Raw genomic sequence first — 55,300 nt, 5'->3', positions numbered from 1 at the left:
GGCGGTCGTAGGTGTAGGCGTACTCGATCTCCGTGAAGGGGTAGCTGCTGTCGCCGATGGCGGCCGGGGTGGGGGTGCGGCCGTTGATGGCCAGGGTGTGCAGGCCCGGGGAGGCGGTGGCGGCGCGCAGTTCGCCGTAGCCGATGGCGCCGGGGAGGCGGGCGACGGTCTCCAGGACCTGGCCGGTGCTGTCCAGCTCGCAGCGGATGACCTCGTCGTCGGGGGAGTTGCGGTTGCGGCAGTCGCGTGAGGTGAACGCGGGCTCGCCGTGGCCGCCGAGGACGTGGCGGCGGAACAGGTCGCGGGTGCCGGAGTCGGCGTTGCGGCTGATGAGGAGGACGGGCAGGTCGGGACCGCCGAGCTGGCTCCAGTTGACGACGGACCCGCTGTAGATGCGGCGTATCTGCTCGACGGTCAGGTTCCTGACGGGGACGTCCTCGTTGACGACCAGCGCGAAGGCGGAGACGGCGACCCGGTTCTCGTCCAGGCGGGGGTTGCCGTCCGGCTTGGGGCCGTCGGAGAGGGCGACGACGTCCTGGGCCCGGGCGTCGGCCAGTTCGCGCACGCCCTCGTTGCTGCCGTGCGCGTCGACCGTGATCCGCGCGTCGGGGCAGTCCGCGGCGTAGCGGCGGGCGAGTTCGTCCATGACCGGGGCGAAGGCCGTGGAGCCGGTGACGGTGAGCCGTCCGGTGGCGCAGCCGATCGGCGGCGGCGGGTCCTCGCGGACGACGATGATCCCGGCCAGGACGGTGACGCAGAGGGTGAGCAGGATGGTGAGCCACCGGGCGGCCCGGCTGAACAGCGGCGGCTTGGAGTCGACCGGCATGGCCTTGTTGGGGACCACCACGCCGTCGCGGATGCCGCCGGTGATCCGGACTCCGCCGCCGACGTGGCCGCCGGTGAGGAGCACGAGCAGCTTGAAGTGCTGGCCCCGGTTGAGGGGGACCCGCGGCAGGTGGATCACGTTGCCCTGGTGACGCACGCCGCCGGTGTCCCCGGCGGGCGCGAAGTGGTCCATCAGCGGCCCCGCGTCGGCCTCGGTGACGGCGACGCCCCGCACCGTGCGTCCGGCGAAGACGACGGTGAGCGCGCGGTCGTGGTCCCGGTTGGTGTAGTCGGCGTCGGTGACGGCCTCGCCGCCGTCGTTCTCGACGCGGATCAGGACCAGCGTGGCGTCCGACATGTCGGGGAGGTCGTTGAAGAGCCCTATCCGCACGCTGCGGCCGCCGCCCCCGCCGTCGGGGTCGTCGCTGCCGATGGGGGTGTCCATCTGGACGCGGTAGCCGATGCGCCGGCGGCGCGGGACGCGGCGCTCGTACCAGACCACCCCGACGGAGACCACCAGACCGAGCAGCGCGGTCAGCACCGCCACCACGTTGTCGGCGCTCAGCCAGTCGCCCACCGCTCGCCCCGCTCCCCGCCGGTCCGTCCTGCAGTGCGGTCACCGTACGGCGGGAAACGCGCCCCGGAGGCACCGTCCCTGTCCCGCCGTCAGATGTTCGCCGGGCGTTTCCCGGTCAGGCGCGGGGCATCCGGCGGACGCTCCAGTCGAAGCCGCCGCGGGACACCACGGCGCCCGTCGCGTCCCTGATCTCCGCGGCCGTCGCCAGCCGCGCCCGGTCGCGCTCCCCGCACAGCACGCCCCGCAGCGCGCGGCGCGCGGACCCGTCCAGCGCGCAGGAGGCCACCAGGCGGCCGCGTGCCGGGGCGAGGAACTCGACCGTCGCCGCGGCCCCGAGCGGCACCACGCCGTCGAACTCCCCCGGGGCCTCGACCGCGGCGATCACCGCGGCCAGTCCGGCCGCGTCGAGGAGGGCGATCAGCCCGCTGGAGTGCAGGCTGCCGATCACGTTGGTCAGCCCGTACGGGGTGTCCAGCGCCACCTCCGCGGCGCAGTCCCCGGCCCGCAGCACCTGGATCCCGGCGGTCCGGTGGGCCGGGACCGGTTCCAGCAGGGAACGCGCCAGCGCGGTGGCATCCATCCGCCCAGGCTCGCGCCCCGGGCCTACGTCCGCGTTACGGGGAACCGTCGCCCGGCCCAAGAGCCGGGGCGAGAGAGACATACCCCCAACATTTGCACAGGCGAAAGTTTGCACCGTACCAACAAGCACCGTGCGCGCTCAGGGAAACCGCTCAGGAGTACCGCCGCGCCGCGACGGGCCCTACCGTCCGGAAGCGCGTACGAATCCCGACCCAGGAGGCGCGATGAAGGCCAACCGGTTCACGGCGGGGACCGCCCTGGTCGCCGGAGCGCTGGTGTGCACGATCGCCGCGCTCGTGTACCCGGCGATGTCCGGGGCGGACGTCGCGGCGTCCTCCCCCGAGGCGCAGGCCGTGACCACCCCGTACGGCCCGCTGACCCCCCTCGACCGGGAATTCGTCGTCAAGGTGCGGCTCGCCGGGCTGTGGGAGTTCCCCGCCGGGCAGATGGCGGAGCAGAAGGGCACGACACAAGCGGTCAAGACCGCCGGACGGCACCTCATCGACGGGCACACCGCGCTGGACAGCGCCGACCGAACGGTGGCCGCACAACTCGGCATCCCGCTGCCCAACCAGCCCACGCCGCAGCAGATGGGCTTCCTCGGCACCCTGTCCTCCGCCTCCGGCGGCGACTTCGACAGCAAGCTCGCCAACATCCTGCGGCTGACCCACGGCCAGATCTTCAACACGATCGCCAAGGTCCGCTCCACCACCATGAACAGCCTCGTGCGGCAGCTGGCCGACCAGGCCAACGACACCGTGCTGGACCACATCACCGTCATGGAGCGGACCGGGCTGGTGGACTTCCCGACGATCGTCGCGCAGACCACCGCCAGTCCCACCACGGACCCCAGGGACCTGGTCGCGCCGACGCCCGTCCCGGGCGAGCCGACGCTCGTGGTCAACCCCTCGGCGGCGCCGCCGGCCTCGGCGGCGCCGACGATCGGCTGAGGCCCTACTCGCCGCCCTCCAGGTCGCCCTCCGTCTCCAGGAAGGCCTGGCGCAACTGCTCGACGACCTCCGGGTCCGGCTCGGCCCACATGCCGCGCGACTCCGCCTCCAGCAGCCGCTCCGCCATGCCGTGCAGGGCCCAGGGGTTGGCCTCCTGGAGGAAGGCGCGGTTCTCCGGGTCCAGTACGTAGGTGCGGGCGAGCTTGTCGTACATCCAGTCGGCCACGACGCCGGTCGTGGCGTCGTAGCCGAAGAGGTAGTCGACGGTGGCGGCCAGTTCGAAGGCGCCCTTGTAGCCGTGCCGCCGCATCGCCTCGATCCAGCGGGGGTTGACCACCCGGGCGCGGAAGACCCGGGAGGTCTCCTCGGCCAGGGTGCGGGTGCGCACCGTCTCCGGCCGGGTGGAGTCGCCGATGTACGCCTCGGGGGAACGGCCGGTCAGCGCGCGGACGGTGGCGACCATGCCGCCGTGGTACTGGTAGTAGTCGTCGGAGTCGGCGATGTCGTGCTCGCGGGTGTCGGTGTTCTTCGCGGCCACCGCGATCCGCCGGTAGGCGGTCTCCATCTCCTCCCGGGCCGGCCGCCCGTCGAGACCGCGCCCGTACGCGTAGCCGCCCCAGACCGTGTAGACCTCGGCGAGGTCGGCGTCGCTGCGCCAGTCCCGGCTGTCGATCAGCTGCAGCAGACCCGCACCGTACGTCCCGGGCCGGGAGCCGAAGATGCGGGTGGTGGCGCGCCGTTCGTCGCCGTGCGCGGCGAGGTCGGCGCGGGTGTGGGCGCGCACGAAGTTGACCCCGTCCGGCTCGTCGAGGCCCGCGGCCAGCCGCACCGCGTCGTCCAGCAGGCCCACGACGTGCGGGAACGCGTCCCGGAAGAAGCCGCTGATGCGCAGGGTGACGTCGACCCGCGGCCGGCCCAGCTCCTGCGCCGGGACGGCCTCGACGCCGGTGACACGGCGCGAGGCGTCGTCCCACACCGGCCGCACACCCAGCAGCGCCAGCGCCTCGGCGACGTCGTCACCGGCGGTGCGCATCGCGCTGGTGCCCCACAGCGACAGGCCCACCGACTGCGGCCAGGTGCCGTCGTTGTCCTCGCGGTAGCGGGTGAGGAGGGAGTCGGCGAGGGCCTGGCCGGTCTCCCAGGCGAGCCTGCTCGGCACGGCCTTGGGGTCGACGGAGTAGAAGTTGCGGCCGGTCGGCAGCACGTTGACCAGGCCGCGCAGCGGCGAACCGGAAGGGCCCGCGGGCACGAACCCGCCGTTCAGGGCGCGTACGACGGCCTCGGCCTCGTCCGTCGTACGGGCCAGCCGCGGCACGACCTGCCGGGCGGCGAAGTCCAGCACACGGGAGACGTCCTCGGACAGACCCTCCGCGACCCCGGCGACGGCCTCCGGCGCCCAGCCGGCGTCCTCCATCGCCTGCACCAGCGCGCGGGCCTGCTCCTCGGCGGCGTCCGCGGACACCCGGGTGGCCTTCGACTCGTCGAGACCCAGGGCCTCGCGCAGGCCCGGCAGCGCGGCCGTACCGCCCCAGATCTGCCGGGCGCGCAGGATGGCCAGGACCAGGTTGACCCGCTCGGCGCCGGTGGGGGCCTGGCCCAGCACGTGCAGGCCGTCGCGGATCTGGGCGTCCTTGATCTCACAGAGCCAGCCGTCGACGTGCAGCAGGAAGTCGTCGAACTCGGCGTCGTGCGGCCGGTCCTCCAGGCCCAGGTCGTGGTCGAGCTTGGCGGCCTGGATCAGCGTCCAGATCTGGGCGCGGACGGCGGGCAGCTTGGCCGGGTCCATGGAGGCGATCGCGGCGTGCTCGTCGAGCAGTTGCTCCAGGCGCGCGATGTCGCCGTAGGAGTCGGCGCGGGCCATCGGCGGCACCAGGTGGTCGACGAGGGTGGCGTGGGCCCGGCGCTTGGCCTGGGTGCCCTCGCCTGGGTCGTTGACGAGGAACGGGTAGATCAGCGGCAGGTCGCCGAGGGCGGCGTCGGGGCCGCAGGCGGCGGACAGGGCCGCGTTCTTGCCGGGCAGCCACTCCAGGTTGCCGTGCTTGCCCAGGTGGATCATCGCGTCGGCGCCGAAGCCCCCGTCGGCCCGCGCGGCGGCGATCCAGCGGTAGGCGGCGAGGTAGTGGTGGGAGGGCGGCAGGTCCGGGTCGTGGTAGATCGCGATCGGGTTCTCGCCGAAGCCGCGCGGCGGCTGGATGAGGACCAGCAGGTTGCCGCGGCGCAGCGCCGCCAGCACGATGTCGCCCTCGGGGTTGGCGCTGGTGTCGACGAACATCGCGCCGGGCGGCGGGCCCCAGTGCTCCGTCACCGCGTCCCGCAGCTCCTGCGGCAGCGCGGCGAACCAGCGGCGGTAGTCGGCGGCCGGGATGCGCACCGGGTTGGCCGCCAGCTGCTCCTCGGTCAGCCAGTCCTGGTCGTGGCCGCCCGCGTCGATCAGCGCGCGGATCAGCTCGTCGCCGTCACCGGAGACCAGGCCCGGGATCTCCTGCCCGGGCCCGAAGTCCCAGCCCTCGGCGCGCAGCCGGCGCAGCAGCGCGACCGCGCTGGCGGGGGTGTCGAGGCCCACCGCGTTGCCGATGCGGGAGTGCTTCGTCGGGTACGCGGAGAGCACCAGCGCCAGCCGGCGCTCCGCGACCGGGATGTGCCGCAGCCGCGCGTGGCGGACGGCGATGCCCGCGACGCGGGCGGCGCGCTCGGCGTCGGGGGCGTAGACGGGCAGGCCGTCCTCGTCGATCTCCTTGAAGGAGAACGGGACGGTGATCAGCCGGCCGTCGAACTCGGGGACGGCGACCTGCGTCGCGGCGTCCATCGGGGACAGGCCCTCGTCGCTGCCCTCCCACGTCTCGCGGGAGGAGGTCAGGCAGAGCGCCTGCAGCACCGGCACGTCCAGCGAGGCGAGCGCGCCCGCGTCCCAGGCCTCCTCGTCGCCGCCCGCCGAGGCGTCGGCCGGACGGGTGCCGCCGGCCGCCAGCACGGTGGTGACGACGGCGTCCACGCCCCGCAGCGCGTCCAGCAGTTCGGGCTCGGGCGCCCGCAACGAGGCCACGTACAGCGGGAGGGCCCGGGCACCGGCGTGCTCGATCGCGGTGCAGAGGGCCTCCACGAAGGCGGTGTTGCCGCTCATGTGGTGGGCCCGGTAGTAGAGGACGGCGACCAGCGGGCCGCCGGTCGCGGTGGCGGCCCGCTCCAGCCTGCCCCACGAAGGGGCGGAGGCGGGCGGCTCGAAGCCGTGACCGGTGAGCAGCACCGTGTCGGACAGGAAGCGGGCCAACTGGTCCAGGTTTGCCGGGCCGCCGTGCGCGAGGTACGCGTGGGCCTCGGCCGCGATGCCGACGGGGACGGTGGACAGCTCCATCAGCTGGGCGTCCGGCGCCTGTTCACCGGTGAGCACGACCACCGGGCGGGTCCCCGCGAGCAGCGCGTCAAGGCCCTCCTCCCAGGCGCGGCGCCCGCCGAGGAGCCGTACGACGACCAGGTCGGCGCCGTCGAGGAGACCGGGCAGCTCGTCCTGCGGCAGCCGGGCGGGGTTGGCGAAGCGGAACGGGACGAGCCCGCCGGCGGCGTTCGCGGCGCGGGCGCTGAGCAGGTCGGTGTCGGAGGTCGACAGCAGCAGGATCACGTCGGACGTGCCTTCCTCGGGGTCCGCGCCCCGGGCCGGTGGAGGACGGCGGGAGTTCCTGGCTCCCGTGGTCCGGCGTTCGCGCGCCGGCCCCGGTGACAGTGGCGGGACCGCACCGGAATCGCACCGGTTTCCTCCGCTGATGCCGTCGATGGCGTGGGCGCGGCTGGGTGACCTGCCCGCCCAGCATAGTAAGGGGTTTCGGCCCGTCTTTCGGATCGGTGTGGGGGACGGAACACGTCGGCGCGTGCGCGCCCGCACGACGGTGGGGGTGGTGCCGGCCTTCTTCACCACGACCTTCACCACGACGTCGTTGAAGCCCGGCGACCCCTGAGGCAGAGGTTGCCGACCTGGCGGTCGCCGGAACAGGCGCCGCATTCGGCGGGGGAGGCCTTGCCGGACCGGGCCGTGCGGACGGAGACGGCGGAGAGCGTCGGCGACCGGCGGCGACGGGCGGATGCGCGTACCGGGCGAGGCGACGCGGCGGAGGTCGGCGGGACGGGCCCGCGCCGTCACGCGGCCTCACGGTCCGGACGGCACGCTGACGGCCGCGGGTATGCTCGCGGCCATGCCGTCGCCCTCCGATCCACCCGTGAGCGGCGCCTTCGCCGCAGCGACGGCGGGGCGCGGACGCGACGACGCCTGCCCCGGAGCACTGCGGCTGCACGCCGCCGACGACGGCGCCCTCGCCCGGATCCGCATCCCCGGCGGCTTGCTGACGATACGTCAGGCCGAGGCCGCGGCGACCGCCGCGGACCGCCTCGGCGACGGCCGCATCGACCTCACCTCCCGCGGGAACCTGCAGGTGCGCGGGCTCCGCGACCCCGGCGCGGGGACGGAGCTGGCGGCACTGCTCGGCGAGGCCGGACTGCTGCCCTCATGGGCCCACGAACGGGCCCGCAACCTCGTCGCCTCCCCGCTCGCCGGACTCGACGGCCGGGGCCACGGCGACCTGCGGTGCTGGATACGGGAGTTGGACGCCCTGCTGTGCGCGAGCCCGGCCGCCGCCGGACTCTCCGGGCGCTTCCTCTTCGCCCTCGACGACGGCCGCGGCGACACCGCCGCCCTCCGCGCCGATGTGACATTGATCGCGCGGCCCGGCGCCGCCACCGCCGAACTCCGCCTCGCCGGGCAGCCTGTCGCCGAGCTGCCTGCCACCGAGGCCCCACGCTGGGCGGTACGCGCCGCCGAGACCTTCCTCACGCTCGCCGCCGAACGCGGCGCCCGTGCCTGGCGGATCGCCGACATCGACCCGGACGGGGACGAACTCGCCGCGCGGCTGCGCGCCGAAGGCGCCCCGCCCGTCCCGCCCGCCGGGCCCTCGGACGCCGGGCCCTCGGATGCCACTGCGGGCTGCCCGCCCCGGCTCGGCCTCGTCCCGCACCCCGACGGAACCACCTGCGCGCTGTCCGTGGGCGTCCGCCTGGGCCGTCTCACGACCGGGGCGTGGCGGCTCCTCGCCCAGGTCGCCGGGTCCGGCGCCGGGGAGCTGCGGGTGACCCCCTGGCGCGGTGTCGTCCTGCCGGGCCTGCCGCGCGCCGCCGCGCAGGACGCGCTGGACCGCCTGACCGCGGCCGGGTTCCTGACCGGCGAGGACTCCCCGTGGCGCGGTGCGACCGCCTGCGCCGGGCGGCCCGGATGTGCCAAGTCCCTGGCGGACGTGCGCGCCGACGCGGGGGCCGCGCTGCGCGACGCCGCCCCCGGGCCCGGGCACCGCCTGCTGCCCGTGCACTTCTCCGGTTGCGAACGCCGCTGCGGCCACCCGGACGGCTCGTGGGTCGACGTCGTCGCCGGCGCCGACGGCCGCTACCGCCTCGCCACGGCGGGCGCCGTCTCCACCGCCGCCGCGGCGGACCTGCCCGCCGCCCTGGACACCGCCCGCCGCACCAGCACCCCACCACCCCCGAGGACGACGTGATCGAGTACGAGAAGGACGGACCGGAGATCTACCGTCAGTCCTTTGCCATCATCCGCGCCGAGGCGGAACTCGACGGTCTGCCGCCGGACGTGGCGCAGGTCGCCGTCCGCATGATCCACGCCTGCGGCATGACCGACCTCGTACGGGACCTGGTCTACAGCCCGTCGGTCGTCGCCGACGCGCGGGCCGCGCTGCGCGCCGGGGCGCCGATCCTGTGCGACGTGCAGATGGTCGCCAGCGGTGTCACCCGGGGGCGACTGCCCGCGGACAACGAGGTGGTCTGCACCCTCTCCGACCCCGCCGTCCCGGCCCTCGCCGCCGAACTCGGCACTACCCGCAGCGCCGCCGCGATGGAACTGTGGCGGGACCGCCTGGAGGGCGCGGTCGTCGCCGTCGGCAACGCCCCGACCTCCCTGTTCCGGCTGCTGGAGATGATCGAGGCGGGCGCACCGCGCCCCGCCGCGGTCATCGGCGTGCCCGTCGGCTTCGTCGGCGCCGCCGAGTCCAAGGACGCCCTGGCCGCCCACCCCTCGGGCCTGGAACACCTGGTGGTGCGGGGCCGGCGCGGCGGCAGCGCCCTGGCGGCCGCCGCCCTCAACGCCATTGCGACGGAAAGCGAAATCCTATGACCACCGGCCGTCTCTACGGAGTGGGCCTCGGCCCCGGCGACCCCTCCCTGATGACCGTACGGGCCGTGGAGGTCATCCGCTCCGCCGACGTCATCGCCTACCACTGCGCCCGGCACGGCCGCAGCATCGCCCGCTCCATCGCCGCGGCGCACATCCGCCCCGAGCAGATCGAGGAGCGGCTGATGTACCCCGTCACGACGGAGTCCACCGACCACCCCGGCGGCTACCGGGGCGCGTTGGACGACTTCTACGCCGAATCGGCGGAGCTGCTCGCCGCGCACCTGGACGCCGGGCGCACCGTCGCCGTCCTCGCGGAGGGCGACCCGCTCTTCTACGGCTCCTACATGCACATGCACAAGCGGCTCGCCGACCGCTACCCCGCCGAGGTCGTCCCCGGCGTCACCTCCGTCAGCGCCGCCGCCGCCCGCATCGGGCGGCCCCTGGTGGAGGGTGAGGAGGTGCTGACGATCCTGCCCGGCACCCTGCCGGAGGAGGAGCTGGCCGCGCGCCTCGCGACGGCGGACGCGGCGGCCGTGATGAAGCTCGGCCGCACCTTCCCCGCCGTGCGCCGGGCCCTGGAGACGGCCGGGCGGCTGGAGGACGCGCACTACGTCGAGCGCGCCACGATGGACGCCGAACGCCAGGAGATGCTTACCGACGTCGACCCGGAGTCCGTGCCCTACTTCGCCGTCGCCGTGCTGCCCAGCCGCGTCGACGAGCGGCCCGCCGCGGACCCGTCCCCGGCGGACGGCGAGGTCGTGGTCGTCGGGCTCGGCCCGGCCGGGCCCATGTGGCTGACGCCGGAGGCGAGGTCCGCCCTCGCCGGGGCCGACGAACTCGTGGGCTACACCACCTACATGGACCGCGTCCCGGTCCGTCCCGGGCAGCTGCGGCACGCCTCCGACAACCGCGTTGAGGCCGAACGCGCCGAGTTCGCCCTCGACCTCGCCCGGCGCGGACGGAAGGTCGCCGTGGTGTCCTCGGGCGACCCGGGCGTCTTCGCCATGGCCACGGCCGTGCTGGAGGCCGCCTCCGCGGAGCCCTACCTCGGCGTCCGCGTACGGGTCGTGCCCGGCATCACCGCCGCCCAGTCGGCGGCCGCGCTCGCGGGCGCGCCCCTCGGCCACGACTACGCGGTCGTCTCGCTCTCCGACCGGCTCAAGCCCTGGACGGTCGTCGAGGAGCGGCTGCGCGCCGCCACGGCCGCCGACCTCGTGCTCGCCCTCTACAACCCGGCCTCCCACAGCCGCAGGACGCAGTTGGAGAACGCGCTGAAGGTGCTGCGCGAGGGCCGTGTGCCGGGCACGCCCGTGGTCGTCGCGCGGGACGTCGGCGGACCCGAGCAGGCCGTACGGGTCACCACGCTGGAGGACCTGGACCCGGCGACCGTCGACATGCGGTGCGTGCTGCTGGTCGGCTCGTCGCAGACGAGGGCGGTACGGCGCGGCGACGGCACCACGGTGGTGTGGACGCCCCGGCGCTATCCGGCCTGACGCCCAGGGCGCCCGCTCGGGCCGTACGCGCGGAGCCACTCCAGCGCGCCCGGCACGTCCGGGACGACGGGCACGCCCCCGGGGACGGGCGGACGCTCCACGACCACCACGGGCAGGCCCAGTTCACGGGCGGCCGCGAGCTTGGGCGCGGTGGCGGCACCGCCGCTGTCCTTGGTGACCAGCACGTCGACGCGGTGCCGGCGCATCAGCTCCAGCTCCCCGTCCAGGGTGAACGGGCCGCGGTCCAGCAGCACCTCCATCCGCGGCGGGTGCGGCGGCTCCGGGGCGTCCACCGAACGCACCAGGAACCACAGGTCCGTGACCCCGGCGAAGGCCGCCAGCCCCGTACGGCCCGTGGTGAGGAAGACCCGCCGCCCGAGCCCCGGCAGCACCCGGGCCGCCTCCGCCAGCGATGCCACCGGGTGCCGGCGGTCGCCGGGACCGGCGACCCACCCGGGGCGGCGCAGGGCGAGCAGGGGAACATGGGTGGCCGTGGCCGCCTCGGCGGCGTTGAAGGACATCGTCCCGGCGAAAGGATGGGTGGCGTCGATGACCGCGTCGACCGCGTGCGCGCGCAGCCACGCCGCGAGCCCCTCGGGGCCTCCGAAGCCGCCGGTGCGCACCTCCCCCGGCAGCAGCCGGGGCCGTTCCACCCGCCCCGCGAGCGAGCTGGTCACCCGCCACGCCGCCGGGTCGGCGGCCAGCGCCTCCGCGAGGCGGCGCCCCTCGGTGGTGCCGCCCAGGACGAGGACGTGCCGCTGTCTGCCGGTCATCCCCGCACCCTACGGTGCGCGGTGAGCGGCGGCCGGAGCGCCCAGCTGGAACGGACCGGGCTGCGGCACGGCTGGACCACGGGCGCCTGCGCGACGGCGGCCGCCACCGCCGCCTACACCGCCCTGCTGGGCGGCGAGTTCCCCGACCCGGTGACGATCACCCTGCCCAGGGGGCAGCGGCCCGCCTTCGCCCTCGCGGTGGAGGAGCGCGGTGACGGATGGGCCATGGCGGGCGTCGTCAAGGACGCCGGCGACGACCCCGACGTCACCCACGGCGCGCTCGTCCGGGCCGCGGTGCGCCACGGCGCCCCCGGCAGCGGGGTCGTCTTCCGCGCCGGACCCGGCGTCGGCACGGTCACCCGCCCCGGGCTCCCGCTCGCGGTCGGCGAGCCCGCCGTCAACCCCGTCCCGCGCACGATGATGCGCGAACACCTGGCGGAGGTCGCCGCCCGGTACGGCGCCGCCTGCGACGCCGAGATCACCGTCTCCATAGACGACGGCGAGGAGTTGGCACGCCGCACCTGGAACCCGAGGCTCGGCATTCTCGGCGGGCTGTCGGTGCTCGGCACCACCGGCATCGTGGTTCCGTACTCCTGCTCGGCCTGGATCGACAGCATCCGGCGCGGCGTGGACGTGGCGCGCGCGGCGGGCCGTACGCACGTCGCGGGCTGCACGGGGGCGACGTCGGAGAAGGTGGCCGTCGCCGTGCACGGCCTGCCCGAGGACGCGCTGCTGGACATGGGGGACTTCGCGGGCGCCGTGCTGAAGTACCTGCGCCGCCATCCGGTGCCCCGGCTCACGATCGCGGGCGGCTTCGCCAAGCTCTCCAAGCTGGCCGCGGGCCACCTCGACCTGCACTCCTCCCGCTCCCAGGTCGACAAGGCCTTCCTCGCGGACCTGGCCCGCCGCGGCGGCGCGGACGAGACCCTGGCGGAGGCCGTCGCCACGGCCAACACGGGCCTCCACGCCGTCCAGTCCTGCCTCGCCCACGGCGTCCCGCTCGGCGACCTCGTCGCCGAGGCCGCCCGGCGCACCGCCATGGGCGTCCTTCGCGAGGCGCCCGTCGCGGTCGACGTCATCTGCATCGACCGCGCCGGCACGATCGTCGGCCGCGCGGGCTGACGGTGCGGGTGGGGCGGTGTCGCCGGGTGGTCGGCTGTCCCGCCGTCTCGCTCCCTACGGTCGCAAGGATGCGGGCTGCGGACGGGCGGGTGGCGGCTGGAGGCTTCGCCGCAGGGTGCGGGCCGGCTCGTGGTGGGGGTTCAGGCGCCGGATCGGGGTGCCTTTCCGGTGGCGCGGGTGCAGATGGCCGCTTCCACGCCCAGTGCCGGTGGTGGGCGCCCGCCGTAACCGGCGTCTGCGGCTGATTCGGGGTGCTGCCGAAGGGCGGGCGGGAGATCGGGCCCGCTTTCGCCGACATGTTCGGCGGAACAGGGCCCGATCTTTGAGCCGGAGAAGATCGGGCCCGCTTACGCCGACCATGTCGGCGGAACAGGGCCCGATGTCGGGGAAGCACCCGCAAGACGCCGGTCACGGCGGGCACGCCACCCACGAACGGTGGGCGTCGCAACCGGCCATCTCTACCCGCGGACGGCGACGAGACCCCGCCACCGGACAGGCGAACCGCTCCGGCGCCTGAACCCCCGCCGAGGACCAACCCCGCACACCGCCGCGAAGGCCCGCCCCACCCTCCCCGTCCGCAGCCCGCCGCTTTGCGCCCGAAGGGCGCGAGACGGCGGGAAAGCCGAACCACCACCCTTGCCTCCTAGGAGGAGGCGGCGCAGTCCGTCGCGTGCCGGTGGACGCGCTCGGCGGAGTACAGGTGGCTGTCGCGGAACTGCTCCGCGCCCAGCGTGCGGCCGACGATGATGACCGCCGTGCGGACCACACCGGCCGCCTTCACCTGCTCGGCGATGTCCTCCAGCGTCCCGCGCAGCACGAGTTCGTCGGGGCGCGAGGCCATCGCGACGACGGCCGCCGGGCAGTCCGCCCCGTAGTGCGGGGTGAGTTCGGCCACCACGCGGTCGACGTAGCGGGCCGCGAGGTGCAGCACCATCAGCGCGCCGCTGCGGCCCAGCGTCGCCAGGTCCTCCCCCGCCGGCATGGGCGTGGCCTGCTGCGCGATCCGGGTGAGGATGACCGTCTGGCCGACGGTCGGCACCGTAAGCTCCCGCTTCAGGGCCGCGGCCGCCGCCGCGAACGCGGGGACGCCGGGGACGACCTCGTACGGGACGCCGGCCGCGTCGAGGCGGCGCATCTGCTCGGCTACGGCGCTGAACACGGAAGGGTCGCCCGAGTGCAGCCGGGCCACGTCGTGGCCCTCCTCGTGGGCGCGGACCAGTTCCTCGGTGATCCGGTCGAGCGTGAGCTGCGCCGTGTCCACGAGCCGCGCGTCCGGCGGGCACTCGGCGAGCAGTTCGCGGGGGACGAGGCTCCCCGCGTACAGGCACACCTTGCTGGCCGCCAGGATCCGCAGGCCGCGCAGGGTGATCAGGTCGGCGGCACCGGGTCCGGCGCCGATGAAGTGAACGGTCATGGCTGCGCTCCCGCGGGTTTGACGGCGGACCACTGGGTGACGGGCATGGCCTGGCGCCAGCCCGTGAAGCCGCCGACCGGGGCGGCGTGCGCGACGGCGAGCCGGACGAGTTCGCCCCCGTGCCGGGCGTACCACCGGGCGAGCAGGGCCTCGGACTCCAGCGTCACGGTGTTGGCGACCAGCCGCCCGCCCGGCCGCAGGGCCGCCCAGCAGGCCTCCAGGAGGCCGGGCGCGGTCAGCCCGCCGCCGACGAAGACGGCGTCGGGGACGGGCAGTCCGTCCAGCGCCGCCGGGGCGGCGCCGGTCACCACGCGCAGCGCCGGGACGCCGAGCGAGGCCGCGTTGCCGGTGATGCGCTCGGCGCGGACGGGGTCGCGCTCCACGGTGACCGCGCGGCAGGTGCGGTGCGCCCGCATCCACTCGACGGCGATCGAGCCCGAGCCGCCGCCCACGTCCCACAGCAGTTCGCCGGGCGCGGGTGCGAGCGCGGCGAGGGTCGCGGCCCGTACGTGGCGCTTGGTCAGTTGCCCGTCGTGCTCGTACGCGGTGTCCGGCAGCCCGGGGACCAGGCCCAGCCTCGGGGCGGCGGGGTCCGCGGCGCACTCGACCGCGACGACGTTCAGCGGATCGCCCGGCGGGTGCGGCCAGTCGGCGGCCATGCCGTCCAGGATCCGTTCGCGGGCCGAGCCGAGCTGCTCCAGCACCCGCAACCGGCTGGCGCCGTAGCCCCGTTCGCGAAGCAGCCCGGCCACGGCGGCCGGGGTGTCCGCGTCCCGGCTCAGCGCCAGCACGCGGCGCCCGTCGTGCAGCGCGCCCGCCAGCGCGGGCAGCGGCCGCCCGACCAGGCTCACGACGTCGGTGTCCTCCACCGCCCAGCCCAGCCGCGCGCAGGCGTACGACACCGACGAGGGGTGCGGGAGCACCCGCAGCCGGTCCGCGCCCAGCACCTCGGTGAGGGTCCGCCCGATGCCGTGGAACATGGGGTCGCCGCTGGCCAGCACCGCGATCCGCCGCCCGGCGTGGGCGGCGATCAGCCCCGGCACGACCGGCCGCAGCGGCGAGGGCCAGGCGACCCGCTCGGCGGTGACCTCCGGGGGCAGCAGTTCGAGCTGGCGCGGGCCGCCGATGACGACCCCGGCCCCGGTGAGCGCCTCGCGCGACACCGCGGGCAGCCCGGCCCAGCCGTCGGCGCCGATCCCGACGACGGCCACGGGAGCGGACGCGTCGTCGTCCATCACGGTCACCTCGGGAGTCGGCGGGAACGGTCGGGCACAGCAGCCGCACTCTACGGGAAGTGCCAGGTGAGCCCTGGGCCCGGGCCACTACCCTCGGAGCTGTGGCAACGGACTCCCTGGCCGTCGGCCAGCGTTCCCTCGGCGACCCCGCCGTCGGCTACCCCCTGTGGCCGCCGCTGACGGAGGGCTGTCCGCGCACGAGCACGGACGCCGTCTCGTACCCCGTCGAGGTCGACTACGCCTACGACCGCGTCCCGGACGGCCTGTTCGGCACCCCGGACACCGCCTCCGCCCGGCACGGCCTGGACCGCTGGGCGCCCCTGCTGCCGCCGCTCACCGCGCCCGGGCTCGGCGAGGGCGGCACCCCGCTGGTCGAACTGGGCGGCGGGGTCCTGGTCAAGGACGAGTCGCGCAACCCGACCTGGAGCCACAAGGACCGCCTCAACCGCTGCACGGTCAGCGCGGCCCTCGGCTGCGGCGCGCCCGGCGTGGTCGTCGCCTCCTCCGGCAACCACGGCGCCTCGGCCGCCGCGTACGCCGCCCGGGCCGGGCTTCGCTGCGTCGTCCTCACCTCGCCGCAGGCGCCCCCGGCGGTCCTCTCCTTCCTGCACGCCTACGGCGCCGAGGTGCTGACCGTGCCCGTGGAGACGCGCTGGCCACTGGTCCGCCGCATCAGCGAGGAGTACGGCCTCCACCCGGTGAGCAACCTCACCGCGACGCACACCGGGCACCCCTTCGGCGCGGAGGGCTACAAGACCGTCGCCTACGAGATCTTCTGCGACGCCGGCGTCCCGGCGGCGGTGTTCGTCCCCACCGGCTACGGGGAACTGCTCTTCGGCGTCGCCAAGGGCTTCGCCGAACTCCGCCGCCTCGGCCTCTCCTCGGCCGTCCCCCGCCTGTTCAGCTGCGAGCCCGCCGCCGGCGGCCCGCTCGCCGCCGCCCTCCGCCGGGGCGTGCCCGCGGCCACCGTCCCGGTCGGCCCGACGGCCGCCTACTCCATCGCCTGCCAGGTGGGCGGTTACCGCGGCGTGCCGGCGATACGCGACACCGGCGGCGAGGCCCTGCTCGTCACGGATCCCGAACTGACCGCAGCCCGCGCCGAACTGGCCCGTGCGGGCCTGTGGACCGAACTGTCCGCCGCGGCCGGCCTGGCCGGCCTGCGCCAGTACGGCGCGGACCGCTTCGACGGCCCCGTGGTGTGCGTGTCCACGTCCAGCGGCTTCAAGGACCTCGCAACGGGCTCCCCACCCACGCCCCCGCCCGCCCCGGACTGGGCCACCGTCCGGCGCCGGCTGGACCAGCCACGGCCCTAGCTGCATTGCCCTGTTGGACCCGGCCTGATCAGTCGTCGCCGCGCGCCGCGTCGGCGTCCGCCGCGGCGGCGGCGCTCTCGGCGTCGTCGACGATGCGGGCGAACTCCGATGGCGCGGCGGGTGCCGAGGGGACGGTGGCGGGGGCGGTCGGGGCCGAGGAGGGGGCGGCGGACGGGCCGCAGGCGGTCAGCAGCGCCGCGCAGGCCGCCGCGGCCGCGGCGAGCGCCGCGAGGCGGCGGGTCACGAGGCGGCGCCGTTGTCGTGGGAGTCGCACCAGGTGCGGACCCGGGCGAGGTCGGTGCGGCGCTTCTCCAGGGTGGGCAGCAGGGACTTGCGGAAGGTCAGCCGGTCGTTGAGGTAGGTCTCGATCTCGTCGTGCCCGGCGGCCCTGGCGGCTGCGACCCGCTTCTCCAGCCGCTCGATCGAACCGCGCCGCGTGACCGGCCCGTTCAGCCGCTTCAGCGCCCGGTCGATGCGTGCGTCGATCTTCCCGGCACGCTTGCACAGGCCCTTGGCACCGTCCCCGGTGGGGGTGGTGGCGGGCGCGGGGGAGCCGCCGCCGTCGGCGGTGGCGGGGCCGGCGAGGCCCAGCAGCGTGACGACGGTGGCCAGGGCCACGACGGTGGTGCGGCTTCGCATGACGTCCTCCTTCGGATCGGAAGCGCGGAGCGCCTTCGCGACGGACGTTAGGGAGCGTCTTTGTGGAAACCTTGTGGCTCCCCGGTCCGCCCGGACAGCCAGTCGCGGCGCGGCAGCGGCAGGGTAGGCCGATCGCCGTCGCGGACGCCGCCGAGCGGCAGGCGCACCTCGAAGCGGGTGCCCGGCGCGCCGTCGGGCCGGTCCAGTACGGCGACCGTGCCCCGGTGCAGTGCGATCTGCTGGGCGACCAGGGTGAGTCCGAGCCCGGAGCCCGGGCTTTCCGGACGCCGGTGGAAGCGGGCGAAGACGGCCGCCCGCGCCTCGGGCGGGATGCCGGGCCCGTGGTCGTCGACGGTCAGGACGACGGCCGGGGCGCGCTCGTCGCGGCCGCGCCGCAGGGTCACCTCGACGTCGGGCCGGCCCCCCGGACCGCGGCCGTGGACGGCGGCGTTCGTCAGCAGGTTGTCCGTCAAGGAGCGCAGCCCCTGCTCCCAGCCGTGGACGAGGAGCCCGGGCGCGGCAGTCACCTCGACCCGCGCCTCGGGGTGGCGGCGCCTCAGGTCGGCGGCGGCGGCGTCGACGAGTTCGGCCGCGTCGACCGGGCCGAAGGCGTCCTCCTCGACGAGGTCGCCCTGGGCGAGGGCGCGCAGCATGACCAGCAGGCCGAGCACGCGGGCGTGTTCGGCGCGCAGGTCGTCCACGACCTCGTGGCGTTCGGTGTCCGGCAGGCCGGGGTGACCGGCGAGGATGTCGAGGTTGGTGCCCATGCTCATCAGCGGGTTGCGCAGCTCGTGGGAGGCGACCGCGGCGAACGACCGGGCGGTGGCGAGCGCCTCGCCGGTCCTGGCGGCCTGCTCGTCGTAGCGGGCGAGCACGGTCTGCAGGGTGCGCGCCAGGTCGTCGACCTCGGTGATCCCGGCCGGTGCGTGGTCCAGGCGTACGGCGCTGACCCGCGGGTCGAGACCGCTCGCGCGCTGCTGGAGCCGGCGCAGCGGGCGGACGGCACGGCCCGCCGCGGCCCAGGCCAGCAGCCCGGACACTGGGGCGGCCAGCAGCGCCACCGTCACCACGCGGCGGCGCACCTGCTGCAGCTGGGTCTTGGTGGCCGCGTCCGGCGAGAACAGCCACAGGGTGCCCCGGGCACCCTTGCGGCTCCCGTTCACCGGCACCGACAGCACGCGCCAGCGGGCGCCGCCCGCCAGGATCGTGACCGGTGAGGGCGCGCGGGCGGGCAGCGCCGCGGACGGGTCCGGCTGGGGGCCGCCCGACACCGTGCCCTCGGGGCCGGTCAGTCGGATGCCCACGTCGAGGGCGGAGCTGAACAGCCTGCGCGTACGGGCCTGTTCGGCCGCAGGGCGGTCCGCGGCGGTGGCGCGGAGCAGGGCCTTGGCGTCCGCCGCGACGGCCGTGGCGCGCTCCCGCAGATGGGCGTCCTGCTGGGCGTGCAGGTCGGCGGCGACCAGCCGGATCAGCAGCGCACCGGAGGCGAGGACGAGCAGCGGGACGACCACGCCCACCGCGAGCGCGACCCGCGTGGACAGCCTCACGACGGTTCGTCCTTGCCGGCGTCCCGGTCGTCGCGCAGGACGAAGCCGACGCCGCGCACCGTGTGCAGGATCCGCGGCCGACCGCCCACCTCCATCTTCCGCCGCAGATAGCTGACGAAGGTGTCCACGGCGTCCGTGCGCACGTCGAAGTCGTAGCCCCAGACCCGGTCCAGCAGCTGGTCGCGGGTGAGCACCAGCCCCGCGTTGCGCGCGAAGACCTCCAGCAGCTCGAACTCCCGCCGGGTCAGCGCCAGGGGCTCCCCGTCCAGCCGGGCCTCCCGTGCCGCCGGGTCGACCAGCAGGCCCCCGGCGCGCCCCCGGCCGCCCGCGGCGGGGGGACGGCGGCGCAGCAGCGCCCGCAGCCGCAGCACCAGCTCCTGCAGCGCGAACGGCTTGACCAGGTAGTCGTCGGCGCCCGCCTGGAGCCCGGCGACCCGGTCGGCCGCCTCGTCGAGGGCGGAGAGCATCAGGACGGGGACGTCGTCGCCCCGCTCGCGCAGCGTGCGGCACACCTCGATCCCGCTGAGGTCGGGCATGGAGATGTCGAGGACCACCACGTCCGGCGTCCCGTCGCGTACGGCGGCGAGCGCGGCCCTGCCGCCGTCGGCCAGGCTCACCGAGAAGCCGTCCAGGCGCAGTCCCCGTTGCAGGGACCGGCGTATGGCCGCGTCGTCGTCGGCGACCAGGACCCGGCCACCCGTGTGCGCTTCGGTTCTCACGGCGGCGATGGTAGGCGCAACCGTGCCCGTGGCGGGCGCCGCGTCAGATGTCCAGCCGGTACGGCAGCAGGCACACGACGGCGTCGGTGCGCGAGCGCAGGATCGTGGCGAGGAGGATGCCGCGCTGGTTCTGCAGGATGCGGTAGCGGGCGTGCCGCGGCTGGATCTCGGGGATGAGGACGGCGATCTGGCGGCCGTCCTGCGACATGCGGCGGACGTAGGAGAGGATCGGCAGCACCAGGGAGCGGTGCGGGCTCTCGATGACGTCGAGGCGGACGCCCGGCTGCCAGCGGGCCCAGGTGTCGAGCAGTTCGCGCGCTTTGGCCTGGTCGGGTTCGACGGTGACCGCGACGACCTCGTCGCCGAGGGCGATGGCCGCGGTCAGCGCGTGCCGGGCGAGCCGGCTGACCCCGCCGAGGGGGACGATGACCAGGCTGTCGGTGCGTCGCGGGCGCTCGGGGACGGTGCCCAGGGCGAGTTCCCTGCCGACCTCCGTGTAGTAGTGCTCGATGCGGGCGAAGAGCAGCATCAGCAGCGGCACCACGACGACGACCATCCACGCGCCCTCGGTGAACTTGGTGGTCACCAGGATCACCCCGGCCAGCGCGGTCAGCAGGGCGCCCAGCCCGTTGAGCGCCGCCCGCCGCGCCCACCCGCGCGGGCGTGCCCCCGCCCAGTGCCGGACGAGCCCGGTCTGGCTGATGGTGAAGCCGGTGAACACACCGATGGCGTAGAGCGGGATGAGCCGTTGTGTCTGCGCGTCGACGGCGACGAGCAAGAGTGCCGCCACCACCGCGAGGGCGACGACGCCGTAGCGGTAGACGGGCCGCTCGGCGCGCAGCCCGAAGACGTGGGGCAGCCGGTTGTCGCGGGCGAGCAGGCTCATCAGGACCGGCAGGCCGCCGAAGCTGGTGTTCGCGGCCAGGCCGAGGACGAGGGTGACCAGCAGGTTGCTGGCGTAGTACGGCCATCCCGTGCCGAAGGAGCCCGCGGTCAGCTGGGCCAGCAGGGTCACGCCGCCGCGCGGGGCGACCTCGTCCCGGCGGATCAGGAACGCCAGCCCGATCAGCATGAGCCCCAGGAGCACGCCGAGCATCAGTTCCGTGCGCTGGGCGCGGCGCACCTTGGGCGGCCGGAAGGAGGGCACGGAGTTGGCGATGGCCTCCACGCCGGTCAGGGCGGAACAGCCGGAGGAGAAGGCCTTCAGGACCAGCAGCACGCTCAGCGCCTCGGTCGCGTGGACGGGCTGCGCGCTGCCCACGACCGCCGCGGGGTGCGAGCGCAGCAGGCCGACGACGACGATCCCGCCGATGCACAGGACGAACAGGGCGGCGGGCAGCATCAGCACCCGTGCGCTGTCGGCGACGCCGCGCAGGTTCACCAGGGTGAGCAGGGCGAGCCCGCCGAGGCAGATCTCCAGCAGGTAGGGGGTGAGCGAAGGGAACGCCGAGGCGAGGCTGGCGGCGCCGGCGGCCAGGCTGACGGCGACGGTGAGCACGTAGTCGACGACCAGACTGGCCGCCGCCAGGAGGCTCACCCGCGCCCCGAGGTCCTTCTTGGCCACGGCGTAGGAGCCGCCGCCGTCCGGGTGCACGGCGATGACCTGCCCGTACGAGATGACCAGGACGACCAGCAGCCCCGCGATGACCAGCATGACGGGCAGCGTCACGGTCAGCGCCGCGGTCCCGGCGGCGACCAGCACGAGGACGATGGCCTCGGGGCCGTACGCCACCGAGCTGAGGGCGTCCAGTGACAGCGCGGCGAGCCCCTGCACGCTGGTGAGCAGGGAACGGTCCCCCTCGCCGTGCCGCAGCGGCACCCTGGGCCGTACCTGGCGGCGTGCCAGCCCGAAGGTCATCGCCCGCCCGCCGGCTGCGTCTGGCTCATGGCTGCTCTCCTCCGCCGGCGGGCCCTCCGGTCAGCCTCCGGCGGCGGCCTTCCCGCCGCAGCGCGGGGCGACCGATCGGGTGAGCGCTCAGTCGGGGCGGGCCAGGAACTCCACGACGGCGAGGACGAGGACGACGGCGAGGGCCAGCCCGACGACGACCCAGCCGGTCGGATAGGACCAGAAGGCGAGCGCGAGCGCCGCGGCCGCCACCACGATCCAGCCGACCAGCAGTTTGTGGCGGACGAGCCAAGGACCGACGGGACCGGTCCGCAGCCCCACCCGGTGCGCCGCGTCGCCCGCGCCGCCCAGCACGGACTCCCACACCCCGCGGGTCCGCCGGGCGTACCGCCCGGGGCCGCTCAGCCAGGCACCGAGGGCGACGACGACGCCGAGCACGAACACCGCGCGGACGGTCTGGCGCAGGAAGCGGATGAGGGTGTCGTAGACCGTCCCGGCGGCCTGCTGGTCGACGCTCGCGGGGAGCGCGTCGAGGTAGATCGCCCGGAAGACGGTCAGCGCCGCGCCGAGCACGAGGGCGGCGGCGGCGAAACCCAGCGCGGCCGCGACCAGGGCGCGGCGCCGGCGCAGGGCGAGCAGCACGCCCGCGGCCGCGAGGACGACGGTGACGATCGGCAGCCAGAAGCCGGCGAGCTGCAGCAGCCGGAAGGCGGTCCTGATCTTGCCGACCTTCTCGGAGCGGACGACGGTGAAGTCGGTGTGGACCTCGGGGATCTTCGCGGCGATGCTCAGGCCCCCGTCGACCAGCCGCTGCTTGACCTGGTCGATGACGGGGGCGAGGTCGACGGCCACGGTGTCGTTGGTGAGCTTGACCGCACCGCCTCCCTCGCCGGTCAGCGCCTTGTCCAGCGAGCCGTGGATCCTGCGGTTGGCGTCGGTCCACACCTTCTCGAAGGCGTCGCTGCGCACGACCTTCTCCGCCGTGGAGTGCACCAGGCTCTCGATGCCGCTGGTCAGCGGGCCGGAGACGCGACCCAGCAGCCGGTCCAGGAGGGGGCGGTCCTGCGGGGCGACCTCGTCCAGGAGGCTCTTGACGTCGATGTGCTGCATCACCACGGACGTGATCCGGTCGGCGGCGGCGTTCTGCACGGCGGGGTCGCTCGCCAGGGGGGCCACGGTGGCGACGTAGCGGTCGGTGTCGCCGACCTCGGAGTCCACCCAGACGGCCAGCGCGCTCAGCGGCACGAAGACGCAGGCCACGACGATGAACAGGGCCGAGAAGAAGGCCCGCACCGGTCGTCGCCGGTGAGGCGGCGGGGCCTGCGGTCCGGCGCCCGCGGGAACGGACTCCCGCGCCTCCAGTGCCGACAGCCGGGCGCGCAGTTCGGCGAGATCGTCACGCCGCCCGGGCGTTGAATCCGCCATGCCACCGCCGCCTCTCCTTCACCACGCGACACGGCAATTTAATCCGTATTGTGAATTGTGTGCCATTTGGGGCGCATGAAACTGTGGAGGTAGGGAATGACGAGGCCGTACCGGGCCCGTGCGATGTGCGCGGCAGTCGTACTGTCCGCCACCGCGCTGGCCGCGAGTGCCTGCTCGGACAACGAGAGCACCCCCGCCGAGAAGGCGTCGAAGGCCGCGTCCGCCGCGTCCTCGCTGGTGTCCGAGGGCGCGGAGGCCGTCGCCTCGGCGACCGCCGCCGCGCAGTCCCAGCTGGCGAAGATCAAGAACGGCGTCAACGCGAAGGACGACGTCAGGCTCGACCCCGTGACCGTGGAGGGCGGCAAGGCCACCACCAAGGTCACGGCCACCAACAGCGGCGACAAGCAGGCCACGTACACCGTCGAGGTGACCTTCCGCGACACCAGCGGGAACCTCCTCGACGCCGCTGTGGTCAACGTCGCCGACGTGGCCCCGCAGAAGTCCGGCGAGGCCACGGTACGCAGCAACCGCGACCTGACGGGCACGGTCAAGGCCCAGGTGGAGCGGGCGCTGCGGCACTGAAGCACCGTCACCGCGAGGAGGCAGCCATGGCAGCCACCGGCACCACACCCACACCCACACCCAAGAGCGGCAACCACAGCGCGTGGGCGTACGGCGGCGTCACCTTCGCCGGCGTCCTGCTGCTCGTCGACGGCGTCCTGGCCATCTTCCAGGGCATCTCGGGGATCGCCGCGGACAACGTGTACGCGCGGATCGGCGACTACGTCTACAAGTTCAACCTGACCGCGTGGGGATGGATCCACCTGGTCCTCGGCGTGCTGCTGGTGGTCACGGGCACCGGACTCCTCAGCGGCGCCGCGCTCTGGTCACGCATCATGGGCGTCGTCCTGGCGGGCCTGGGCATCATCGTGAGCTTCCTCTACCTGCCCTACCTGCCGTTCTGGTCGATCATCCTGATCGCGCTCGACATCTTCATCATCTGGGCGCTCTCCCACTACAGGCCGGACCGCTCACCGGCCGCCTGACCGCCGCCCGCCCGGCCCTCCCCCGGCGGGCCGGGCGCGGCAGGCGCGGCGCCGGCCCCCGGCTGGTCGCCGTGGAACACGGCACCCACGGTGAGGCACACGGTCGCCACGACGCACAGCGCGATCAGACCGGACAGCAGGGTGAACACCGAGCCCAGCGAGCCGTACGTCTGCAGGCTGCGGTTGAGCGCCGTCGGGACGTACAGCGGCGCCGCGAAGACCGCCGCCTCCAGGAACAGCGCCGTGAGCAGCGCCCCCGGCAGCAGCGGCCGCCAGCCGATCCGGCCGCCGAGCAGCAGGTGCTGGGTCCACCACCAGATCCCCACCGCGGTCACCAGGGACAGCGGGACGCCGAGCCAGCGGCCGGCACCGAAGCCCTCCCGCAGCGGCCCCTGGACCGCCAGGTAGACCAGCGCCGCGCACACCCAGGCGAACCAGCGCCAGGCCGCGATCCGCGCCGCCGACTTCGGCATGTGCCAGGCGCGTTCGCACACCCGCTGCATCGCCCGGCTGCAGGCCGTCGCCGACAGCAGGGCCATCACGGTGCCCACCACCCCCACCGTCTGCCGCAGGCCCCCGGGGTCGGACTCGTAGACCGAGCGGAGCTGTTCGCGGGAGGGGCCGGAGAGCCCCAGCACCCGCACCAGCGAGTCGAGCAGCTCCTTGCGCACGCTCTCCGGCGCGAGGGACGCGATGACGAAGAGCAGCGGCACCGCGGTCAGGAAGGCCTGGGCGGCCAACCGGGTGGCCGCGTCCAGCACGTTGACGCTCAGCAGCCGCGCCGCCAGCCGGGTGACGATGGGGAACCGCCGCTCCGTGTCGGCCCGCAGGGCGCGCGCCCGCCCCGGCAGGTCCGCGAACCGCGCACGGAGCCCCTCCGGGATCGTGACCCGTGGCCGCCCTTTCACAGTCCGACTATTTTTCAGCCCGCCGGGCCCCGCAACCGGGGGCTGCGGCCGGGACCGGGAGGGCCGCAGGCGACCGCTGCAGGTACGGGCGAGCGCACGGGAAGCGCCGCGAGCCGTCCGCGGCCGCCGGGGGTCACGGCTTCCGCGCCGCCACGACGGCTTCCCCGCCGGTACGCCCGGGCGAGCGCGCGACGCCGGGGGCGGAGGGTGCTGGGGCGGCACCTCCGGCAGCGTGCCGGTGAAGCCGGGCCGTCCCGGCCGTCGGATGGACCGGGAAGGCGTGACGGGCGCGCGGCGGGTCCGGGAACGCGCAGGCCCGCCGCGCGTCCACCCGGCGGTGGCCGGACACGCCCCCAGGGCCGCAGGAGCGAGGCCACGCGGGCCGCTACGGGTGAAGGGCGGCCGAGCGGTGCTGCAGGGTCCCGCGTCCGGATCGCCCACGACACCGCGATTGCCATCCGTGTTCCCGCCGCGCTCGCCGCCCTCGCCCGCAGCACCCTGTCGGGGAAGGACGGCGGGGACCGCCGGGGCTCAGCTCCGCTCGGTCCCGCTCAGTCCCGCTCAGCCCCGCTCGGCACGCCACCGTGCGACGACGTCCTCCACGTCGTACGGGACGAGGCCGAGCGGCGGGCCGTCCATCGGCGTGCGGATGCCCGTGCGGATCCTGTCGTTGACCTCCTCGACGATGCGGCGCACCTCGCGTTCGGAGGGGGCGCGGGAGGCGGCGTCCATCGCGTCCTCCACCTCCTTGCGCAGCCTGAGGCTCGCCGGGAGGTGGGACAGCCCCTCGCGCGCCATCTTCTCCCTGATCCACCACAGCTCGTCGTAGGGCCGGTCCAGGGAGGCCAGCGGCTTCCCGGCGCCGGGCAGGTTGTCGAAGGCGCCGCGCTCCGTCGCCTCCCGGATCTGCTTGTCGACCCAGGACTCGAAGGGGACGCCCGGTGGCTTGCGCTCCGTCATGCCCCCGATTCTCCCTCCCGCCGCGGCGGAGGGGGAGGGCCGGGGGTGAGCGGCCCCCCGGACGCCGGCCCGCGCGCCCTGCGGGCCGGCGTCCGGGCCGGTCACCCGCTGATGGAGTACGAGTGGGCGCCCGTGCCCGCCAGTGCCCCGCCCGCGACGATCAGGTACTCGTCCCGGATCGGCCTGCCGTCCAGCCAGCACTCGAGGATCTCGCGGGTGCCCGCCGCGTACCGGGCCTGGGCGGACAGCGAGGAACCGGAGATGTGCGGGGTCATCCCGTGGTGGGGCATGGTGCGCCAGGGGTGGTCGGCGGGGGCCGGCTGCGGGTACCAGACGTCGCCCGCGTAGCCCGCCAGCCGTCCGTCCCGCAGGGCCCGGGCCACGGCGTCCTGGTCGACGATCAGCGCCCGCGCGGTGTTGATCAGGTAGGCGCCACGCTTCATGGTGTCGATCAGCTTGTCGTCGAAGAGGCCCTCGGTCTCCGGGTGGAGCGGGGCGTTGACGGTCACGACGTCGCAGTGCGGCACCATGTCGGCGGCGCTCTCGTGCCAGGTCAGCCCGAGCTCCTGCTCCACGGCCTCCGGCAGCCGGTGGCGGTCGGTGTAGTGCAGCTTCACGTCGAAGGGCGCCAGCCGGCGCAGCACCGCCAGCCCGATCCGGCCCGCGGCGACCGTGCCGACGTGCATGCCCTCCAGGTCGTACGACCGGGCCACGCAGTCCGCGATGTTCCAGCCGCCGTCCAGCACGACCCGGTGCGAGGGCAGGTAGTTGCGCACCAGCGACAGGGTCATCATCACCACGTGCTCGGCGACGCTGATGCTGTTGCAGTAGGTGACCTCGGCGACGGTGATGCCGCGGGCGACGGCCGCGTCCAGGTCGACGTGGTCCGAGCCGATGCCCGCTGTGACGGCCAGCTTCAGGTTCTTGGCCGCGGCGATCCGCTCGGGCGTCAGATAGGCCGGCCAGAAGGGCTGGGAGATGACCACGTCGGCGTCGGCCAGTTCGCGGTCGAAGACCGAACCGGCTCCGTCCTTGTCGGAGGTGACGACGAGGGTGTGGCCGCGCTCCTCCAGGAAGCGGCGCAGGCCCAGTTCGCCCGAGACGCTGCCCAGGAGCGCGCCGGGGGTGAAGTCGGTCGCCTGCGGCGTGGGGGTGGTCTGGCCGCCGGGGTAGTGGTCGATGCGCGGCAGGTCGTCGCGGGCGTAGGTGGCCGGGTAACCGTCGGCCGGGTCGTCGTACAGGACGCACAGCACCTTTGCCATGACTGCGGCTCCTCATCCGTGAAGTGGACGCTGCGGAAGGTGACTTCACGGTCGCGGCCCGGGCACCGGGGGGTCAAAGCGAACGTCGCTATGGCGGGATAGCCCGCTTCTATCACCGCACACCGGCCGGGCCCACAGCCTCACGGACTCATGGCTTCACCGGCTCACCGGCCGAGGTGCGCCTCCACCAGCGCGTCCAGCGCGTCGCGCACCCGCGCCTGGCGGGCGACCGCCAGCAGGGCCCTGGCCAGCACCGGTTCGGGCCGCCGGTCGGCGATCACCAGCCCCACCCGGGGGCCGCTCGCGGGCCCTTCCAGCGGCACCACGCGCATCCCGGCGGGCACCCCGAACATGTGCAGCCAGGCGTGGGAGATGACGCTCGACCAGCGGCCGCCCGAGCCCGCCAGGTGCGCGTACAGCCCGGCGACCGAGTCCGTCTCGACGGCCGGCGCCGCGGTGACCCCCTCCGCGGCGAAGCACTCGTCCATGATCCGGCGGTTGCGCATCCGCGGCGACAGCAGGCACAGCGGCAGTGCGGCGGCCTGTGCCCAGCGCGCCACCGGCAGCCCGGCGGGCGGCGCGTCCGCCGGGGTCAGCAGCAGGTAGCGCTCCTCGTAGAGCGGGAAGCGGCGCACATGGCGCAGGGCGTCGTCGTCCAGGTACGTCATCGCGACGTCGAGCTCGAACTCGGCGAGCCGGTCGCTGATCTCCCGCGAGGACAGCGACTCCAGGCTGACCCGCACCCCCGGGTGCCGCTCGCAGAACGGCGTCGTCAGCAGCGAGGCGGCGGTCAGCGCGGTGGGTATCGCGCCGAGCCGCAGCGTGCCGGTCAGCCCACCGCGCATCTCGGAGAGTTCCTGCTGCAGGGCGTCCCGTTCGGCCAGGATGCGGTGCGCCCACAGCAGTACTCGTTCACCCTCGGGGGTCAGCCCCTCGAAGCGCCGGCCACGGCGCACGATCGGCACGTCCAGCTCGCGTTCCAGCTTGCGGATGCCGGCCGACAGCGAGGGCTGCGAGACGAAGCAGGCGTCGGCGGCGCGGGCGAAGTGCCGTTCCCTGGCGAGGGCCACCAGGTACTCCAGTTGGCGAAGCAGCATGGCTCACGGTCGCACACGCCGCACCGGCCCGTTACTCCCCGGCGGGCGCCCAGCCCTGGGCGCGCAGCACCGCCGCGACGTCCGGCGCCCGGTAGTGCTCGCCCTTGAGGACCTTGCCGTCGGCCCGCAGGGTCGGCCGGCCGTCGGGGCCGAGCTTGCTCATGTTGGCGCGGTGGATCTCCGCGATGACCTCGTCCAGGTCGATGCCGTGCACCAGCGCCGTGCCGTACGCGACGTAGACCACGTCGGCCAGTTCGTGCGCGAGGTGGTCCAGCGGCCCGGTCGCGGAGGCCTCGGCGACCTCCGCCACCTCCTCGGCGAGCAGGTCCTGGCGGTGCGCCGCGTACGCGGGCGTGATCTCGGTCGGACGGGGGCGGGCGTCGAGGCCGAAGGCGGTGTGGAACTCTCGGACCAGGCCGGCGGGGGAGGGTCGCATTCCGCCGATCGTAGTGCCCGCTCAGCCGGCCCTCCCGCCCCCCTCGCCCCCCGCCACCGGGCAGCCGGCGTACGCGCCGTCCACGCGGATGGCCGTGATGCCGCTGATGTGCCGGGCCCCGCAGCGGTCCTGGGGCAGCACCAGCTGCGGGCCCTGCGCGTCCAGCGAGGTGCCGTCGATGCGGGTGGCGAGCAGCACGCGGGCCTGCCCGAAGTCCGGGTCGATCTCGGCCCAGGACAGCAGTGCGTGGTGACCGTCCGCCCCGGTGACGGCGATGAGGAAGCGCAACCGGTCCTTGCGGCGGCCGGGGTCGAAGCCGGGGCCGGCGGAGCACAGCACCTCGTGGAGCAACGGGCCCTCGAAACGGTGGTGCTGCACACCGCTGGTCTGGCACTCGAAGCTCACCCGGACCGTGTGCTGGGGCCAGGCGCGCAGGTCGGGCACGGTCAGCGGGGCGGGGCGGGCCAGGTCGCCGCTCAGGGTGAAGCCGGCGAGCTCCGGCGGCGGCGCGGAAACGGACACGGTCACGGGCTTCCACCTCCCCGGATGACCGTACCCGCGCACGAAGGCCATGGAAACGCACATGCGACCCCCAATGCCGCGAGATCCGGCTGATGCAATCGCGCAAGGGGCTTCCCGCTCGCATCTGCGTCACTATGATCGAGTCATGCACACCTACCGGATCGGCGAGGCAGCCGCATTGATGGGCGTGAGCGCCGACACCCTCAGGCGCTGGGTCGACGGCGGGCGGCTGCGGGCGGAGCGCGACGAGCAGGGCCGGCGCATCATCGAGGGCCCCCATCTGGCCGCCTTTGCCCGGGAGTTCAACCGCACGGAACGCGAGCGCACCGGCTCCTCGGCCCGCAACCGCTTCGCGGGCATCGTCACCGAGGTGATCCTCGGCGACGTGTCCGCGCAGGTCGAGATCCAGGCCGGCCCGTTCCGCGTGGTGTCCATGATCAGCCGGGAGTCGGCCGAGGAGCTGAAGCTCGAGCCCGGCGTACCGGCGGTCGCCGTCATCAAGTCGACCAACGTGGTCGTCGAGAGACCGTAGAGACCGAGACTCGGAGGAGCAGCCCTGTGATGACCCGTACCACGCACCGCCGGACCCTTCAGCTGGCCGTCGGAGGAGCCGCGGTGCTGCTGGCCCTCAGCGCCTGTTCGTCCTCGGACGACTCCGCCGGCGCCTCCGCGTCGTCCTCGCCCTCGGCGGGCACGTCCTCCGCGGGCGACCTGAAGGGCACGGTCACCGTCTTCGCCGCGGCCTCCCTCAAGGAGAGCTTCACCGAACTGGGCGAGCAGTTCGAGGCGGCCCACCCCGGCACGAAGGTCACCTTCAACTTCGGCGGCAGCGACGCGCTCGCCGCCAGCATCACCTCCGGCGCCCCCGCCGACGTCTTCGCCGCCGCCTCCCCCAAGACCATGCAGATCGTCACCGACGCCAAGGACGCGGCCGGCGAGCCCGCGACCTTCGTGCGCAACCAGCTGGAGATCGCGGTCGTCCCGGGCAACCCCAAGGGCGTCTCGTCCCTCAAGGACCTCACCAAGTCCGGGACGAAGGTCGCCCTGTGCGCCAAGGAGGTGCCCTGCGGCGCCGCGGCGCAGAAGGCGCTGGACGGCGCCGGCCTCAAGCTCACCCCGGTCTCCTACGAACAGGACGTCAAGAGCGCCCTGACGAAGGTGGAGCTGAAGGAGGTCGACGCGTCCGTGGTCTACAAGACCGACGTGAAGGCCGCGGCCGGCAAGGTGGAGGGCGTGGAGTTCCCCGAGTCCGCCGGTGCCGTCAACGACTACCCGATCGTCCTGCTCAAGGACGCGCCGAACGCCGGGGCCGCCGAGGCCTTCATCGCCCTCGTCCAGTCCGACGAGGGCCGGAAGGTGCTGACCGAGGCGGGCTTCCTGAACCCGTGACCGATCACAGCGGCGGCGCGCCCGGACTCGTCGGGTCCGGGCCGCGCCGCACCGGCCGCCGGCAGGGTCACCGTTCCCCGGTGCCCCTGCCGCTGCTGCTGCCCGCGCTGCTCGGGCTCGTCTTCCTCGTGCTGCCGCTCGCCGGGCTGCTGGTCCGCACCCCGTGGAGCGAACTGCCCGCGCAGCTCACCAGCCCCGGGGTGTGGCAGGCGCTGCGGCTCTCCCTGATCTGCGCCACCCTCGCCACCGCGGTGACCCTCGTGCTGGGGGTGCCCCTGGCCTGGCTGCTGGCCCGCACCGAGTTCCCCGGGCGCCGGCTGGTGCGCGCCCTGGTGACGCTGCCTCTGGTGCTGCCGCCCGTCGTCGGAGGTGTGGCGCTGCTGCTGGCGCTGGGCCGCAACGGCATCGCCGGGCGGTGGCTGGACCAGTGGTTCGGGGTGACGCTGCCCTTCACCACGACGGGTGTCGTCGTCGCGGAGGCCTTCGTCGCGATGCCGTTCCTGGTCATCAGCGTCGAGGGCACCCTGCGGGCCGCCGACCCGCGCTACGAGGAGGCCGCCACCACCCTCGGCGCCTCCCGCTTCACCGCCTTCCGCCGGGTGACGCTGCCGCTGATCGCCCCCGGCATCGCCGCCGGGGCCGTCCTGGCCTGGGCGCGGGCGCTCGGCGAGTTCGGCGCCACCATCACCTTCGCCGGCAACTTCCCCGGCCGTACGCAGACGATGCCGCTCGCCGTCTACCTCGCCCTGCAGAGCGACCCGGCCGCCGCCATCGCGCTCAGCCTGGTGCTGCTCGCCGTCTCCATCGCCGTCCTGGCCGGACTGCGCGACCGCTGGATGACCACACCATGACCTCACCGGACAAAGCACCCGCGGCCGACGGCCCGGCCCAGCAGGGCCTGGACGCCCGGCTGGTCGTCGACCGCGGCGCCTTCCGCCTCGACGTGACGCTCACCGCCGCCCCCGGAGAGGTGCTCGCCCTGCTCGGGCCCAACGGTGCCGGCAAGACCACCGCGCTGCGGGTCCTGGCCGGGCTGACCCCGCTGACCGCCGGCCACCTGCGGCTGGACGGCGCCACCCTGGACGGCACGCCCCCCGAGAACCGCCCGGTCGGCGTGGTCTTCCAGGACTACCTGCTCTTCCCGCACCTCTCGGCGCTGGACAACGTGGCCTTCGGCCCGCGCTGCCACGGAGTCCCCAAGGCGCGGGCCCGCGCCGAGGCCGCCGCATGGCTGGAACGCATGGGTCTGGCCGAGCACGCCTCCGCCCGGCCCCGCCGGCTCTCCGGCGGCCAGGCGCAGCGCGTCGCCCTCGCGCGGGCGCTGGCCACCCGGCCGCGGCTGCTGCTCCTGGACGAGCCGCTGGCCGCGCTCGACGCCCGCACCCGCCTGGAGGTCCGCTCCCGGCTCCGCCGCCACCTGGCCGACTTCGAGGCGGTGGCCGTCCTGGTCACCCACGACCCGCTGGACGCCATGGTGCTGGCCGACCGGCTGGTCGTCATCGAGCACGGCGGCTCCGTGCAGGAGGGCACCCCCGCCGAGATCGCCCGCCGCCCGCGCACGGACTACATCGCCCACCTCGTCGGCCTCAACCTCTACCGGGGCCGGGCCGAGGGCCACACCGTACGGATCGAGGGCGGACCGGCCATCACCACCACCGAGGAGCTGTCCGGCCCGGCCTTCGTCGCCTTCCCGCCCGGCGCCGTCACCCTGCACCGCGAGCGCCCCACCGGCTCCAGCGCCCGCAACCTGTGGCAGGGGCGGGTCGCGGGACTCGAGTCGCACGGCGACCAGATCCGCGTGGACGTCCGGGGCGAACTCCCGCTCGCCGCCGACCTCACCACGGTGGCCACCGCCGAACTCGGGCTGCATCCCGGCGCCGAGGTGTGGGCCACCGTCAAGGCGGCCCAGACGCACGCCTACCCGGCCTGAACCCCATCGGGTCAGGGCGGCGTCAGGAGTGCACCGCCCGGCGACAAGGGGACGACAAAACGCCCCGCGGGCATCCCGCCCGGGTCTTCCATGGAAGACATGGATGACGCCGGAAACCACCGCGTGGTCGTGGGGGTGAGCGGTTCCCTCGGCAGCCTCACGGCGCTGCACCGGGCCGCCGCCGAGGCACGCCGCACGGGCGCGGTGCTGCTCGCCGTGCTCGCCTGGGAACCGCCGGGCGGGGAGTTCGCCTACCGCCGCTCCCCCTGCCCGCCGCTGCTGCGCGAATGGCAGGACCGGGCCCGGCGGCAGCTGGTCGAAGCCGTCGACGCCGCCTTCGGCGGCCTCCCGGAGCGCCTCCCCATGCGCGCCCTGGTCGTCCGCGGACCCGCGGGATGGGCGCTGACCCAGGTCGCGGACCGCCCGGACGACCTGCTGGTGGTCGGCGCCGGACGACGCGGCCGGCTGCGCCGGATGCTGAGTCCCTCGGTGGCCAGGCACTGCCTCGTCCACGCCGCCTGCCCGGTGCTCGCCGTACCCCGTTCCCCGCTCCACGAAGTCCTCGAGGACGTGCACCGCCGCAACACCTGGCGGCTGCCCCTGCACGCCGGCATGCCATTGCGGTGACCCCAGGGGCCGCGGCGGGCCCCTCCGACGGAGGCGATGACGATGACGCGCCCTTCCTTCCGCTTCCCCCACCCGGCACGGCTCGCCCTGCCGGCCGGGCTGCTCCTGCCCCCGCTGGTGTGCCTGCTGCTCGCGCCGTTCCGCACGCAGATGTCGAACACCCACGTGGCCCTGGTGCTGGTGGTCGCCGTCGTGGCGGTCGCCGTCCTCGGCAGCCGCCGTGCCGGGGCGGTCGCCGCGCTGTCGGCCGCGGCCTGGTTCGACTTCTTCTTCGCCCCGCCCTACGGGCGGTTCACGATCAGCGCTCCGGGCGACGCGGTGACGGCGGTCCTGCTGCTCGCCGTCGGCCTGGCCGTCTCCCAACTCGCCGCCCGCACCAGGCGGCTCGCGGTGATCGCGATCACCGACGCCGACCACCTCGCCCGCATCCACGAGACGGCACGCCTCACCCAGTCCGCGGTGTCCCCGCACGTGGTGGTCGACCACGTCCGCGACCAACTGGTCAGCCTGCTGCACCTGCGGGGCTGCCGGTTCGAGTACGGCACCCTCGTCGGGCACCCGCCACGGCTGGAACAGGACGGCACCGTGGTGCGGGGCCGCCGCCCCTGGAACGCCGACGCGCTGGGCCTGCCGGACCAGGAGGTCGAGCTCCGCGTCTTCCACAACGGGCACTTCCACGGCCGCTTCATGATGCTCCCCACCCCCGGCACCGTCCCCTCCCGCCAGGCCCGCCTGGTCGCCGTCACCCTCGCCGACCAGGCCGGCAGCGCCATCGCGGGCACCCCCACCGCCCCGGCCCTCTGACCGGCACGGCCCTCTGACCGGCCCGGTACGGCCCCGGGGCGGGCCCCCGGGCGTTGGTCGCCCATGTCACGGGAGGCGGTGCGGCGGTGTGCCCCAATGCCGACCGGGCCGCACGCGCGCGGCCCCGGGACACCGGTTCCGGCAACAGGAGGGGGGCCGGAGGTGGGCGTATCGTCCACTTATAAGTGGTGTCGGCCCGATGGTGGAGCCACGCATGGTGGTGACTGCCCCCGCGCGGGAGCTGCTGGACCAGGTGCTCACCGAAGTGGTGCGCGCGACGGGCGCGCATGTCGGTGCGATCTTCCTGGTGATGCCCGAGGGCCGTGCCCTCGGGATGGAGGTCATCACCGGGTCGCCGCGAGAGCTGTCGATGCCCTGGTCGCGGTTGCCGATGGAGCGGTCGACGCCGGTGGCCGACGCCGTGCGGGAGGGCCGCACCATCCGGGTCGGCTCCCGGGAGGAACTGGCGGACCGCTATCCGCGCACGGCGCTGGTCATGCCGTACGACCTGTCCATGACCGCCGTCCCGCTGACCGGAGGCGACGCCACGCTCGGCACGCTCGTGCTGATCTGGTCCCGCCCGCGCCCCGCCGAGGCGCCGCCCGCGGAGCGCGCGCTGCTGGAGCACGCCCGCGAGCGCCTCTGCGACCAGCTCGTACGGGCCGGCGCCGACGGGGAACCGATCCTGCCGGGGCCCGAGCCGCGGGTGCTGCGGACCGCGCGGGCCGTCCCGGTGGACCCGGCCGAGGCCCTGGCGGCGGCGGACTGGGCCCGGCGGCTGCCCGAGGGGGCCTGCGCGCTCGACTTCGACGGGCGGATCACCTACGCCAGTCCCCGCGCGGCGGAACTCGTCGGCGTCCCCGTCGAACGGCTCGTGGGCACCTTCCCCTGGGAGAGCCTGCGCTGGCTGCGGGACCCCGCCCACGAGGACCGCTACCGCGCCGCCGTGCTAAGCGGGCAGCCCGTCTCGTTCACCGCCCTGCGGCCGCCCGACCACTGGCTGCTCGTGCAGCTCTACCCGGACGCGACCGGGGTCAGCGTGCGGATCTCCCCCACCGACGCGGGTGCGGCGGGCCCCGCCGCGCAGGCGGTGCCGTACGACGAGTCCGCGGTGCCGGTCCGGATCGGCGCGATCTACCACCTCATGCACCTCGCGACGGCCCTCACCGAGGCCGTCGGGGTGGACGACGTCGTCCGGCTGGTCGCCGACCTCTTCCCGTCCGCGATCGGCGCCGACGCCTTCGTGCTGTGCGTCGCGGAGGGCGGCCGGCTGCGCGTCATCGGCGACCGCGGCTACCGGCCCGAGGTGGTGGCGGCCCTCGACGGCACCGCGCTGACCGCGCACCTCCCGGCGACCCGGGCCCTGACCACCGGCGTCCCCAGCTTCTACGGCTCACCGCAGGACCTCGTCCGGGCCTACCAGGGCCTGGAACCGCTGTCCGACATGTCGGCCTGGGCCTTCCTGCCGCTGATCGCCTCCGGCCGCCCGGTGGGCGCCTGCGTCCTCGCGTTCGCCGAGGAGTGTTCCTTCCCCGCCGACGAACGGGCCGCCCTGACCTCGCTCAGCGGGCTGATCGCCCAGGCCCTGGACCGGGCCCGGATCTACGACGCCAAGCACCACCTCGCGCACAGCCTGCAGGCCGGGCTGCTGCCGCACACCCTGCCCACCCTGCCCGGCCTGGAGGTCGCCGCCCGCTACCTGCCGGCGACCACCGGCATGGAGGTCGGCGGCGACTTCTACGACCTGATCCGGCTGGACGACACCTGCGTCGCCGCCGTCATCGGCGACGTCCAGGGCCACAACGTCAACGCCGCCGCCCTGATGGGCCAGGTGCGCACCGCAGTGCATGCGCACGCCACCGCCGGCGCCGCCCCCGCCCAGGTGCTGGCCCGCACCAACCGGCTGCTGGACGAACTCGACACCGGGCTCTTCACCAGCTGCCTCTACGCCCACCTCCAGCTCACGGAGGGCGTCCTGAGGCTCGCCTCCGCGGGCCACCCGCCGGCCCTGCTGCGCTTCCCCGACGGCCGCACCGACATCCTCAGCCGGCCGGCCGGGCTGCTGCTCGGCATCGACCCGGGCGCCGAGTACCCCACCATCACGCTGACGCTGCCCCGCGGCGCGGTCCTCGCGCTCTACACCGACGGGCTCATCGAGACCCCCGGCGGCGACCTGGACGAGGCCATCGCCGCCCTGGCGGTCACCCTGTCCTCCCGGGGCCGGCTCCCGCTGGACGAACTCGCCGACGTGCTCGTGCACTACGACGGCCCGGCCACGGACCGCACCGACGACACCGCGCTCCTGCTGCTGCGCCCCGTGCCCCCGTCATGAGGCCTTGTCACTTCCACCCCGGGCCCCAACACTGGTGTCCATGCCGGTGGTTGCGCTGCTCGGAACGCTGGACACCAAGGGCACGGAGTACGGCTGGCTGCGGGACCGCCTCCTGCGCCGCGCCGTCGAGGTCGTGCTGATCGACGCGGGCGTGGCCGGCGAGCCCCTGGTGGCCCCCGACATCCCCCGCACCGTCGTGGCCTCCGCCGCGGGCGCGGACGCCGAACGGCTGCGCCGGGCGGGCGACCGCGGCGCCGCGGTGACGGTCATGGCCGAGGGGGCGGCGCGGGTGGTGCGCCGGCTGCACGACGAGGGCAGGCTGCACGGCGTCCTGGCCGTCGGAGGCAGCGGCGGCACCTCGATCGCCACCCGCGCGATGCGGGCGCTGCCGCTCGGCGTGCCGAAGCTGATGGTCTCCTCGATGGCCGCGGGCGACGTCTCCCCGTACGTCGGCTCCACCGACATCGCCATGATGTACAGCGTCGTCGACATCGCGGGCGTCAACCGGGTGTCGGCGCCGATCCTGGCCAACGCGGCGGACGCGATCGCCGGGATGGCCAGGGGCTTCGCCGGATCGGCCGCCCCGCCCGCCGGGGACCGGCCGCTGGTGGCGGCCAGCATGGCGGGCGTGACGACCCCCGGGGTCGACGCCGCCCGTGCGCGGCTCACCGAACTCGGTTACGAGGTGCTGGTCTTCCACTCCGTGGGCTCCGGCGGCCGCTCCCTGGAGACGCTCGCCGGGGAGGGCATGTTCAGCGGGGTGCTGGACCTGACGCTCAGCGAGCTCGCCGACGAACTGGTGGGCGGCGCCTTCGGCGCGGGACCCGACCGGCTGCGCGCCGCGGGCCGCGCCGGGCTGCCGCAGGTGGTGGGCCCGGGGGCGCTGGACATGGTCAAGTTCGGCCCGCTCGCCTCGCTGCCGGACCGTTTCCGGTCCCGCCACGTCCACGTCCACAACCCTTCGGTGACCGTGATCCGCACCTCCGCCGCCGAGTGCGCCGAACTCGGCCGTCAGGTCGCGGCGAAGCTGCGCGCGGCCACCGGCCCGGTCACGCTCCTGCTGCCGCTGCGCGGGCTGTCCACCCTCGGGGCGCCGGGCGGGCCGTACCACGACCGCGCGGTGGACGGGGTGCTGTTCCGCACCCTCCGCGAGGAACTGCGCGGCAGCCGGGTGGAGGTCGCCGAGTACGACACGCACATCAACGACCCCGCCTTCGGCCGCGCCGCGGCGGAGCGGCTGCACGCCCTCATCGCCTCCGCACACGCGACCGCCCGCACGACGCGCTGAGCGTCGTACGGGCGGTCCCGGCCGGTGCGGCGGGCCTGGACGGAGGCCCTGGCGGCGGATCTGACGGCCTCAGACGGAGGCCGCCGTGCCCGCGCCCACGGAGCCGCGCCCCGCGGAGGAGCCTGCCGGGGCCGGTTCCAGCAGACGTCCGGCCAAGTGGCCGAAGACCAGCCCGAAGGAGGTCCACAGCGTCAGCTGGATCGCCAGCGCCGCCAGACGGAACTGCCACAGCAGCGCCGCCGGGAAGTGCTCCGGCACCTCGTTGATCCCGGGCAGGAACGCGTACGCGAGCCCCACGGTCACGACGAAGAAGCCACCGGCGGCCACGGTCGCGTACCAGTTGCCCAGGCGCGGCGCGAGGCGCCTGCCGAGGATCACGGTGGCGATCGCGAGCAGCACGCTGAGCAGCATCATCAGGAAGTACAGCGTGGTGCGTTTGCCGATGGTGTCGGGGTCGCCGACGGCCGGCGGGTTCGCCGGGTACTTCAGGAAGGGCACGACGTAGACCGCGACCAGCGCCGCGGCCGACAGCAGCATCGCCGTGGGCCGGGCGCCGAAGCGGCCGATCCGCCCGAGGGCGAAGCAGTAGGCGAGGGCGGCGATGCCGCCCAGCGCCACGCCGTACACGAGGAGGCCGGTGGCCAGACCGGCGGTGGACTGCAGGGCACGGCTGACCGGTTCGGCGCCGCCGTGCTCGTGGGCGTGCGACTCCTCGAACGCGATGGCGGCGTCGACCCGGGACTCGCCCAGCAGGTAGGCGACGACCAGGGCGAGCGCGCCGGCGGCGAGGCCGGCCAGCATGCCCCGCACCAGCAGTTGCCTGACGGTGACGGAGTTGACGGGGTTCATCGGTGCGGCGCCCCTGTCAGTGGCAGGGGAAGCCGAGCAGGTGGCGCCCGTCGTGCAGCCACTCGTGGACGTTCTCACCGGACATGAGGGACGTGGCCCCCTGCTCGGCGCCCACGAAGTAGAGCAGGACCAGCATCAGGACGCCGAAGAAGACCGCCCAGGGCAGGATCGCCCTGATCGGCAGCGTCACGGGGGCGGCGGAAGGGGCAACGGCCGGAGAGGCGGCGGACTGCGCCATGGCATGACCTCCTGGTGGGAACTCGCGTCCCTGTCGGTGGAGCTCTGTCGGACGACTGCGGGTCTGACTCGCCTGGCGCGGGGCTGGGCTTACAGTGGCGCGACCGTGCCGGATTTGCACCGGACTTCCGCCGTGTCGTCGTGAATGTCGTCGTGACGGTACCGCGATCCGGTGATCCGGCCAAGGGCGCGCGTGTGCGCCCCGGCGTGCGCGGGAGCTGCTTCCGTACGACCGACGGGCCAGGTGTGAAGGGGAAGTTCGGCGATTCCACGGGGTCGCCGCAGGACGAGGAGGGTGCATGACGACCCGGGTGATGTTGATCTCACCGGTGGCTAACGCGGCGCTGCGCGAGGCGCGTTTCGACGACGACGTGCCGCCGGACGAGCAAGCACTGGGCGCCGCACGCGCGTTGGCCGGTTCGCTGCACTCCTCCGGGCCCGTGCCCGTCTCCCCCACGGTGCGCTGCCGCGCGACGGCGGAGGCGCTGGGCCTCACAGCCGAGGAGACGGCGCCCGCGGGGTGGGCGCTGGGCCGCTGGCGGGGACGCACCCTGGCCGAGGTGAGCGCCGAGGAGCCGGAGGCGGTCGCCGCCTGGCTCTCCGACCCGGACGCCGCACCGCACGACGCCGAGTCGCTGCGCGACCTGTGCGCCCGTGTCGGCGGCTGGCTCGACGGGCTGGCCGCGACTCCGGGCCGGGTACTGGCCGTCGTCGAACCGGAGATCGTCCGGGCCTGCGCGGTACGGGCCCTGGGTGCGCCCGAGGCGTCGTTCTGGCGGATCGACGTGCCGCCGCTGACGGCGACGGAGTTCAGCGGGCGGTCCGGGCGCTGGAACCTGCGGGCGGGACGCCCGCCGGCCTGAGCAGGGTGCGCTCCAGCAGTCGACAGGCTCTTGCGAATGGCTCGCAATAAGACCCTATGATTGAGCGTTCGACTTCGCCGACCCGACCCGGACCCGACCTGGAGCTCCCCCATGCATGTACCCGACGGATTCATCGACGCCCCGGTGTCGGTGGCGACCGGTGCCGTCGCGGCCGCAGCCGTTGCGGTGAGCCTGCGCGGCGCGCGGCGCGAACTGGACGAGCGCACCGCGCCGCTGGCCGGACTCGTCTCGGCGTTCATCTTCGCCGTCCAGATGCTCAACTTCCCGGTGGCCGCGGGCACCAGCGGTCACCTCCTCGGCGGCGCACTCGCGGCGATACTCGTCGGCCCCTATACAGGGGTCTTGTGCGTGTCCGTCGTCCTGCTCATCCAGGGCGTGCTCTTCGCCGACGGCGGTCTGACCGCGCTCGGCGTGAACATCACCGACATGGCGATCGTCACCGTGGTCGTCGCCTACGCCCTCTTCCGCGGGCTGGTCAAGGTGCTGCCGAACGGACGCGGCGGGGTGACGGGCGCGGCCTTCGTCGCGGCCCTGGTCTCCGTCCCGGCCGCGGCCGTCGCCTTCACCGGGATCTACGCGCTGGGCGGGACCACCGACGTCTCCCTCGGCAAGGTCTTCACCGCCATGGTCGGCGTACACGTCCTGATCGGCATCGGCGAGGCGGTGATCACCGCCGCGACGGTGGGCGCCGTGATCGCCGTCCGCCCCGACCTCGTCCACGGCGCTCGTGACCTGCGCCGCCCGCTGGAGCTCAAGGAGGCGACCGTCTGATGGCGGCCGTGACCACCACCCCCAAGCGCGGCGGCATACGGCCGCTGTGGATCGCCGGCCTGATCGCCGCCGTGCTGCTCGCCGGATTCGTCAGCTACTACGCCTCCGCCAGCCCGGACGGCCTGGAGAAGGTCGCCGCGGACCACGGCATCGACAGGAAGGCCGAGGACCACGCGGCCAAGGACTCCCCGCTGGCGGACTACCAGACCAAGGACGTCGGCAACGCACGGCTCTCCGGCGGCCTCGCCGGCGTGATCGGCGTCGGCGCCACCCTCGCGCTCGGCACCGGCGTCTTCTGGGTCGTCCGCCGCCGTCCGCGCGCGGACGCGAGCTAGCAGTGGGGGCTGGGCACGCCCACCGGCTCTACCGGCACGGGCACTCACCGGTGCACGCACTGCCCCCGCAGTGCAAGATCGCCGCGGTCTTCTGCTTCGTGCTGGTCGTCGTGTCCACACCGCGTTCCGCGGTGTGGGCCTTCGGCCTGTACGCGGTGCTGCTGGCCACGGTCGCCGTCGTGGCGCGCGTCCCGGCGGGGTTCCTGCTGCGACGGCTCCTGATCGAGGTGCCGTTCGTCGCCTTCGCCTTCCTCATGCCGTTCGTCGCCGAGGGCCCGCGCACCGAGGTGCTGGGCCTCTCCCTGAGCGTCCACGGCCTGTGGGGCGCCTGGAACATCCTCGCCAAGGGCACCCTCGGCGTCGCCGCCTCCGTGCTGCTGGCCTCCACCACGGAGCTGCGCGAACTCCTCCTCGGCCTGCAGCGGTTGCGGCTGCCCCCGTTGCTGGTACAGATCGCCTCGTTCATGATCCGGTACGGGGACGTCATCACCGACGAGATGCGCCGGATGCGCGTCGCGCGCGCGTCGCGCGGCTTCGAGGCGCGCGGCCCGCGCCACTGGGGCGTGCTCGCCAAGTCCGCGGGCGCCCTGTTCATCCGCTCCTACGAGCGCGGCGAACGCGTCCACCTGGCGATGGTCAGCCGCGGTTACGCCGGCAGCATGCCGGTGATCGACGACGTGACCGCCACCCGTGCCCAGTGGTCGTACGCGGCCGTGCTCCCGGCCGCCGCACTGGCGGTCTGCCTGATGGGATGGTTCCTGTGACCGCTTCGCTCGAGGTCAAGGGCCTCGCCTACGCCTACCCCGACGGCCACCAGGCGCTGTTCGGTGTCGACCTGACCATCGCCCGCGGCGAGCGGGTCGCCCTGCTCGGCCCCAACGGCGCCGGCAAGACCACCCTCGTGCTGCACCTCAACGGCATCCTCGAGGCCGGCGCCGGCTCCGTGACCGTCGCCGGGCTCCCGGTCGGCGACCGCAAGCACGTGGCCGAGGTCAGGCGCCGGGTCGGCATCGTCTTCCAGGACCCGGACGACCAGCTCTTCATGCCCACTGTCCGCGAGGACGTCGCCTTCGGCCCGGCCGCGGCCGGTCTGCGCGGCGCCGAGCTGGAGGCCTGCGTCCGCAAGGCGCTGGAGCGGGTCGGCATGGCGGAGTTCGCCGACCGGCCGCCGCACCACCTGTCGTTCGGCCAGCGGCGCCGCGTGGCGGTGGCGACCGTCCTCGCCATGGAGCCGGAGATCCTCGTCCTGGACGAGCCCTCCTCCAACCTGGACCCCGCCTCCCGCCGGGAACTGGCCGACATCCTGCGCTCGCTGGACGTCACGGTACTGATGGTCACCCACGACCTGCCGTACGCGCTGGAGCTGTGCCCGCGTTCGGTCGTCCTCAGCGGCGGCACCGTCGTCGCCGACGGCCGCACCCAGGAACTGCTCTCCGACGACGCCCTGATGCGCGCCCACCGCCTGGAGCTCCCCTACGGCTTCGACCCCCGCTCGGTCACCGTCCGGGCCTGAGCCCCGGCGCCTCGTCCCGGATCCTCGTCCCGGATCCTCAGCCCCCGCACGGGGGCCCGGACGGCGGCTCCGGGTCGACGGCGGTGACGGCGTCCGTGAGGGCGTCGAAGCGCTCCGTGCCGCCGAGGGGCCCCACCACGCGCTCGCGCAGCGCGTCGGCCAGCGTGAGGGCCGCCGTCATCGCCACCTGCAGGCCGCGGTCGGTCAGCACCGCCAGCGTGACGCGCCGGTCCTCCCGGCAGGGGTGGCGTTCGATGAGCCCCGCCTCCGTGAGGCGGTCCGCGACCTTGGTGGTGCCCGCCGTGGTGAAGCCCAGGGTGCCCGCGAGCCGGTACATGGGCGCCGACCGCTCCGGCGTGGTCATCAGGAACCACAGCGCCTGGAACGAGGACGGGGCCAGCCCCGAACGTGCCTCGACGTCCGCCAGCAACTGGTCCGTGATCCGCCGGAAGCCCGACTGCAGCGCGTCCCACCGCGCGAGCAGGTGCAGGTCGGCGGTGTCCGGGCACCGGCCGTCCGTCTCCACGTGGATCTCCGCCGTCACATTGCCCAGGGTACCAACGCCAGCTATTGTCTAACTGGCTACTTAATATCTGGCGAGCTATTCAGCTATCGAAGGATGCGGTGCCCCATGACCGACGCGACGACCACCCCCACCGGGCTGCGCACCGGTACCTGGACCCTCGACCCCGCGGGCTCGGCCGTACGGTTCGCGCACCGCACGATGTGGGGCATGGCCACGGTGAAGGGCACGTTCGGCGAGGTCGGCGGCACGGGCGTACTCGCCGCCGACGGCACCGGGCAGGGCACCCTCACCGTGGGCGCCGCCTCGCTGGACACCGGCAACAAGCAGCGCGACACGCATCTGCGCTCCACCGACTTCCTCGACGCCGCCGCCCACCCGTCGATCGTCTTCACCGCCCACCGGGTCACCGCCGGCACCGACGGCGCCCTCACCGCCGACGGCGAACTGACCGTCCGCGGCACCACCCGCCCGGTCAACCTCACCGGTCGCGTCGAGGCCGCAGCCGCGGACGCCGTCGTGCTCACCGTCGAAACGCTCGTCGACCGGGCCGACTTCGGGATCACGTGGAACCGGATGGGCATGATCAAGGGCTCCGCGACCCTCACGGTCGCCGCCCGCTTCGTCCACCACGACTGACCGGCACCGTTCACGGCGGAGCAGAACCGCACAGTCCCGCTCACGCCCCAACTACCCCATCGGCAAACGAAGTCGCGCCTTGCTACTTGTGTGGAAACCGTGAAAGGCTCCCGGCACCACAAGGCGCAGGCGCAGCCGCCTCCCGACGCCGAAGGGTTGGTTCTCCGCCCGATGACTGCCGCAGCCCCGGTCCCCGAGGCCGTACCGCTGTCCGAGTACTGGGCGGAAGCGCTGTGCTTCGCCCAGTTGTGCACACTCACTCCCGAGGACGGCGGACGACTGGCCGCCGACGCCTTCGACCGGGGCCTGGACCAGGCGCCCGACGCGATGGGCACCGTGTCCGTACCGGCCCTGCCGACGCTGCCGTTGCTGCTGACCGCCGTACGGGACACCGCCGCGGACTGGCAGGCCCGGGGCGAGGGGAACAGCCTCCAGCCGGAGTTCCGCATCTGGCTCAACGCGGAACGCGCCGCGCGCCGGGGCAGGGCACCGCGACCGGAGCCGCTGGCCCTGCGCGGGCTGCGGGACATGGCGGAGGCGGACGCGGCACTGCTGTGGTCCGCGGAGGTCGAGTGCCGCCCCGCGACCGTGACCGCCCGCGTGCTGGGCATCGACGTCGCCGCCGCGGAGCGGGAGACCGCCCGGGCCCGCGAGGACTTCCGGGACCGCTGCCTCCGCGCCCACCAGGAGGAACCGCCCTCCGACGAGTGCCACGGGTACGCCCGGCTGCTGGACGCCGCCACCCGGATGTCCGTCGAGGCGGCGCCCGAGGACCTGCGACGGCACCTGCGCGGGTGCGCCGAGTGCGCGCGGGCGGCCGTGTGCCTGACCCCGTTCGGCGACGGCCCGGCCGAGGCGCTGGCCGAAGGGGTGCTGGGCTGGGCGGGTCCGGCCTACCTGGAGGCCCGGCGCCGGGCGGCCGGGCACGGTGCCGTTCCGCCCCCGCCGTCGCGGCGGGCCGCCCGTGCCGCCCGCGCGGGGCGGACGGGGAGCCGGCTGCCCAGGGGCCGGGCCACCGTCGTCGCCGCGGCGGCGGTGCTGGCCGCCGTCGTCGGCCTGACCGTCCTGGTCACCACCGACGATTCCGCCCCCCGGTCCGCCCAGGCGGCGCCGACGGCCCAGGGCGGCAACGACGGCACCGCTCCGGGGGGTCCCGGCTTCCCGCCGCTGCCGTCACCGGGCGCGTCCGGCACCTCCGGCGCGGCCGACCCCTCCGGGAACGCGCGGCTCCCCGAGGAGATAGAGCCCTCCGCCGCCGAGCACACCATCCCCGCCGCCGAGGACGTACCGTCCTCCGCCCCGCCGCCCGTGCACGACGCCCCGGTGAAGCCGGCGCCGTCCTGCACGATCACCTACGAGGTGACCGACCAGTGGTACGGCGGCTTCCAGGCCGAGGTCACCCTGACGACCCGCAAGGACCTCCACGACTGGACGGTCGGCTGGCGGTACTCCGACGGCCGGCGCGTGACGCAGATGTGGGACGCCGACTTCTCCCAGCGCGGCGGGACGGTCACCGCCCGGGCCGAGGACTACAACCGGTGGGTGCGGGCGGGCGGTTCGGTCACCTTCGGGCTGGTCGGCAGCCGGCCCGGCGTCCCCTCCCCGCCGTCGGGCTTCACCCTCGACGGCGCGTCCTGCGCCACCGGCTGACGCCTCCCGGACACGACCGGGCCGGAGGAGCGGTCACGACCCCGCGCCTCCGGCCCGTACGGCCCTGCTCCCGACTGCTAGCTCAGGCCGCTGTTGATCGCGGTGATCAGCTCACCGTTGCTGGTGTCGCCGCTGAACTCCCAGAAGAACGCGCCGCCGAGGCCCTGGTTCTTCACGTAGGTCATCTTGCCCGCGATGGTCGACGGGGTGTCGTAGCTCCACCAGTTGTTGCCGCAGTGCGCGTACGCGGTGCCCGCGACGGTGCCGGTGGCCGGGCAGGTGTTCTTGAGGACCTTGTAGTCCTCGTTGCCCGCCTCGTAGGTGCCCGGGGCCGCGCCGGTCGCCGAGCCGCCCGGGGCGGACTGGGTGACGCCGGTCCAGCCGCGGCCGTAGAAGCCGATGCCCAGGTTGAGCTTGCCGGACGGGATGCCCTTGCCCTTCAGCTTCTGGATCGCCGCGTCGGAGTAGAAGCCGGCGATCGGGATGCCGCTGTAGGAGGTGAGCGGAGAGTGCGGGGCGGTCGGGCCGTCCGCGTCGAAGGCGCCGAAGTAGTCGTACGTCATCACGTTGTAGTAGTTGACGTACTGGGCGGCGCCCGCGTAGTCGGCGGCATCGATCTTCCCGCCGTTGGTGCCGTCGGCGGTGATGGCCGCGGTGACCAGGTTGTTGGAGCCGAACCTGGTCCGCAGTGCGGACATCAGCGTCTTGAAGGACGAGGCGCCGCTGGTGTCGCAGGACAGACCGCAGGCGTTCGGGTACTCCCAGTCGATGTCGATGCCGTCGAAGACGTCGGCCCAGCGCGGGTCCTCGACCAGGTTGTAGCAGGAGTTGGCGAAGGCGGTCGGGTTGGCGGCCGCCTGGCCGAAGCCTCCGGACCAGGTCCAGCCGCCGAACGACCAGAGGATCTTGATGTTCGGGTACTGCTTCTTCAGCTTGCGCAGCTGGTTGAAGCTGCCGCGCAGGGCGCCGGTGTCCCAGGTGTCGGCGACGCCGTCGACGCTCTGGTCGGCGGTGTAGGCCTTGTCGTAGTCGGCGTAGGAGTCACCGATCGCGCACTGGCCATTGGTGACGTTGCCGAAGGCGTAGTTGATGTGGGTCAGCTTGCTCGCCGAGCCGGAGGTCACCAGGTTCTTGACGTGGTAGTTGCGGCCGTAGACGCCCCACTCGGCGAAGTAGCCGAGGCGGATCTTGCTCCCCGCGGGGCCGGTGGGGGTCGGCGTCGGGGTCGGGGTGGGCGTCGGGGTCGGGGTCGGGGTGGGCGTGGGCGTGGGCGTCGGGTCGCCGCCGCCACCGCCGGTGCAGGAGCCGCCGTTCAGCTTGCAGCCGCTCGGGCTGCCGCTACCGGTGCCGTTGAAGCCGAAGCTGATGCTGGCGCCCGGGGCCAGGGTGCCGTTCCAGCTCTTGTTCTTGCCGGTCCAGTGGGTGCCGGAGCCGGTCACGTCGGCGTCCCACGCCGAGGTCACCGACGTGCCGGCGGGGAAGTCCCACTCGACGGTCCAGCTGCTGATGGGCGAGGAACCGCCGTTGGTGATCGTCCACTTGCCCTCGAACCCCGTGCCCCAGTCCTGGGTCTTGGTGTACGTGGCGGTGGTACCCGCGGCGTGGGCCGGCGTGGCCAGACCGACAAGCGCGGCGAGCGGGAGCAGCAGCGCGGTGAGTCCCGCGGCGGCTGTGGTCCTGATGCGTCTGGTGCGTGGAGTGCCTGGGGTGTCTCCAGTGCTCAAGGGTGCTCCTCGAGTGGGGGGCCGACGGGGAAACCGATGCCGCCTGGTGGACGGTTGACGCGATGTCATGCCCACCACAGTTCCCTGGCAGGGTAGAAAGGTCTGGACCAGATGGTCAATAGGTCTGGACCATCTCGGGCCCCCTCGGCCCGCAGCACGACGCCCCGGCGATGGCGCCGGGGCGTACGGGTGAACGAATGAGGGCGTGCGGCGGAGCCCCGCCTCAGGCCGGTCCGCTCACGGTGACCGTGTTGTCGATGCCGATGTCGATGCCCACGTCGGGGCCGTGGCCGTCGAGGAACTGCTCGGCCCAGATGATCTTCCCGTCGTCGGTGTAGCGGGTCCCCCACCGCTGGGCGAACTGCGAGATCAGGAACAGCCCGCGGCCGCCCTCGTCCGTGGTGCGGGGATGCCGCAGGTGCGGCGAGGTGCTGCTGGCGTCGGAGACCTCGCAGATCAGCGCGCGTTCCAGGATCAGCCGGAGGCGGATCGGACCGGAACCGTGCCGGATGGCGTTGGTCACCAGCTCGCTGACGACCAGTTCGGTCGTGAACGCGAGGTCGCCCAGGCCCCAGTCCTCCAGCTGCCGGGTGGACAGCTCACGGGCCCGCCCCACGACCGCCGGGTCGGTGGGCAGGTCCCAGGAGGCGACCCGGCCGATGTCCAGGCAGCGGGTCCTGGCCAGCAGCAGCGCCACGTCGTCGTGCGGGCGGGCGGGGGCCAGTTCGTCGACGACGCCGCGGCACAGCGCGTCCAGCGGCAGGTCCTCGGCCTCCAGGGCGGCCCGCAGCCGGCTCCGCCCGCTTTCCGGCACGTCGCCCGTGCCCTCCACCGGGGCGACCAGGCCGTCGGTGTACAGCGCGAGGACGCTGCCCTCCTCCATCTGCAACTCGGTGGCCTCGAAGGGCAGTCCGCCCAGACCCAGCGCGGGGCCGATGGGCAGCTCGGGGAAGCGGACGGCCTCGCCGCCCTCGGCCCCGCACCGCTCGCCGGCGGGCCGGAGCACAGCGGGCGGCAGGTGCCCGGCACTGGCCATGACGCAGTGCCTGCTGACCGGGTCGTACGTCACGTACAGACAGCTCGACCCGAGCGCGCTGCCGCCGACCCCGACGGTCGCGGACTCCCCGGCCTCCCGGGAGACCTGGACGACCAGGTCGTCCAGGTGCGCCAGCAGCTCCTCCGGCGGCAGGTCCAGGTCGGCCAGGGTCCGCACCGCCGTGCGCAACTGGCCCATCGTCGCGGCCGCCTCGATACCGTGGCCCACCACCTCGCCCACCACCAGCGCGACCCGCGCCCCGGAGAGCGGGATGACGTCGAACCAGTCGCCGCCCACGCCCGACAGCTCGTCCGCCGGCCGGTAGTAGGTGGCGACCTCCACCGCGTCCTGCGGGGGGAAGGTGTGCGGCAGCAGGCTGCGCTGCAGCACCAGGGCCGCGTCCCGCTCGCGGGTGTAGCGGCGCGCGTTGTCCAGGCAGACCGCGGCCCTGGCGACGACCTCCTCCGCCAGGCGCAGGTCCTCCCCGTCGAAGGGGTCGGCCCGGCGCACCCGGAAGAAGAGGGTCACGCCGAGGGTGACCCCGCGGGCGCGGATCGGCACCACCATCGCCGTGTGCAGCCCGAGTTCGCCGAAGTGCGACGTCCGGCCGCCGACCGGGCCCGCGGCCCACCCCGGCTCCAGCGGGTCCAGCCGGGAACTGAGCCAGGAGGTGCCGTCGGTCAGGCAGCGGATCGGCGGGGTGTCCTCCCGGTACGCGGAGACGGCCCCGACGCCGAACGCCGGCATCGGCTCGCCCTGCCGTGCCGTCCGCATCCCGGCACGGCGCAGCGGCACGGCGACCGCGTCGCCCAACGGGCCGGGCTGCGGCTCCGCGCCCTTGATGACCGACTCCAGCAACTCCACCGCCACGTAGTCGGCGAGGTCGGGCACGACCACGTCGGCCAGGTCCTGCGCGGTGTGCATCACGTCCAGGGTGCGGCCGATGTGCTCGCTGGCCCGGTCCAGCAGCGACAGCCGCTTCCGCGCCCGCCAGCGGTCGCTGATGTCGACCACGGAGTAGCAGACGCCCACCGGGACGCCGCGCTCGTCCTCCAGGCGCACAAAGGACATCGCGTGTGCCTGCTCGCGGCGCGGGTCGGTTCGGAAGCGTCCGACGTGCTCGTAGTCGATCAGCGGCACGCCCGTCTCCAGGACCTGGCGCATCTGCGCCTCCAGGACCGTGGCGTTCAGGCCCGGCTGGATCTCCGCGAGCCGGCGCCCCAGCCGCTCCTGGGAAGGGCCGCCGCCGAAGCGCTCCAGTGCCGCGTTCGACCAGACGCAGCGCAGTTCGGTGTCGACCACCGCCAGCCCGATCGGCGTCTGGCCCACGATCCGCTCCAGCATCGACGGGGTCATCCGGGACGCCGCCGACCGGGCGGTGCTGCGGGACTCCGCCGCCAGGACCATCCAGCGGGCGGACGAGCCGCCGATGCCCGCCGGGAGACCGGCCACCCGGACGCCCAGCGTGACCCTCATGCCGTCGTCACGACGCAGCCGCAGCACGCCCGTCCAGCCGCCCTCGGTACGGCAGCACTCCGCGATCTCCGGCGGCCGCCCCGCGTCCTCCGGGGCGAGCAGCCCCACCGCGGGGGTGCCGACGACGTCCGCCGCCTGCCGGCCGAGCAGCCGCTCGGCGGCGGGAGGCCAGGTCAGCAGCTTTCCCTCGGTGTCGAGCAACAGCGTGACGGCGTCCGCCACGCCCGCGTCCACGCCTTCCCCGGGAGTCCCCATGGCCAGCCACTCCGTATCCGCCCGCAACGTTACGCTCCGCTCACCGTTCTTGTTCTTCCCACTCGGCGAACGCCGCTCACGGCGTCACGGGAAACGGGAAGGCGGGTCGGAGAGCGTGCCGGCTGCCTGCCGGAGCTCGGGGCGGGCACGGGAGGGGAGGGCGGGCGGCCTCGGGAACACGCCCGGCGGGGACGGGTCCTCGGGGCGGGCGGCGGCCCCCGCGGGGGCGGGCGACGCGAGGAGAAACCGGCCGAACAGCACCGGGACGTCCATCAAGACCTCCGGAGTACGGCCCCCGTGTCCCCCGCGAATCAGGTTACTCGTCGGCCCCGGTCAGCGCCCCCCGCGTGCGTACCGCCGTATCGCCAGCGGCACGAAGACCGCGAGCAGCGCCAGCGACCAGCCCGCCGAGGCCGCGACCGGATGGACCACGGGCCAGGCCGCGCCCGGGGCGTCGGCGAGCCGGGCGGCCGGGCCCCCGAAGAGCCCGCGGCAGGCGGCGGCCACCGCGCTGAGCGGATTCCACTCCGCGACGGCGCGCAGCCAGCCGGTCATGCCGGAGGTGGGAACGTAGGCGCCGGAGACCAGTTGGAGGACGAAGGTGGCGCTCCCGAGCTGCCCCGCGGCCTCCTCGTCGCGCAGCAGCAGCCCGAGGTGGATCCCGGCCCAGCAGGTGGCGAAGCGGAAGAGCAGCAGCAGGCCGTACGCGCCGAGCACCGGGCCCGCGCCCGCCTCCACCCGCCAGCCCACGGCCCACCCCACCAGGGCGAGCGGCACCAGCCCGGCGGCGGTGACCAGCACATCGGCGGCCGCCTGGCCGAGCGGCACCGCGGCCCTGCTGATCGGCAGGGTGCGGAAGCGGTCGGCCACCCCGCGCTGCGCGTCCTGCGCGGCCTGCATCATGCCGGTCATGAGCCCGCCGGCGGCGACGGCGGTGAACAGCCCCGGCAGGAGGTAGGAGCGGTAGCCGCCGTCCCCGGGGAGGGTGAGCGCACTGCCGAAGACGTAGCCGAAGAAGAGCAGCAGGATCAGCGGCATCGCCTGGGTGAGGACGAACAGCCCCGGGGCCCGGCGCACCCGCAGCAGATGACGGCCGAGCAGCGCGAGCCCGTCGGCCAGGGCACCGTACCCGCGCCTGGCCGCGGCGCTGGCGAACGCCGGCCCGGCCGTCGACATGGACGCCTGGTTCGAGCGCACGATCGGCCGGATCCTGGACGCGTACGGGCGTGGCGGCGCACGGCAGGAGCGGGACCGCGACGCCTGACCCGGATGCCGGCCCCCGTGCCGGTCCGGGTGAGGTGCGGCCCTTCCCCGGCGGGCTCGGGCTACCCTGCTCGCAAGGCCCGAAGGAGGGGGTGCTGCCGGTGTCCGGGCGTCGACTGCGAGCGCTGCGCGCACTGAGGAACTCGGCGAAGGGGAAGGCCAGGACGGCGAGGACGGCCCGCCCGGCCGGGCCCTCCGCACCGCCGGCCGGGGAGGGCGACGCCTCCTTGCAGCCGCGGATCGCGGACACCGCGGCCTCCGCCGTGAGCAGCGTGATGGACGCCGCCCTGTACCGCGACGGGCGGCGCATCGCCACCCCCTCCTCGCTCGCCGAGGCGTACGCGCAGCTGCGTGCGGAGCCGGGCGCGATGGCGTGGATCGGGCTCTACCGGCCGAGCGAGGCCGAGCTGGTCTCGCTGGCGAAGGAGTTCGACCTGCACCCGCTGGCCCTGGAGGACGCGATCCAGGCCCATCAGCGCCCCAAGCTGGAGCGCTACGGCGAGACCCTCTTCGTCGTCCTGCGCGCCGCCCGCTATCTGGACGCCCCGGAGGAGGTCGACTTCGCCGAGCTGCACATCTTCGTCGGCCCCGGATTCGTGCTGACCGTCCGCCACGGCGCGGCCCCCGACCTGTCCGCCGTGCGGCGCCGCATGGAGAGCAACCCCGAGCTGCTGACGCTCGGGCCGGAGGCGGTGCTCTACGCGATACTCGACACGGTCGTCGACGGCTACGCCCCGGTCGTCGCGGGGGTCGAGAAGGACATGGAGGAGAGCGAGATCCAGGTCTTCGGCGGCGACCCCCAGGTCTCCCGCCGGATCTACGAGCTCTCCCAGGAGGTGCTGGAGTTCCAGCGCGCCACCCGCCCGCTCGTCCCCATGCTGGACGGCCTGCAGGCGGGCTTCGTGAAGTACGGCACGGGCGAGGAGCTGCAGCGCTACCTGCGCGACGTGGCCGACCACGTCACGCACACCATCGAGCGGGTGGACGGCTTCCGGCAGGCTCTCGGCGACCTGCTCACCCTCAACGCGACCCTCGTCGCGCAGCAGCAGAACGCCGAGATGCGGGCGCTGGCGGAGGCCGGCTTCGAGCAGAACGAGGAGATCAAGAAGATCTCCGCCTGGGCCGCCATCCTCTTCGCGCCCACGCTCGTCGGCACCATCTACGGCATGAACTTCGACCACATGCCCGAACTGCACTGGCTGCTCGGGTACCCCTTCGCGATCCTGCTGATGGGCGTGGTCTGCGTCAGCCTCTACCTGGTCTTCAAACGCCGCGGCTGGCTGTGAGGGCCCGGCGGGGTCAGATCCTGGGGTGCGCGGGCACGTGCGTGACCTCCTCGATCTCGTGCGCCGCCTTGCCGAGGAGCTGACGCGCGAGGTCGTTGAGCGCCCTGGCCGCCGCGAGTTCCTCGCCGACCCGTTCCTGGTCCGGGTCGGAGGGATGCCGGTTGGCGTGACCGTGCGACCTGACCTCCGTGCCGTCCGGGAGGCGGAGCAGCGCGGCGGCCTTCGTCCGCGCGCCGTCCTCCCGGAAGTCCATCTCGATGTGCCATCCGACGAGGGTCTGCATGACGGAACACCTCCAGCGGTCCCGGTGTCTCCTACCAGCGTGCTCCCTATCGCGGAAGTACTCCACCAGGGTGACGATGGAGCCAAAGGAAAACGGTCCCGGCCGCAAGGAGGCGCCGTCATGACCACCGCACTGGACATCATGCATCCCGGCGCCATGTGCGTCGGGGAACGGGAGACCCTCACCGACGCGGCCCGGATCATGCGTGAGCAGGACATCGGCGCGCTGCCGATCTGCGGGGACGACGACGTGCTGGTCGGCATCGTCACCGACCGGGACATCGTGCTGAAGTGCGTCGCCGAGGGGCGCGACCCGGCCGAGGTCTCCTGCGGCGAGCTGGCCATGGGCCGCCCGCAGATCATCGAGGGGGACGAGCAGATCGACCGGGTGCTGGAGCTGATGGAGGAGTACCGGGTGCGCCGGCTGCCGGTGATCGACCATCCCGCGCACCGCCTCATCGGCATGATCAGCGAGGCCGACGTGGCCCGTCACCTGCCGCAGGAACGGGTCGCCGAGTTCGTGTCGGCCGTCTGCTCGGACTGACCCGCGGCCGTACGGGCGGGGCGGTCACGGCCGCCCGATCCGGGCGAGCGCCTCGCCCACGCTCGGCACCGGCCGGAAGGCGTTCATCAGCCCGGTGGCGCGCAGGACCTTGAGGGTCGGGGGCCGGGCGCAGACGAACTGCACCTGCCCGCCGTTGCCGTGGACCCGGCTCCGTACCCGGCACAGGGCGGCGAGTCCGGAACAGTCGATGAAGTCCACGGGCCCGAGGTCGACGACGAGGTCCGGACCGGGGGCACGGGTCAGGGCGTCGAGCAGCGGGGTGATCTCCATCGCCGCCACGATGTCGATCTCCCCGCTGAGTTCGACCACGACGCACCCGTCGGTCGTGCGGGTACGCAGGTACGGGCTCACCGCAGCATGAGATCACCGGGCCGATCAGCCGACCGATGCGTCAAGGTCCACTTCACTCGATCGAGTGAGACCTGTTAAAAGCTGCAAAACCCCTGTTCGGAGGGGTGGCGGGCAGCACCCGGCGTTGCCGCCGGGGTGCCTTCACATGTCGCGGAGGATGGCGTTCAGCCGGTCCCGGGTGGCGTCCGGGGAGAGGCAGTCGGCACGGAGCTTCGTCATGACGACGCGGTACTGCTCGACCTCCTCGCGCTTGTCGATGTACATCGCCCCGGTGAGCTGCTCCACGTACACGACGTCCGGGACGTCGGACTCCGGGAAGGTCAGCTGGGTGAAGGTCCCGCTGGCGCCCGCGGAGTAGCCGGTGAACTCCAGCGGCAGCAGCTGCACCGTCACGTTCGGCTGCTCCGAGACCTCGACCAGGTGCGCGAGCTGGGCCCGCATCACCTCCCGTCCGCCGAACCTGCGGAGCACGACGGCCTCGTCCATCACGGCCAGGATCTCCGGGGCGAGCTCCGAGGTGAGCAGCTTCTGCCGCTTGTGCCGCAGGTCCAGCCGGCGTTCCACCTCGTCGGCGGGGGCGTCCGGGTGCCCCAGCTCGATGACGGCGCGGGTGTAGTCGTCGGCCTGCAGCAGTCCGTGCACGAACTGCGTCTCGAAGGAACGGATGACCGAGGCCGACTCCTCCAGGCCGACGTACGTCTGGAACCACGCCGGCAGGACGTCGCCGAAACCGTGCCACCAGCCGGCGACGTTCGCCTCGCGCACCAGCCCGAGCAGCGCCGTGCGGTCGGCGTCGTCCGTGATGCCGTAAAGGGTGAGCAGGTCGGCAACGTCGCGCTCCTTGAAGCTCACGCGCCCGAGCTCCATGCGGCTGATCTTCGACTCCGACGCCCGGATCGAGTAGCCGGCGGCCTCACGGGTGATGCCTTGCGCCTCGCGCAGCCTGCGCAGCTGCGAGCCCAGGAGGATGCGGCGCACCATCGATCCGCTTCCCGACTGCACTGTGGTCATTTGCGCCTACCTTCTCCCCGTGGCATCCAGCAGTCTGCCATCTCCGTGCTGCGTTCAGTACTCGATCGGTCACTCTCGATCGCCACTTCCGCACCACCTGTCCCGCGTCATGCAAATGCACGTGCATCCGCCCCTTGCATCGGCCCACGGCCGTACGGGACGATGACGTACGTGCCGATACCGGGTGGTGCGCATGTGGACTGAGAGCTCGGCCGGGGTGCAGCCCTTATGGGACGGGCTGGTTCCGGAGCGTCTTTCGTCGTCGAGCGCCACCTCCTGCCCGCTCCCGCCGCGCTACGAAGCGGTCGGCGACGCACGAAGATTCGCGCGGACGACACTGCACGCCTGGGACCTCGAGGAACTCCGGGACGGCATCGAACTCGTCGCCTCCGAACTGGTGACCAACGCCCTGCGCTACGCACTGCCCGAGGACGCGGCCCACGGGTGCGTCCGGCTCAGCCTGGTCAGATGGTCAACGCGCGTAGTCTGCGCGGTGCGCGACCCCAGCAACCACGGACCCGTCGCCAAGGCCCCGGACTTCGTGGCCGAGTCGGGGCGCGGGCTGCATCTGGTGGAGTCCTTCAGCGAGACCTGGGGCTGGCATCCCCTGACCGGCACCGGGAAGGTCGTCTGGGCGCTCTTCCGCATGCCCGGCCGGAACGACGGCCCGTCACATTGAGCCGCACCGGGGACGACCGCGGTCAGTTCGCCACGAAGTGATCGAACTCCCCGTTCTTCATCCCCACGATGAGGGATTCGATCTCGTCCTTCGTGTATATCAGCGCCGGTCCGTCCGGAAAACGTGAATTGCGCACGGCCACGTCCCCGCCCGGAAGCGCGGCGAGTTCCACGCACTGACCGTTCGCATTGCTGTGCCGGCTCTTCTGCCACACCACTCCGCGGAGATCGGACGCGGCCATGCCGTTGTACGTGTGGCGCATGCTTCTCTCCAGGTAAGTGCCGTGCAGGACAGGGGAGATGATAGCCAGACACGAAGTCACGTGCATCTGCACGTGCAAGTGCACGTGCAGTCACTCAGGGTGAATGCAGCGGCCAATGAAGAGCCAACGAACCGACCGACGGAATTGCTCCCACCGTATGCGACGGCCCCGTCCGGGAATCGGATTCCCGGACGGGGCCGTTTAATGCCGGAGGTTACCCGGAGCCGCCGCCGTCACTCCTGACCGGCGGGAACGGTGCCGAGCCGGCCGGCCTTGAAGTCATCGAAGGCCTGGGCGAGTTCCGCGTGGGTGTTCATCACGAAGGGGCCGTACTGCATCATCGGCTCACGGATCGGCAGACCGCCCAGAAGGACGACCTCGAAGTTGGGGCTGCGCGATTCCTGGGTCTCGTCGGCGCGGATCGTGAGGGAATCGCCGCGCCCGAAGACCACCGCCTGCCCCATACGGAAGGCCCGGCCCTCCGGACC

Annotated in this window: 53 protein-coding genes, 1 pseudogene and 1 riboswitch (2 of these 55 only partly in view); of the genes and pseudogenes, 25 read left to right on the top strand and 29 right to left on the bottom strand. The window is 74.1% G+C overall.

Features of this window, described 5'->3' with window-relative positions:
* Together ACFW3D_RS10275 and ACFW3D_RS10270 are read right to left on the bottom strand one after the other, a co-directional pair.
* Positions 1-1,402, bottom strand: the 5' portion of a protein-coding gene (locus ACFW3D_RS10275; protein ID WP_500503454.1) for a phosphate ABC transporter substrate-binding protein. It extends 128 nt beyond the left edge of the window; the window shows 1,402 of its 1,530 coding nt (coding positions 1-1,402); the start codon lies at positions 1,400-1,402; its stop codon lies beyond the left edge, outside the window.
* A 115-nt stretch (positions 1,403-1,517) separates the two neighbouring features.
* The gene (locus ACFW3D_RS10270) at positions 1,518-1,982 is read right to left on the bottom strand and encodes a DUF4442 domain-containing protein (protein ID WP_500503452.1); all 465 of its coding nucleotides are present in this window, start codon (positions 1,980-1,982) and stop codon (positions 1,518-1,520) included.
* Positions 1,983-2,205: 223 nt separating this feature from the next.
* On the opposite strand from ACFW3D_RS10270, the gene ACFW3D_RS10265 reads away from it, so the two are divergent.
* Positions 2,206-2,931 (top strand): DUF4142 domain-containing protein, encoded by a 726-nt coding sequence (locus ACFW3D_RS10265; RefSeq protein ID WP_500503450.1) that lies wholly within the window; start codon positions 2,206-2,208, stop codon positions 2,929-2,931.
* Positions 2,932-2,935: 4 nt separating this feature from the next.
* Here ACFW3D_RS10265 and cobN read toward each other — a convergent pair whose 3' ends face one another.
* Positions 2,936-6,547 carry a cobaltochelatase subunit CobN gene (cobN, locus tag ACFW3D_RS10260; RefSeq protein WP_500503448.1) on the bottom strand — a complete coding sequence of 1,204 codons (3,612 nt, stop codon included), beginning with the start codon at positions 6,545-6,547 and terminating at the stop codon, positions 2,936-2,938.
* 52 nt (positions 6,548-6,599) lie between these two features.
* A riboswitch (cobalamin riboswitch) is annotated at positions 6,600-6,684 on the bottom strand.
* Positions 6,685-7,115: 431 nt separating this feature from the next.
* On the opposite strand from cobN, the gene cobG reads away from it, so the two are divergent.
* Genes cobG through ACFW3D_RS10245 form a run of 3 tightly spaced genes read left to right on the top strand, consistent with a single transcriptional unit; the run spans position 7,116 to position 10,587 of the window.
* The gene (gene cobG, locus ACFW3D_RS10255; RefSeq protein WP_500503446.1) at positions 7,116-8,465 is read left to right on the top strand and encodes a precorrin-3B synthase; all 1,350 of its coding nucleotides are present in this window, start codon (positions 7,116-7,118) and stop codon (positions 8,463-8,465) included.
* Entirely contained in the window at positions 8,462-9,094 is a 633-nt protein-coding gene (locus ACFW3D_RS10250) for a precorrin-8X methylmutase (protein ID WP_500503444.1), read from the top strand. The genes cobG and ACFW3D_RS10250 overlap by 4 nt, the downstream gene beginning before the upstream one ends.
* Positions 9,091-10,587 (top strand): precorrin-2 C(20)-methyltransferase, encoded by a 1,497-nt coding sequence (locus ACFW3D_RS10245; RefSeq protein ID WP_500503442.1) that lies wholly within the window; start codon positions 9,091-9,093, stop codon positions 10,585-10,587. The genes ACFW3D_RS10250 and ACFW3D_RS10245 overlap by 4 nt, the downstream gene beginning before the upstream one ends.
* Here the strand turns inward: ACFW3D_RS10245 and ACFW3D_RS10240 are convergent.
* A complete protein-coding gene (locus ACFW3D_RS10240) occupies positions 10,575-11,360 on the bottom strand; it encodes a cobalt-precorrin-6A reductase (protein WP_500503440.1) in 786 nt (261 codons plus the stop codon). The two genes, ACFW3D_RS10245 and ACFW3D_RS10240, sit on opposite strands and share 13 nt — an antisense overlap.
* Between ACFW3D_RS10240 and ACFW3D_RS10235 the strand changes: the two genes are divergently transcribed.
* The gene (locus tag ACFW3D_RS10235; protein WP_500503438.1) at positions 11,340-12,482 is read left to right on the top strand and encodes a cobalt-precorrin-5B (C(1))-methyltransferase; all 1,143 of its coding nucleotides are present in this window, start codon (positions 11,340-11,342) and stop codon (positions 12,480-12,482) included. The two genes, ACFW3D_RS10240 and ACFW3D_RS10235, sit on opposite strands and share 21 nt — an antisense overlap.
* A 643-nt stretch (positions 12,483-13,125) precedes the next feature.
* Here the strand turns inward: ACFW3D_RS10235 and cobM are convergent.
* Positions 13,126-13,896 (bottom strand): precorrin-4 C(11)-methyltransferase, encoded by a 771-nt coding sequence (gene cobM, locus ACFW3D_RS10230; RefSeq protein WP_500503436.1) that lies wholly within the window; start codon positions 13,894-13,896, stop codon positions 13,126-13,128.
* The gene (cbiE, locus tag ACFW3D_RS10225) at positions 13,893-15,131 is read right to left on the bottom strand and encodes a precorrin-6y C5,15-methyltransferase (decarboxylating) subunit CbiE (protein WP_500503434.1); all 1,239 of its coding nucleotides are present in this window, start codon (positions 15,129-15,131) and stop codon (positions 13,893-13,895) included. The genes cobM and cbiE overlap by 4 nt, the downstream gene beginning before the upstream one ends.
* A 101-nt stretch (positions 15,132-15,232) precedes the next feature.
* Here cbiE and ACFW3D_RS10220 point away from each other — a divergent pair, with 101 nt between their 5' ends.
* The gene (locus tag ACFW3D_RS10220) at positions 15,233-16,444 is read left to right on the top strand and encodes a threonine synthase (protein ID WP_500503432.1); all 1,212 of its coding nucleotides are present in this window, start codon (positions 15,233-15,235) and stop codon (positions 16,442-16,444) included.
* A gap of 28 nt (positions 16,445-16,472) precedes the next feature.
* Here ACFW3D_RS10220 and ACFW3D_RS10215 read toward each other — a convergent pair whose 3' ends face one another.
* From ACFW3D_RS10215 to ACFW3D_RS10190, 6 genes are all read right to left on the bottom strand, one after another.
* A complete protein-coding gene (locus ACFW3D_RS10215) occupies positions 16,473-16,688 on the bottom strand; it encodes a hypothetical protein (protein WP_500503430.1) in 216 nt (71 codons plus the stop codon).
* Positions 16,685-17,083 carry a hypothetical protein gene (locus ACFW3D_RS10210; RefSeq protein WP_500503428.1) on the bottom strand — a complete coding sequence of 133 codons (399 nt, stop codon included), beginning with the start codon at positions 17,081-17,083 and terminating at the stop codon, positions 16,685-16,687. Before ACFW3D_RS10210 ends, ACFW3D_RS10215 begins: the two co-directional genes overlap by 4 nt.
* Positions 17,084-17,130: 47 nt before the next feature.
* Positions 17,131-18,630, bottom strand: coding sequence for a sensor histidine kinase (locus tag ACFW3D_RS10205; RefSeq protein WP_500503426.1), 1,500 nt, complete (start codon positions 18,628-18,630; stop codon positions 17,131-17,133).
* Entirely contained in the window at positions 18,627-19,349 is a 723-nt protein-coding gene (locus tag ACFW3D_RS10200; RefSeq protein ID WP_500503425.1) for a response regulator transcription factor, read from the bottom strand. The genes ACFW3D_RS10205 and ACFW3D_RS10200 overlap by 4 nt, the downstream gene beginning before the upstream one ends.
* Before the next feature lie 43 nt (positions 19,350-19,392).
* Positions 19,393-21,207 (bottom strand): APC family permease, encoded by a 1,815-nt coding sequence (locus tag ACFW3D_RS10195; RefSeq protein ID WP_500503423.1) that lies wholly within the window; start codon positions 21,205-21,207, stop codon positions 19,393-19,395.
* Between the two features lie 117 nt (positions 21,208-21,324).
* On the bottom strand, positions 21,325-22,620 hold the full coding sequence (locus ACFW3D_RS10190; protein ID WP_500503421.1) for a hypothetical protein: 1,296 nt from the start codon (positions 22,618-22,620) through the stop codon (positions 21,325-21,327).
* Between the two features lie 96 nt (positions 22,621-22,716).
* Between ACFW3D_RS10190 and ACFW3D_RS10185 the strand changes: the two genes are divergently transcribed.
* Positions 22,717-23,202 carry a hypothetical protein gene (locus ACFW3D_RS10185; RefSeq protein ID WP_500503419.1) on the top strand — a complete coding sequence of 162 codons (486 nt, stop codon included), beginning with the start codon at positions 22,717-22,719 and terminating at the stop codon, positions 23,200-23,202.
* Between the two features lie 26 nt (positions 23,203-23,228).
* Positions 23,229-23,666 carry a DUF7144 family membrane protein gene (locus ACFW3D_RS10180; protein WP_500503417.1) on the top strand — a complete coding sequence of 146 codons (438 nt, stop codon included), beginning with the start codon at positions 23,229-23,231 and terminating at the stop codon, positions 23,664-23,666.
* Here the strand turns inward: ACFW3D_RS10180 and ACFW3D_RS10175 are convergent.
* From ACFW3D_RS10175 to ACFW3D_RS10150, 6 genes are all read right to left on the bottom strand, one after another.
* Positions 23,636-24,574, bottom strand: coding sequence for a YhjD/YihY/BrkB family envelope integrity protein (locus ACFW3D_RS10175; RefSeq protein ID WP_500503414.1), 939 nt, complete (start codon positions 24,572-24,574; stop codon positions 23,636-23,638). The genes ACFW3D_RS10180 and ACFW3D_RS10175 overlap by 31 nt on opposite strands.
* 561 nt (positions 24,575-25,135) lie before the next feature.
* Positions 25,136-25,534: a DnaJ family domain-containing protein gene (locus ACFW3D_RS10170; protein WP_500503412.1), complete on the bottom strand. Its 399-nt coding sequence runs from the start codon at positions 25,532-25,534 to the stop codon at positions 25,136-25,138.
* Positions 25,535-25,635: 101 nt separating this feature from the next.
* The gene (locus ACFW3D_RS10165) at positions 25,636-26,796 is read right to left on the bottom strand and encodes an NAD-dependent formate dehydrogenase (RefSeq protein ID WP_500503410.1); all 1,161 of its coding nucleotides are present in this window, start codon (positions 26,794-26,796) and stop codon (positions 25,636-25,638) included.
* A 164-nt stretch (positions 26,797-26,960) separates the two neighbouring features.
* Positions 26,961-27,893: a LysR family transcriptional regulator gene (locus ACFW3D_RS10160; RefSeq protein WP_500503408.1), complete on the bottom strand. Its 933-nt coding sequence runs from the start codon at positions 27,891-27,893 to the stop codon at positions 26,961-26,963.
* Between the two features lie 31 nt (positions 27,894-27,924).
* A complete protein-coding gene (locus tag ACFW3D_RS10155) occupies positions 27,925-28,329 on the bottom strand; it encodes a pyrophosphohydrolase domain-containing protein (protein WP_500503406.1) in 405 nt (134 codons plus the stop codon).
* 21 nt (positions 28,330-28,350) lie between these two features.
* Positions 28,351-28,857, bottom strand: a complete 507-nt coding sequence (locus ACFW3D_RS10150; RefSeq protein WP_500503404.1) for a molybdopterin-dependent oxidoreductase — start codon at positions 28,855-28,857, stop codon at positions 28,351-28,353.
* A 139-nt stretch (positions 28,858-28,996) separates the two neighbouring features.
* Here ACFW3D_RS10150 and ACFW3D_RS10145 point away from each other — a divergent pair, with 139 nt between their 5' ends.
* The 8 genes from ACFW3D_RS10145 to ACFW3D_RS10110 all read left to right on the top strand — a co-directional run bounded on the left by ACFW3D_RS10145 (position 28,997) and on the right by ACFW3D_RS10110 (position 37,221).
* Positions 28,997-29,383, top strand: a complete 387-nt coding sequence (locus ACFW3D_RS10145) for a TOBE domain-containing protein (protein WP_500503402.1) — start codon at positions 28,997-28,999, stop codon at positions 29,381-29,383.
* A 29-nt stretch (positions 29,384-29,412) separates the two neighbouring features.
* The gene (modA, locus tag ACFW3D_RS10140) at positions 29,413-30,240 is read left to right on the top strand and encodes a molybdate ABC transporter substrate-binding protein (protein ID WP_500503400.1); all 828 of its coding nucleotides are present in this window, start codon (positions 29,413-29,415) and stop codon (positions 30,238-30,240) included.
* The gene (gene modB / locus ACFW3D_RS10135; RefSeq protein ID WP_500503398.1) at positions 30,237-31,091 is read left to right on the top strand and encodes a molybdate ABC transporter permease subunit; all 855 of its coding nucleotides are present in this window, start codon (positions 30,237-30,239) and stop codon (positions 31,089-31,091) included. Before modA ends, modB begins: the two co-directional genes overlap by 4 nt.
* Positions 31,088-32,170: an ABC transporter ATP-binding protein gene (locus tag ACFW3D_RS10130; RefSeq protein ID WP_500503396.1), complete on the top strand. Its 1,083-nt coding sequence runs from the start codon at positions 31,088-31,090 to the stop codon at positions 32,168-32,170. The genes modB and ACFW3D_RS10130 overlap by 4 nt, the downstream gene beginning before the upstream one ends.
* 90 nt (positions 32,171-32,260) lie before the next feature.
* Positions 32,261-32,797 carry a universal stress protein gene (locus ACFW3D_RS10125; protein ID WP_500503394.1) on the top strand — a complete coding sequence of 179 codons (537 nt, stop codon included), beginning with the start codon at positions 32,261-32,263 and terminating at the stop codon, positions 32,795-32,797.
* A 42-nt stretch (positions 32,798-32,839) separates the two neighbouring features.
* Positions 32,840-33,601, top strand: coding sequence for a DUF4118 domain-containing protein (locus ACFW3D_RS10120; protein ID WP_500503392.1), 762 nt, complete (start codon positions 32,840-32,842; stop codon positions 33,599-33,601).
* Between the two features lie 214 nt (positions 33,602-33,815).
* Positions 33,816-35,933: a SpoIIE family protein phosphatase gene (locus ACFW3D_RS10115; protein ID WP_500503390.1), complete on the top strand. Its 2,118-nt coding sequence runs from the start codon at positions 33,816-33,818 to the stop codon at positions 35,931-35,933.
* 40 nt (positions 35,934-35,973) lie between these two features.
* A complete protein-coding gene (locus tag ACFW3D_RS10110; protein WP_500503388.1) occupies positions 35,974-37,221 on the top strand; it encodes a Tm-1-like ATP-binding domain-containing protein in 1,248 nt (415 codons plus the stop codon).
* Positions 37,222-37,290: 69 nt separating this feature from the next.
* Here the strand turns inward: ACFW3D_RS10110 and ACFW3D_RS10105 are convergent, their stop codons facing one another.
* Complete coding sequence (locus tag ACFW3D_RS10105; RefSeq protein ID WP_500503386.1) at positions 37,291-38,070, bottom strand: CbtA family protein; 780 nt, start codon at positions 38,068-38,070, stop codon at positions 37,291-37,293.
* 16 nt (positions 38,071-38,086) lie between these two features.
* Positions 38,087-38,308, bottom strand: coding sequence for a CbtB domain-containing protein (locus ACFW3D_RS10100; protein ID WP_500503384.1), 222 nt, complete (start codon positions 38,306-38,308; stop codon positions 38,087-38,089).
* Between the two features lie 298 nt (positions 38,309-38,606).
* On the opposite strand from ACFW3D_RS10100, the gene ACFW3D_RS10095 reads away from it, so the two are divergent.
* The 4 genes and pseudogenes from ACFW3D_RS10095 (at position 38,607) to ACFW3D_RS10080 (ending at position 41,810) form a co-directional block, all read left to right on the top strand.
* Positions 38,607-39,170 (top strand): histidine phosphatase family protein, encoded by a 564-nt coding sequence (locus ACFW3D_RS10095; protein WP_500503382.1) that lies wholly within the window; start codon positions 38,607-38,609, stop codon positions 39,168-39,170.
* A 111-nt stretch (positions 39,171-39,281) separates the two neighbouring features.
* Positions 39,282-40,297 (top strand): annotated as a pseudogene (locus tag ACFW3D_RS10090) (energy-coupling factor ABC transporter permease).
* Between the two features lie 2 nt (positions 40,298-40,299).
* Complete coding sequence (cbiQ, locus tag ACFW3D_RS10085) at positions 40,300-41,061, top strand: cobalt ECF transporter T component CbiQ (RefSeq protein ID WP_500503380.1); 762 nt, start codon at positions 40,300-40,302, stop codon at positions 41,059-41,061.
* Positions 41,058-41,810, top strand: a complete 753-nt coding sequence (locus ACFW3D_RS10080; RefSeq protein WP_500503378.1) for an energy-coupling factor ABC transporter ATP-binding protein — start codon at positions 41,058-41,060, stop codon at positions 41,808-41,810. The genes cbiQ and ACFW3D_RS10080 overlap by 4 nt, the downstream gene beginning before the upstream one ends.
* Before the next feature lie 37 nt (positions 41,811-41,847).
* Here ACFW3D_RS10080 and ACFW3D_RS10075 read toward each other — a convergent pair whose 3' ends face one another.
* Positions 41,848-42,354: a MarR family winged helix-turn-helix transcriptional regulator gene (locus ACFW3D_RS10075; RefSeq protein ID WP_500503376.1), complete on the bottom strand. Its 507-nt coding sequence runs from the start codon at positions 42,352-42,354 to the stop codon at positions 41,848-41,850.
* 87 nt (positions 42,355-42,441) lie between these two features.
* On the opposite strand from ACFW3D_RS10075, the gene ACFW3D_RS10070 reads away from it, so the two are divergent.
* Positions 42,442-42,972, top strand: a complete 531-nt coding sequence (locus ACFW3D_RS10070; RefSeq protein ID WP_500503374.1) for a YceI family protein — start codon at positions 42,442-42,444, stop codon at positions 42,970-42,972.
* A gap of 171 nt (positions 42,973-43,143) precedes the next feature.
* Positions 43,144-44,622 (top strand): cellulose binding domain-containing protein, encoded by a 1,479-nt coding sequence (locus ACFW3D_RS10065; RefSeq protein WP_500503372.1) that lies wholly within the window; start codon positions 43,144-43,146, stop codon positions 44,620-44,622.
* Between the two features lie 77 nt (positions 44,623-44,699).
* Here the strand turns inward: ACFW3D_RS10065 and ACFW3D_RS10060 are convergent, their stop codons facing one another.
* The 3 genes from ACFW3D_RS10060 to ACFW3D_RS10050 all read right to left on the bottom strand — a co-directional run bounded on the left by ACFW3D_RS10060 (position 44,700) and on the right by ACFW3D_RS10050 (position 50,289).
* Entirely contained in the window at positions 44,700-46,346 is a 1,647-nt protein-coding gene (locus ACFW3D_RS10060; RefSeq protein WP_500503370.1) for a glycosyl hydrolase family 18 protein, read from the bottom strand.
* A 223-nt stretch (positions 46,347-46,569) separates the two neighbouring features.
* Complete coding sequence (locus ACFW3D_RS10055) at positions 46,570-49,113, bottom strand: SpoIIE family protein phosphatase (RefSeq protein ID WP_500503369.1); 2,544 nt, start codon at positions 49,111-49,113, stop codon at positions 46,570-46,572.
* 333 nt (positions 49,114-49,446) lie between these two features.
* Entirely contained in the window at positions 49,447-50,289 is an 843-nt protein-coding gene (locus ACFW3D_RS10050) for an ABC transporter permease (protein ID WP_500503523.1), read from the bottom strand.
* Positions 50,290-50,477: 188 nt separating this feature from the next.
* On the opposite strand from ACFW3D_RS10050, the gene ACFW3D_RS10045 reads away from it, so the two are divergent.
* Complete coding sequence (locus ACFW3D_RS10045) at positions 50,478-51,662, top strand: magnesium and cobalt transport protein CorA (RefSeq protein ID WP_500503367.1); 1,185 nt, start codon at positions 50,478-50,480, stop codon at positions 51,660-51,662.
* 13 nt (positions 51,663-51,675) lie between these two features.
* On the opposite strand, the gene ACFW3D_RS10040 is transcribed toward ACFW3D_RS10045, so the two are convergent.
* Entirely contained in the window at positions 51,676-51,945 is a 270-nt protein-coding gene (locus ACFW3D_RS10040; RefSeq protein ID WP_499512810.1) for a DUF1876 domain-containing protein, read from the bottom strand.
* A 120-nt stretch (positions 51,946-52,065) separates the two neighbouring features.
* On the opposite strand from ACFW3D_RS10040, the gene ACFW3D_RS10035 reads away from it, so the two are divergent.
* On the top strand, positions 52,066-52,488 hold the full coding sequence (locus ACFW3D_RS10035) for a CBS domain-containing protein (protein WP_500503365.1): 423 nt from the start codon (positions 52,066-52,068) through the stop codon (positions 52,486-52,488).
* Between the two features lie 24 nt (positions 52,489-52,512).
* Here the strand turns inward: ACFW3D_RS10035 and ACFW3D_RS10030 are convergent, their stop codons facing one another.
* Both ACFW3D_RS10030 and ACFW3D_RS10025 read right to left on the bottom strand, forming a co-directional pair.
* Positions 52,513-52,860, bottom strand: coding sequence for an STAS domain-containing protein (locus ACFW3D_RS10030; protein WP_500503364.1), 348 nt, complete (start codon positions 52,858-52,860; stop codon positions 52,513-52,515).
* Between the two features lie 141 nt (positions 52,861-53,001).
* Positions 53,002-53,871, bottom strand: a complete 870-nt coding sequence (locus ACFW3D_RS10025) for a Sco1979 family transcriptional regulator (RefSeq protein WP_500503362.1) — start codon at positions 53,869-53,871, stop codon at positions 53,002-53,004.
* Between the two features lie 193 nt (positions 53,872-54,064).
* On the opposite strand from ACFW3D_RS10025, the gene ACFW3D_RS10020 reads away from it, so the two are divergent.
* Positions 54,065-54,550 carry an ATP-binding protein gene (locus ACFW3D_RS10020; protein ID WP_500503360.1) on the top strand — a complete coding sequence of 162 codons (486 nt, stop codon included), beginning with the start codon at positions 54,065-54,067 and terminating at the stop codon, positions 54,548-54,550.
* A gap of 22 nt (positions 54,551-54,572) precedes the next feature.
* On the opposite strand, the gene ACFW3D_RS10015 is transcribed toward ACFW3D_RS10020, so the two are convergent.
* A complete protein-coding gene (locus tag ACFW3D_RS10015; RefSeq protein WP_500503359.1) occupies positions 54,573-54,812 on the bottom strand; it encodes a DUF397 domain-containing protein in 240 nt (79 codons plus the stop codon).
* A gap of 233 nt (positions 54,813-55,045) precedes the next feature.
* Positions 55,046-55,300 carry the final stretch of a pirin family protein gene (locus ACFW3D_RS10010; protein ID WP_500503357.1) on the bottom strand. Its footprint extends 699 nt past the window's final position, so the window shows 255 of its 954 coding nt (coding positions 700-954); the start codon falls outside the window, past its right edge — the gene reads right to left on this strand; the stop codon is at positions 55,046-55,048.

This window comes from Streptomyces sp. NPDC058864, assembly GCF_042742985.1.
Lineage (GTDB): Bacteria > Actinomycetota > Actinomycetes > Streptomycetales > Streptomycetaceae > Actinacidiphila.
The sequence above is the reverse complement of the archived record's forward strand: the minus strand, read 5'-3'. Positions and strand labels throughout refer to the sequence as shown.

Bases quoted from the DNA above. Each gene is read 5' to 3' on its own strand.
- ACFW3D_RS10120 (WP_500503392.1), top strand. From the start codon at position 32,840: ATGACGCGCCCTTCCTTCCGCTTCCCCCACCCGGCACGGCTCGCCCTG.
- ACFW3D_RS10065 (WP_500503372.1), top strand. From the start codon at position 43,144: ATGACTGCCGCAGCCCCGGTCCCCGAGGCCGTACCGCTGTCCGAGTAC.
- ACFW3D_RS10020 (WP_500503360.1), top strand. From the start codon at position 54,065: ATGTGGACTGAGAGCTCGGCCGGGGTGCAGCCCTTATGGGACGGGCTG.
- ACFW3D_RS10190 (WP_500503421.1), bottom strand. From the start codon at position 22,620: ATGGCGGATTCAACGCCCGGGCGGCGTGACGATCTCGCCGAACTGCGC.
- ACFW3D_RS10265 (WP_500503450.1), top strand. From the start codon at position 2,206: ATGAAGGCCAACCGGTTCACGGCGGGGACCGCCCTGGTCGCCGGAGCG.
- ACFW3D_RS10040 (WP_499512810.1), bottom strand. From the start codon at position 51,945: ATGCAGACCCTCGTCGGATGGCACATCGAGATGGACTTCCGGGAGGAC.
- ACFW3D_RS10070 (WP_500503374.1), top strand. From the start codon at position 42,442: ATGACCGACGCGACGACCACCCCCACCGGGCTGCGCACCGGTACCTGG.
- ACFW3D_RS10015 (WP_500503359.1), bottom strand. From the start codon at position 54,812: ATGCGCCACACGTACAACGGCATGGCCGCGTCCGATCTCCGCGGAGTG.
- ACFW3D_RS10155 (WP_500503406.1), bottom strand. From the start codon at position 28,329: ATGCGACCCTCCCCCGCCGGCCTGGTCCGAGAGTTCCACACCGCCTTC.
- ACFW3D_RS10210 (WP_500503428.1), bottom strand. From the start codon at position 17,083: ATGCGAAGCCGCACCACCGTCGTGGCCCTGGCCACCGTCGTCACGCTG.
- cbiE (WP_500503434.1), bottom strand. From the start codon at position 15,131: ATGGACGACGACGCGTCCGCTCCCGTGGCCGTCGTCGGGATCGGCGCC.
- ACFW3D_RS10105 (WP_500503386.1), bottom strand. From the start codon at position 38,070: ATGAACCCCGTCAACTCCGTCACCGTCAGGCAACTGCTGGTGCGGGGC.
- ACFW3D_RS10195 (WP_500503423.1), bottom strand. From the start codon at position 21,207: ATGACCTTCGGGCTGGCACGCCGCCAGGTACGGCCCAGGGTGCCGCTG.
- ACFW3D_RS10100 (WP_500503384.1), bottom strand. From the start codon at position 38,308: ATGGCGCAGTCCGCCGCCTCTCCGGCCGTTGCCCCTTCCGCCGCCCCC.
- ACFW3D_RS10165 (WP_500503410.1), bottom strand. From the start codon at position 26,796: ATGGCAAAGGTGCTGTGCGTCCTGTACGACGACCCGGCCGACGGTTAC.
- ACFW3D_RS10110 (WP_500503388.1), top strand. From the start codon at position 35,974: ATGCCGGTGGTTGCGCTGCTCGGAACGCTGGACACCAAGGGCACGGAG.
- ACFW3D_RS10050 (WP_500503523.1), bottom strand. From the start codon at position 50,289: ATGTCGACGGCCGGGCCGGCGTTCGCCAGCGCCGCGGCCAGGCGCGGG.
- ACFW3D_RS10160 (WP_500503408.1), bottom strand. From the start codon at position 27,893: ATGCTGCTTCGCCAACTGGAGTACCTGGTGGCCCTCGCCAGGGAACGG.
- ACFW3D_RS10130 (WP_500503396.1), top strand. From the start codon at position 31,088: ATGACCTCACCGGACAAAGCACCCGCGGCCGACGGCCCGGCCCAGCAG.
- modA (WP_500503400.1), top strand. From the start codon at position 29,413: ATGACCCGTACCACGCACCGCCGGACCCTTCAGCTGGCCGTCGGAGGA.
- ACFW3D_RS10095 (WP_500503382.1), top strand. From the start codon at position 38,607: ATGACGACCCGGGTGATGTTGATCTCACCGGTGGCTAACGCGGCGCTG.
- ACFW3D_RS10115 (WP_500503390.1), top strand. From the start codon at position 33,816: ATGGTGGTGACTGCCCCCGCGCGGGAGCTGCTGGACCAGGTGCTCACC.
- ACFW3D_RS10170 (WP_500503412.1), bottom strand. From the start codon at position 25,534: ATGACGGAGCGCAAGCCACCGGGCGTCCCCTTCGAGTCCTGGGTCGAC.
- ACFW3D_RS10025 (WP_500503362.1), bottom strand. From the start codon at position 53,871: ATGACCACAGTGCAGTCGGGAAGCGGATCGATGGTGCGCCGCATCCTC.
- ACFW3D_RS10245 (WP_500503442.1), top strand. From the start codon at position 9,091: ATGACCACCGGCCGTCTCTACGGAGTGGGCCTCGGCCCCGGCGACCCC.
- ACFW3D_RS10180 (WP_500503417.1), top strand. From the start codon at position 23,229: ATGGCAGCCACCGGCACCACACCCACACCCACACCCAAGAGCGGCAAC.
- ACFW3D_RS10035 (WP_500503365.1), top strand. From the start codon at position 52,066: ATGACCACCGCACTGGACATCATGCATCCCGGCGCCATGTGCGTCGGG.
- ACFW3D_RS10270 (WP_500503452.1), bottom strand. From the start codon at position 1,982: ATGGATGCCACCGCGCTGGCGCGTTCCCTGCTGGAACCGGTCCCGGCC.
- ACFW3D_RS10125 (WP_500503394.1), top strand. From the start codon at position 32,261: ATGGAAGACATGGATGACGCCGGAAACCACCGCGTGGTCGTGGGGGTG.
- ACFW3D_RS10055 (WP_500503369.1), bottom strand. From the start codon at position 49,113: ATGGGGACTCCCGGGGAAGGCGTGGACGCGGGCGTGGCGGACGCCGTC.
- ACFW3D_RS10185 (WP_500503419.1), top strand. From the start codon at position 22,717: ATGACGAGGCCGTACCGGGCCCGTGCGATGTGCGCGGCAGTCGTACTG.
- cobM (WP_500503436.1), bottom strand. From the start codon at position 13,896: ATGACCGTTCACTTCATCGGCGCCGGACCCGGTGCCGCCGACCTGATC.
- ACFW3D_RS10240 (WP_500503440.1), bottom strand. From the start codon at position 11,360: ATGACCGGCAGACAGCGGCACGTCCTCGTCCTGGGCGGCACCACCGAG.
- ACFW3D_RS10145 (WP_500503402.1), top strand. From the start codon at position 28,997: ATGCACACCTACCGGATCGGCGAGGCAGCCGCATTGATGGGCGTGAGC.
- cobG (WP_500503446.1), top strand. From the start codon at position 7,116: ATGCCGTCGCCCTCCGATCCACCCGTGAGCGGCGCCTTCGCCGCAGCG.